53 protein-coding genes and 1 riboswitch (2 of these 54 cut by a window edge) are annotated in these 56,122 nt (G+C 67.3%); of the genes, 38 read left to right on the top strand and 15 right to left on the bottom strand.

Annotation, left to right across the window (positions count from 1 at the left end):
• The 5 genes from tssA to GD429_RS03780 all read left to right on the top strand — a co-directional run.
• On the top strand, positions 1-404 hold the end of the coding sequence (gene tssA, locus GD429_RS03800; protein ID WP_152855732.1) for a type VI secretion system protein TssA. It extends 1,180 nt beyond the left edge of the window; only the last 404 of its 1,584 coding nucleotides appear in the window; its start codon lies beyond the left edge, outside the window; its stop codon occupies positions 402-404.
• Positions 405-413: 9 nt separating this feature from the next.
• Positions 414-2,228 (top strand): type VI secretion system baseplate subunit TssF, encoded by a 1,815-nt coding sequence (tssF, locus tag GD429_RS03795; RefSeq protein WP_152855731.1) that lies wholly within the window; start codon positions 414-416, stop codon positions 2,226-2,228.
• Positions 2,192-3,349 (top strand): type VI secretion system baseplate subunit TssG, encoded by a 1,158-nt coding sequence (gene tssG / locus GD429_RS03790; RefSeq protein WP_415748922.1) that lies wholly within the window; start codon positions 2,192-2,194, stop codon positions 3,347-3,349. Before tssF ends, tssG begins: the two co-directional genes overlap by 37 nt.
• A 13-nt stretch (positions 3,350-3,362) precedes the next feature.
• Entirely contained in the window at positions 3,363-3,896 is a 534-nt protein-coding gene (gene tssJ, locus GD429_RS03785) for a type VI secretion system lipoprotein TssJ (RefSeq protein ID WP_152855729.1), read from the top strand.
• Between the two features lie 246 nt (positions 3,897-4,142).
• Positions 4,143-5,330, top strand: coding sequence for a hypothetical protein (locus tag GD429_RS03780; RefSeq protein ID WP_152855728.1), 1,188 nt, complete (start codon positions 4,143-4,145; stop codon positions 5,328-5,330).
• A 156-nt stretch (positions 5,331-5,486) separates the two neighbouring features.
• On the opposite strand, the gene catC is transcribed toward GD429_RS03780, so the two are convergent.
• From catC to GD429_RS03765, 3 genes are read right to left on the bottom strand one after another with little or no spacing between them, the layout of a single operon-like run.
• Positions 5,487-5,777 carry a muconolactone Delta-isomerase gene (gene catC / locus GD429_RS03775; RefSeq protein ID WP_152855727.1) on the bottom strand — a complete coding sequence of 97 codons (291 nt, stop codon included), beginning with the start codon at positions 5,775-5,777 and terminating at the stop codon, positions 5,487-5,489.
• Between the two features lie 43 nt (positions 5,778-5,820).
• Positions 5,821-6,723 (bottom strand): catechol 1,2-dioxygenase, encoded by a 903-nt coding sequence (gene catA / locus GD429_RS03770; RefSeq protein ID WP_152855726.1) that lies wholly within the window; start codon positions 6,721-6,723, stop codon positions 5,821-5,823.
• A gap of 32 nt (positions 6,724-6,755) precedes the next feature.
• Complete coding sequence (locus GD429_RS03765; protein ID WP_152855725.1) at positions 6,756-7,889, bottom strand: muconate/chloromuconate family cycloisomerase; 1,134 nt, start codon at positions 7,887-7,889, stop codon at positions 6,756-6,758.
• Positions 7,890-7,980: 91 nt separating this feature from the next.
• Here GD429_RS03765 and GD429_RS03760 point away from each other — a divergent pair, with 91 nt between their 5' ends.
• Positions 7,981-8,874 carry a LysR family transcriptional regulator gene (locus GD429_RS03760; RefSeq protein ID WP_152855724.1) on the top strand — a complete coding sequence of 298 codons (894 nt, stop codon included), beginning with the start codon at positions 7,981-7,983 and terminating at the stop codon, positions 8,872-8,874.
• A 144-nt stretch (positions 8,875-9,018) separates the two neighbouring features.
• Here GD429_RS03760 and andR read toward each other — a convergent pair whose 3' ends face one another.
• Positions 9,019-9,978, bottom strand: a complete 960-nt coding sequence (andR, locus tag GD429_RS03755) for an anthranilate 1,2-dioxygenase regulatory protein AndR (RefSeq protein ID WP_152855723.1) — start codon at positions 9,976-9,978, stop codon at positions 9,019-9,021.
• On the opposite strand from andR, the gene GD429_RS40265 reads away from it, so the two are divergent.
• The 6 genes from GD429_RS40265 (at position 9,977) to GD429_RS03730 (ending at position 15,005) form a co-directional block, all read left to right on the top strand.
• On the top strand, positions 9,977-10,120 hold the full coding sequence (locus tag GD429_RS40265) for a hypothetical protein (RefSeq protein WP_193727047.1): 144 nt from the start codon (positions 9,977-9,979) through the stop codon (positions 10,118-10,120). The two genes, andR and GD429_RS40265, sit on opposite strands and share 2 nt — an antisense overlap.
• 69 nt (positions 10,121-10,189) lie before the next feature.
• Positions 10,190-11,461: an anthranilate 1,2-dioxygenase large subunit AndAc gene (gene andAc, locus GD429_RS03750; RefSeq protein WP_152855722.1), complete on the top strand. Its 1,272-nt coding sequence runs from the start codon at positions 10,190-10,192 to the stop codon at positions 11,459-11,461.
• A 14-nt stretch (positions 11,462-11,475) separates the two neighbouring features.
• Positions 11,476-11,952: an anthranilate 1,2-dioxygenase small subunit AndAd gene (andAd, locus tag GD429_RS03745; RefSeq protein WP_131948025.1), complete on the top strand. Its 477-nt coding sequence runs from the start codon at positions 11,476-11,478 to the stop codon at positions 11,950-11,952.
• 17 nt (positions 11,953-11,969) lie between these two features.
• Positions 11,970-12,296 (top strand): anthranilate 1,2-dioxygenase ferredoxin subunit AndAb, encoded by a 327-nt coding sequence (andAb, locus tag GD429_RS03740; protein ID WP_152855721.1) that lies wholly within the window; start codon positions 11,970-11,972, stop codon positions 12,294-12,296.
• On the top strand, positions 12,286-13,506 hold the full coding sequence (gene andAa / locus GD429_RS03735) for an anthranilate 1,2-dioxygenase system ferredoxin--NAD(+) reductase (protein WP_152855720.1): 1,221 nt from the start codon (positions 12,286-12,288) through the stop codon (positions 13,504-13,506). The genes andAb and andAa overlap by 11 nt, the downstream gene beginning before the upstream one ends.
• A 212-nt stretch (positions 13,507-13,718) precedes the next feature.
• Positions 13,719-15,005 carry a DUF445 domain-containing protein gene (locus tag GD429_RS03730; RefSeq protein WP_152855719.1) on the top strand — a complete coding sequence of 429 codons (1,287 nt, stop codon included), beginning with the start codon at positions 13,719-13,721 and terminating at the stop codon, positions 15,003-15,005.
• A 48-nt stretch (positions 15,006-15,053) separates the two neighbouring features.
• Here GD429_RS03730 and GD429_RS03725 read toward each other — a convergent pair whose 3' ends face one another.
• On the bottom strand, positions 15,054-15,353 hold the full coding sequence (locus GD429_RS03725) for an addiction module antidote protein (RefSeq protein ID WP_034185118.1): 300 nt from the start codon (positions 15,351-15,353) through the stop codon (positions 15,054-15,056).
• Positions 15,354-15,356: 3 nt separating this feature from the next.
• Complete coding sequence (locus GD429_RS03720) at positions 15,357-15,674, bottom strand: type II toxin-antitoxin system RelE/ParE family toxin (RefSeq protein WP_152855718.1); 318 nt, start codon at positions 15,672-15,674, stop codon at positions 15,357-15,359.
• 349 nt (positions 15,675-16,023) lie between these two features.
• Here GD429_RS03720 and GD429_RS03710 point away from each other — a divergent pair, with 349 nt between their 5' ends.
• The 11 genes from GD429_RS03710 (at position 16,024) to GD429_RS03655 (ending at position 31,821) form a co-directional block, all read left to right on the top strand.
• On the top strand, positions 16,024-17,664 hold the full coding sequence (locus GD429_RS03710) for an acetolactate synthase large subunit (protein ID WP_152855717.1): 1,641 nt from the start codon (positions 16,024-16,026) through the stop codon (positions 17,662-17,664).
• Positions 17,665-17,693: 29 nt separating this feature from the next.
• Complete coding sequence (locus GD429_RS03705) at positions 17,694-19,127, top strand: aldehyde dehydrogenase family protein (RefSeq protein ID WP_152855716.1); 1,434 nt, start codon at positions 17,694-17,696, stop codon at positions 19,125-19,127.
• A 228-nt stretch (positions 19,128-19,355) separates the two neighbouring features.
• Positions 19,356-20,939 carry a Na+/H+ antiporter gene (locus tag GD429_RS03700; protein WP_152855715.1) on the top strand — a complete coding sequence of 528 codons (1,584 nt, stop codon included), beginning with the start codon at positions 19,356-19,358 and terminating at the stop codon, positions 20,937-20,939.
• Positions 20,940-21,414: 475 nt separating this feature from the next.
• Positions 21,415-22,548, top strand: coding sequence for a response regulator (locus tag GD429_RS03695; protein ID WP_152855714.1), 1,134 nt, complete (start codon positions 21,415-21,417; stop codon positions 22,546-22,548).
• A 126-nt stretch (positions 22,549-22,674) separates the two neighbouring features.
• The gene (locus GD429_RS03685) at positions 22,675-24,351 is read left to right on the top strand and encodes a methyl-accepting chemotaxis protein (RefSeq protein ID WP_152855713.1); all 1,677 of its coding nucleotides are present in this window, start codon (positions 22,675-22,677) and stop codon (positions 24,349-24,351) included.
• A gap of 41 nt (positions 24,352-24,392) precedes the next feature.
• Complete coding sequence (locus GD429_RS03680) at positions 24,393-24,860, top strand: chemotaxis protein CheW (RefSeq protein WP_152855762.1); 468 nt, start codon at positions 24,393-24,395, stop codon at positions 24,858-24,860.
• On the top strand, positions 24,857-26,257 hold the full coding sequence (locus GD429_RS03675; RefSeq protein ID WP_152855712.1) for a CheR family methyltransferase: 1,401 nt from the start codon (positions 24,857-24,859) through the stop codon (positions 26,255-26,257). The genes GD429_RS03680 and GD429_RS03675 overlap by 4 nt, the downstream gene beginning before the upstream one ends.
• A 46-nt stretch (positions 26,258-26,303) precedes the next feature.
• On the top strand, positions 26,304-27,008 hold the full coding sequence (locus tag GD429_RS03670) for a chemotaxis protein CheW (RefSeq protein WP_152855711.1): 705 nt from the start codon (positions 26,304-26,306) through the stop codon (positions 27,006-27,008).
• On the top strand, positions 27,005-29,299 hold the full coding sequence (locus tag GD429_RS03665) for a hybrid sensor histidine kinase/response regulator (protein WP_152855710.1): 2,295 nt from the start codon (positions 27,005-27,007) through the stop codon (positions 29,297-29,299). Before GD429_RS03670 ends, GD429_RS03665 begins: the two co-directional genes overlap by 4 nt.
• Entirely contained in the window at positions 29,296-30,315 is a 1,020-nt protein-coding gene (locus tag GD429_RS03660) for a chemotaxis response regulator protein-glutamate methylesterase (RefSeq protein WP_152855709.1), read from the top strand. The genes GD429_RS03665 and GD429_RS03660 overlap by 4 nt, the downstream gene beginning before the upstream one ends.
• Positions 30,316-30,397: 82 nt before the next feature.
• Positions 30,398-30,500: riboswitch (Fluoride riboswitch) on the top strand.
• A gap of 79 nt (positions 30,501-30,579) precedes the next feature.
• On the top strand, positions 30,580-31,821 hold the full coding sequence (locus GD429_RS03655) for a voltage-gated chloride channel family protein (protein WP_152855708.1): 1,242 nt from the start codon (positions 30,580-30,582) through the stop codon (positions 31,819-31,821).
• A gap of 81 nt (positions 31,822-31,902) precedes the next feature.
• Here the strand turns inward: GD429_RS03655 and GD429_RS03650 are convergent, their stop codons facing one another.
• On the bottom strand, positions 31,903-32,616 hold the full coding sequence (locus GD429_RS03650) for a riboflavin synthase subunit alpha (protein WP_152855707.1): 714 nt from the start codon (positions 32,614-32,616) through the stop codon (positions 31,903-31,905).
• A gap of 209 nt (positions 32,617-32,825) precedes the next feature.
• Positions 32,826-34,688, bottom strand: coding sequence for an ABC transporter ATP-binding protein (locus GD429_RS03645; protein WP_152855706.1), 1,863 nt, complete (start codon positions 34,686-34,688; stop codon positions 32,826-32,828).
• 533 nt (positions 34,689-35,221) lie between these two features.
• Here GD429_RS03645 and GD429_RS03635 point away from each other — a divergent pair.
• Entirely contained in the window at positions 35,222-36,103 is an 882-nt protein-coding gene (locus GD429_RS03635; protein ID WP_152855705.1) for a Dyp-type peroxidase, read from the top strand.
• Positions 36,104-36,221: 118 nt separating this feature from the next.
• On the opposite strand, the gene GD429_RS03630 is transcribed toward GD429_RS03635, so the two are convergent.
• A complete protein-coding gene (locus GD429_RS03630) occupies positions 36,222-36,623 on the bottom strand; it encodes an OsmC family protein (RefSeq protein WP_152855704.1) in 402 nt (133 codons plus the stop codon).
• Between the two features lie 97 nt (positions 36,624-36,720).
• Positions 36,721-37,644, bottom strand: coding sequence for a LysR family transcriptional regulator (locus tag GD429_RS03625; protein WP_321574385.1), 924 nt, complete (start codon positions 37,642-37,644; stop codon positions 36,721-36,723).
• 487 nt (positions 37,645-38,131) lie between these two features.
• Here GD429_RS03625 and GD429_RS03620 point away from each other — a divergent pair, with 487 nt between their 5' ends.
• The 6 genes from GD429_RS03620 (at position 38,132) to GD429_RS03595 (ending at position 44,180) form a co-directional block, all read left to right on the top strand.
• Positions 38,132-39,196 (top strand): helix-turn-helix domain-containing protein, encoded by a 1,065-nt coding sequence (locus tag GD429_RS03620; RefSeq protein WP_152855703.1) that lies wholly within the window; start codon positions 38,132-38,134, stop codon positions 39,194-39,196.
• Positions 39,145-40,461, top strand: a complete 1,317-nt coding sequence (locus GD429_RS03615) for an Nramp family divalent metal transporter (RefSeq protein WP_152855702.1) — start codon at positions 39,145-39,147, stop codon at positions 40,459-40,461. Before GD429_RS03620 ends, GD429_RS03615 begins: the two co-directional genes overlap by 52 nt.
• 81 nt (positions 40,462-40,542) lie before the next feature.
• Positions 40,543-41,133, top strand: a complete 591-nt coding sequence (locus GD429_RS03610) for a phosphatase PAP2 family protein (protein WP_152855701.1) — start codon at positions 40,543-40,545, stop codon at positions 41,131-41,133.
• Between the two features lie 466 nt (positions 41,134-41,599).
• Complete coding sequence (locus tag GD429_RS03605) at positions 41,600-42,388, top strand: SDR family oxidoreductase (RefSeq protein WP_152855700.1); 789 nt, start codon at positions 41,600-41,602, stop codon at positions 42,386-42,388.
• A 44-nt stretch (positions 42,389-42,432) separates the two neighbouring features.
• On the top strand, positions 42,433-43,449 hold the full coding sequence (locus GD429_RS03600; RefSeq protein WP_321574382.1) for an NADP-dependent oxidoreductase: 1,017 nt from the start codon (positions 42,433-42,435) through the stop codon (positions 43,447-43,449).
• Between the two features lie 206 nt (positions 43,450-43,655).
• Positions 43,656-44,180, top strand: coding sequence for a thioesterase (locus GD429_RS03595; RefSeq protein WP_152855699.1), 525 nt, complete (start codon positions 43,656-43,658; stop codon positions 44,178-44,180).
• Between the two features lie 66 nt (positions 44,181-44,246).
• Here the strand turns inward: GD429_RS03595 and GD429_RS03590 are convergent, their stop codons facing one another.
• The 4 genes from GD429_RS03590 to GD429_RS03575 all read right to left on the bottom strand — a co-directional run bounded on the left by GD429_RS03590 (position 44,247) and on the right by GD429_RS03575 (position 48,707).
• Positions 44,247-45,299, bottom strand: a complete 1,053-nt coding sequence (locus tag GD429_RS03590; RefSeq protein ID WP_152855698.1) for an AI-2E family transporter — start codon at positions 45,297-45,299, stop codon at positions 44,247-44,249.
• Positions 45,300-45,535: 236 nt separating this feature from the next.
• Positions 45,536-46,120, bottom strand: coding sequence for a YSC84-related protein (locus GD429_RS03585; RefSeq protein WP_152855697.1), 585 nt, complete (start codon positions 46,118-46,120; stop codon positions 45,536-45,538).
• A 76-nt stretch (positions 46,121-46,196) separates the two neighbouring features.
• Complete coding sequence (locus GD429_RS03580) at positions 46,197-46,583, bottom strand: DUF883 family protein (RefSeq protein WP_152855696.1); 387 nt, start codon at positions 46,581-46,583, stop codon at positions 46,197-46,199.
• A 276-nt stretch (positions 46,584-46,859) separates the two neighbouring features.
• On the bottom strand, positions 46,860-48,707 hold the full coding sequence (locus GD429_RS03575) for an ExeM/NucH family extracellular endonuclease (RefSeq protein ID WP_152855695.1): 1,848 nt from the start codon (positions 48,705-48,707) through the stop codon (positions 46,860-46,862).
• A 197-nt stretch (positions 48,708-48,904) separates the two neighbouring features.
• On the opposite strand from GD429_RS03575, the gene GD429_RS03570 reads away from it, so the two are divergent.
• The 8 genes from GD429_RS03570 (at position 48,905) to GD429_RS03530 (ending at position 55,948) form a co-directional block, all read left to right on the top strand.
• Positions 48,905-49,258: a YciI family protein gene (locus GD429_RS03570; protein ID WP_034185206.1), complete on the top strand. Its 354-nt coding sequence runs from the start codon at positions 48,905-48,907 to the stop codon at positions 49,256-49,258.
• A 125-nt stretch (positions 49,259-49,383) separates the two neighbouring features.
• Positions 49,384-49,806, top strand: coding sequence for a YciI family protein (locus GD429_RS03565; protein ID WP_065502590.1), 423 nt, complete (start codon positions 49,384-49,386; stop codon positions 49,804-49,806).
• 38 nt (positions 49,807-49,844) lie between these two features.
• Positions 49,845-50,261, top strand: coding sequence for a VOC family protein (locus GD429_RS03560; protein ID WP_152855694.1), 417 nt, complete (start codon positions 49,845-49,847; stop codon positions 50,259-50,261).
• Positions 50,258-51,526, top strand: a complete 1,269-nt coding sequence (locus GD429_RS03555; protein WP_321574379.1) for an RNA polymerase sigma factor — start codon at positions 50,258-50,260, stop codon at positions 51,524-51,526. Before GD429_RS03560 ends, GD429_RS03555 begins: the two co-directional genes overlap by 4 nt.
• A 259-nt stretch (positions 51,527-51,785) precedes the next feature.
• Positions 51,786-52,208 (top strand): rubrerythrin family protein, encoded by a 423-nt coding sequence (locus tag GD429_RS03550; protein WP_034185149.1) that lies wholly within the window; start codon positions 51,786-51,788, stop codon positions 52,206-52,208.
• A 123-nt stretch (positions 52,209-52,331) separates the two neighbouring features.
• Complete coding sequence (locus GD429_RS03545) at positions 52,332-53,669, top strand: heterodisulfide reductase-related iron-sulfur binding cluster (RefSeq protein ID WP_152855693.1); 1,338 nt, start codon at positions 52,332-52,334, stop codon at positions 53,667-53,669.
• A gap of 31 nt (positions 53,670-53,700) precedes the next feature.
• Positions 53,701-54,282 carry a DUF3501 family protein gene (locus tag GD429_RS03540; RefSeq protein WP_152855692.1) on the top strand — a complete coding sequence of 194 codons (582 nt, stop codon included), beginning with the start codon at positions 53,701-53,703 and terminating at the stop codon, positions 54,280-54,282.
• 724 nt (positions 54,283-55,006) lie between these two features.
• On the top strand, positions 55,007-55,948 hold the full coding sequence (locus GD429_RS03530) for a transposase (RefSeq protein WP_152855690.1): 942 nt from the start codon (positions 55,007-55,009) through the stop codon (positions 55,946-55,948).
• Positions 55,949-56,071: 123 nt separating this feature from the next.
• On the opposite strand, the gene GD429_RS03525 is transcribed toward GD429_RS03530, so the two are convergent.
• Positions 56,072-56,122, bottom strand: partial view of a mannose-1-phosphate guanylyltransferase/mannose-6-phosphate isomerase gene (locus GD429_RS03525; RefSeq protein ID WP_152855689.1) — the end only. It continues 1,476 nt past the right edge of the window; the window shows 51 of its 1,527 coding nt (coding positions 1,477-1,527); its start codon lies off the right edge, out of view; it ends in the stop codon at positions 56,072-56,074.

Genomic DNA, 56,122 nt, shown 5'->3' with positions numbered 1-56,122 from the left:
GCGACGCCGCCGGTGACTGGCCGGAGATCGAGACCCAGGCCCGCGAACTGGCCGCGCGCGAAGGCATCGAGACGGCCTTCGCATGGCTCGAAGCGCTACCCGGCATGAGAACCGATCGGCATCACTACCTGCAGCGGCTCGTGATGGCCCGCCTGGCCGATCATGCCGGCCGGCCCGATACGTCGCTCGCGCTGCTTGCCGAGCTCGATGCGTCGTCGCGATCGCTGCCGCTGATGCGCTGGGAGCCGGCGCTGACGTTCGAAGTCAAGCAACAACTCGTCAAGGCATTAAAAGCGATGAGCAGCCGAAAGGACGCCGACAAACCGGCGCTCATGCGTCGTGTTGCTGAACTGCAGGCCGAACTGACCGTGCTCGATCCCGCGCGCGCCTTGACCCTTTCGTAACGGATTTCCATGGATAACAACGACTCCATCCTGCGCTACTACGAAGCAGAAATGCGCTATCTGCGCGAATCCGGCAAGGAATTCGCGAAGGCGCATCCCGATCGCGCGCGTTTGCTCAATCTCGATCGCGTAGGTGATCGTGACCCGTACGTCGAGCGACTTTTCGAGGGTTTCGCGTTTCTGACCGGCCGGCTCCGACAAAAGCTCGACGATGAATTGCCCGAACTCACCGAAGGACTCGTCAGCCTGTTGTGGCCGCACTATCTGCGAATGATTCCATCGCTGTCGATCGTGGAGTTGATGCCGTTCGCGGAGAAACTGCAGAAGACCGAAGTGGTGCCGGCCGGCGCACCTGTCAGGTCGGCACCGCTTAATGTCCCGTCGCCCGGCGGTGTCGAAGGTTCGGCGCCGCGAACGATCCAGTGCTTGTACCGGACCACGCAACCCGTCGCGCTTCAGCCGGTTACGATTACCCGTGCCGGGCCGGCCGTGCGCCATGATGGCCGATCGGTGATCAGGATCGGCTTCGCATTGGAGGGATCCGCACTCCGCAACGAAACGAACCTGTCGCGCCTGCGTGTGCATCTGAACGCGGATCTTCCGACCGCATTCGCGATGCATCTCGCGCTCACGAGGCAGGTCGACGCGATCCACTGGCGCATCCCGGAAATTCGCGACGGCGAACCGGTGCCGCTCGCAGGTGTCACGATCGAGCCCGCGGGCTTCTCGACGGAAGAGCGATTGTGGCCCAAGGCCGATGCTGCGTTTTCCGGGTATCAGCTTCTGCTCGAATACTTCACGTTCCGCGAGAAGTTTCTGTTCGTCGACTTGTGCGGACTCGATGTCGCGAAGCTTCCGGAAGGTGCGACCCGCTTCGAACTCGAAATTGTGCTGAAGCACGCGTATCCGTCGGACCAGCGTTTCAGTGCGGAAAACGTGCGGCTATTCTGCACGCCGGTCATCAACCTGTTCGAACTCGACGCCGAGCCGATCGAGATCGATCATCACGAAACCGAATATCGCGTCGTGCCGGCCGGCCATCAGGGCGAGCATGTCGAAACGTATTCGGTCGATGCGATCGCGACATTCGACCACGATACGGCGGAACGATACGAATACGTGCCGTTCGCCACGTTCCGTCATCGCGGCGGCATGCTGCGGCACGAGGCCCCCGAGCGCTATTTCCATACGCGCGTGCGTCCCGGCGTGTCGGGGCTGCACGAAACCTGGGTGATTCTCGGCGGCCATGCGTGGGAAACGATGGATACGCTTCCCGAGGAGAGCCTGTCCCTGCGCGTGACAGGCACGAACGGGATGCTGCCGCGCAAGGGTTTGCGCGAGGCAAGTCTCAACGAGATCGCGGTCAGCACGCAAAGCGTTGCCGGCGTGCGTAATCTCGTGTCGCCGACGTTACCGCTGTATCCGCCGACGGAGGATCGGTTCCAGTGGCGTGTGCTGTCGCATCTGGCGCCGAACTTCCTGTCGATGATGAACGCGGAAGTGTTGCGCGGCGCCCTGGCGCTTTACGACTGGACCAGCGACGAGCTGAACCGACGACGGCTCGCGGGCATCCTGCATGTGTCTCAGGAATTGATCGAAGAGGTGTCCGGCGGTGCAGTCGAGCGGGGCGTGCTGATCGAGATCACGCTCGACTCGCACGCTTTTTCTGGAGAAGGCGACGTGATGCTGTTCGGGGAATTGCTGCATCGGTTCTTCGAGGCATATGCAGAGATCAATCTGTTTACGAAGCTGGCGATCGTCAGCCTGCCGTCCCAGCTTCGGACGGAGTGGCCGCGCGGCAAGGTGCAGAGGGCGGCACTATGAAGCGGTCATTCAATCGGGTTGGCATCGAAGCGACCTATGTACAAGAGCTTCCGGCAATTGTCGGAAGCCTGCTGGTGCGTGCGCCGAAGATGAGTTTCATGCAGTTCTGTCGACTGCTGGAAGCTTGTGATCCCGACACGCCCGGATTCGGCACGCGCGATACGCCGGAACACGAGCCGGTGCGATTTCGGCCGCGCCCGCGACTGGGCTTTCCGGCCGGCGAGGTGGCAGCGGTCGAGATCGACGACGAGGATAGCGATGCGCCGCCGACCATCCGCACGACGTTCATGGGTTTGTACGGGGTCGATGCGGCGATGCCGTCGCATACGATCGACGAGATCGCGCTTCGCGAAGAGGGGCATGAAGCGGTCGAGGCTTTTCTCGACCCGTTCAATCATCGCATCGCGACGCTGCTGTACCGAACATGGAAGAAATATCGCTATCCCGAGCGTTTTCAGGCCGGTGGTGTCGACGATCATTCCCGGAGCCTGTTGTGTCTGGCAGGGTTCGGATGGGGCGACAAGCCCGCGCGCGCCGGTTTGCCGGCATCGCGGATGCTGGCGTTGCTCGGTCTGCTGATTCAGCGCACGCGAACGTCTGAAGGACTGGCCGGCGTCATCGCGCTGGCCGCGCCGCGCGTCGGCGTTCGCGTCGACGAGTTCTGGGCGGTGACGACGAGCGCCGGCCAGCCGATGCCGCTGACGTCGACACGCCCGGCGATTGCAGCTTCACGGGACGGCCGGCGCGTCGGTCTCGGCGGCGGTTACGTGCTCGGCCGGCGCATCGCGTATCGCAGCCGTGCCGTGTGCGTGACGCTGCAACCCGTCGATGCGCAGCAAGCACACGAACTATTGCCGGGCGCTTCGTTGCATCGCGAGTTGATGGCGTTCATTCGCTTGTATGTCGGCGTGAAAGCCGATGTGCATTTGCGAATGAAAGTGTCGTCCCGCTTCGTTCCGAGTCCGGTTGTCGGGGCAGGGCGTGCAGATCCTGCGCCGCGTCTCGGCTGGACCACGGTGTTGCCCTCCGAGGACGTGCGCTTGATCGATATCGCGCTCGGTATCTATGAGGCATTTCCGACACCTCAATCGAACTCGCATCTCGTGCCGCGCACGATCTGATTCCGGAGCCTTCATGTTCAATCGAAAGAGCGCGGCAACCGTTGCCGCAGCATTGCTTCTGTCGGGCTGCGGCGCCTGGCAGTCTGTCTCGGATGCGTCGTCGAACGCCTATCGTGCGGTGTTTTTCAAGCAGGTGAAGGTGCTGAATGTCGATTTGACCTCACGTGCCGCGCTGAACCAGGATGACGCGGGGCGCGCTACATCGGTCGCCGTTCGCGTCTACCAGTTGAAGGACCGCAAGATGTTCGACGGGGCGTCGTACGACGATCTGTTGAAGAACGATCGGACCGTGCTTGCCCAGGATCTGCAGGCAGACATGTCAACGGTCGTGAGTCCCGGGGCATCGGCAAGCCTGTCTCAGCCGATGCGGGGTGATACGCGGTACGTTGCAGTCGTCGCGTTCTATCGCGCTCCGGGAACCGGCGATGGGTGGAAACGCGTCGTCGAGAAGAAGAAGCTCGACGCCGACAAGCCGCTCAAGCTCGAGTTGTCGGCAAATGAATTGGCGGGCGGCCGCGATTCAGGGGAGCGCGGGGCTAGCCGATAGCTGGCGGCAAAACTCTGAAGCGCCTTGAAATGGCCGGCCGGCAGGGCGGACGAGACGGCCGCACGCGCAAAAGCGGGGCACGAACATATCGACACGTTCGGCCAAATCAAGTAGTTTCCGGAGATCGACGCGATTCGTCTGCATAATGGGCTTGAGGGGCTTGAGGGGCTTGAGGGGCTCGTGGGGCTTGTGAGCCTGGGGCTGCGTGCCTGCGCAGCGAATCGGTCTCGACGGAGAACAACAATCATGTCTTTCGAACAAGCGGGCCCCACGGAATCGACCGAACACGACGATCGAGCCAGCGTGCTGATGGCCCTCGAAGCCGGCGGCTATCTCACGGAGGAACAGGCGGCGCGAGTCACGCAGCGCCTGAAGGACGCACCGGCCGTGCTTCCCGATACCGATTCCGCCCGCACGCTGCTCGACTGGCTGATCGCCGAGGGCTACACGACATCGGAGGTCGAGGCGAAGGCGACGCAGGAGCTGCTGGACGGCAACTTCGCGGACGTTCGCGCGAAACTCGTCCTGATGAAAATGCTGGAGGAGATCGATCCGCCTCGCTTCGAACAGCGTCTGAACGAAACGGTCGCATCGATCCAGCGCGAGCAGAAGAAGAAACAGGTGCTGATCGGCGTCGGTGGCCTCGCTGTCGCGCTGGCGGTGGGCGCCTATTTGTTGTGGCCTGCGTCGACGCCCTCGTGCAGCGCATCGAGCACGGTCAAGACGCTGGCCTCGCTGATGTTCGACGCGCGCATGAACATGATGCGCAAGAATCCGATGCAGATGCTTGACCAGAGCAGCACGACCTTTCCGCGCGTCAGCAACCACCGTGAAGTCGGCTACGACGAGGCCAACGGCTCGCGCGGCTGCCTGGCGGACCTGAGTGTTGCCGACGACCATACGACGCTCGGCTATGTGGTCCGGCACGATGACAAAGACAAGAGCTCCTTTGTCGTGCAGGCGTTCCCGTCGGAATACGTGACGGCCCGCTATAACGCCCGAGGTCTCGATCCGAAACTCGGCGCGCCGCTTGGGCGTGAAGCGATCGGCACCGTTTTCATGGCGGGCGTTGCGCAACTCGACAAGAATGTGTCGGACCGCTCACCAAGCTACGGCAAGCCGCTGCCGGGCGACGACGAACCGACGACGCTGACGAGCAGCGTACTGGGCGTCATGCCGGCCGCCGATTGCAAGCAGATCGACGGCGACCATGTGTCATGCCCGCTGCTGATCGATTATCGCGACCGGCTGCTCGGCGCGATCGGCGCGCCGTCGATGCTGCAGTTGAAGGGTGATTTCACGTTCGTCAAGGACGGCAGCGGCTGGAAGACCGCCGACGATTTCGACAAGACGCTGATGCAGGCGATCGTCGCACGACGCATCGCGAAGGTGTACGGCGACGAAGTGGCCGACAAGACGGATGCGCAGAAGTAACCGGCCCGACCTCGGGCAACGGCCGGGCGCAGGCGTGTGCGGCGACGTCATGCACCGCTGCGGGTGACGACGTGAAACGGGCGACCCGCGATGCAATCGCAGGTCGCCCGTGTTGTCGGTGGCCGCCGCCGTGCGGCAGCCTGGCCGACCGCCGGCTTACCGATCGTCTTCCCGCACCGAAGACGGATGCCGGCACAGCGCCCGCACCTCGAGCTCCATATACGGAAACAGCGGCAACTGGCTCAACAGATCATGCAATTGCTGCACGCTCTCGACATCGAAAATGCTGACGTTCGCATAGCGCCCCGCGATCCGCCACAGATGCCGCCAGATCCCTTCGTTCATCAGCCGTTGGCACATCGCCTTTTCTTCCGCCTTCAGCGTCGCCGCTTTGACCGGATCCATGTCCACCGGCAGACGGACCGTCATTTCCACATGAAACAGCATCCTGTACTCCTTGCGTTATCGATTCGCCGAACGGGAAAGCCGCTCAGGCTTGCGCGCGCGCACGCTCGACTTCGCTCGCCGGCACGTCCTGCTTTTCCTTGAGCAGCGAGAAATCGAAGTCGATCAGCGCGAACTGCCCATCGACACCATACGGCTTGCCTTCCGTGCCTTCGGCCTGCTTGATCTTCGGGATCAGCCCTTCGCGGGTCGCAAATGCGAAGTCGTCCCAGATGTGCGGATCGCCTTCGATGTTGATCTGCGTCGTCAGCTTACGATAACCGTCCGCCGAAACGAAGAAGTGAATATGCGCCGGACGATGGCCGTGGCGGCCGAGCTGGTCGAGCAGTTGCTCGGTCTTGCTGCCCGGCGGCACGCTGTAGCCGACCGGCAGCACGCTGCGGAAGCTGTAGCGGCCCTCGGCGTCGGTGCGGATCGAGCGGCGCAGGTTGAACGCGGGCTGCGACTGATCGAAGTACGAGTAGTTGCCCAGATGGTTCGCGTGCCACACCTCGACCAGCGCATTCGCGATCGGCGCGCCATCGTTGCCGAGCACCTGGCCGCGCATGATGAGCGTCTGGCCCGGATCGGTGCCGTCGTCGAGACGCGCATGGCCGACCGATTCCGGCGCACCGGCGACATACAACGGCCCTTCGATCGTGCGCGGCGTGCCGCCCTGGATGCCCGCCTTTTCCTCGGCCTCGTCCATCCGCACGTCGAGGAAGCGCTCGAGGCCGAGGCCCGCGGCGATCAGCCCGAATTCGCGGCCGGCTTCGTTCAGGTAGTTCAGCGCCGTCCAGAACTCGCTCGGCTGCACGTCGAAGTCCTCGATCGTGTAGCAGATGTCCTTCACGATCCGGTTGACGATCGCGCGCACGCGCGGGTTGCCGGGCTTCTCGGCGGCGTCGTCGAAGGTCTTCAGCAGGGCGTCGATGGCTTGCTTGTTCATCTGTGTCTCCGGTTTCGGTTGTCGTGTGGGGATCAGCGGGCGTCGCGTCGCATCCGTTCGATGCGGGCCCAGTCGAAGGTGATGCCGAGGCCGGGCGTCGCCGGCAGGTGCAGCTTGAAATCCTGGTAGCGCAGCGGTTCGACGAGGATTTCCTCGGTGAGCAGCAGCGGGCCGAACAGCTCGGTGCCCCATTTCAGCGAGTCGAACGTGCTGAACAGTTGCGCGGACGCCATCGTGCCGGCCGCGCCCTCGAGCATCGTGCCGCCGTACAGTTCGATGTCGGCCGCCGCCGCGATCGACGCGACGCTCGCCGCGCCCTGCAGGCCGCCCGATTGCGCGATCTTCACCGCGAACACGTCGGCCGCGCGATCCTGCGCGAGCGCGAACGCATCGACGGGGCCGTGCAGCGCCTCGTCGGCCATGATCGGAACCTGCGCGAGCTGCGTGAGGCGTTTCAGCCCCGCGCGGTTGGTCGCGGCGATCGGCTGCTCGACCAGGCTCACGCCGGCTTCCGCGAGCCGCGCGCCGGCCCAGATCGCGTCGGTTTCGCTCCACGCCTGGTTCACGTCGACCCGCACGTCGCCGCGCTCGCCGAGCGCGCGCTTGATCGCGACCACGTGCGCGACGTCGTCGGCGACCGCGTTCGAGCCGATCTTCAGCTTGAACGCGCGGTGGCGGCGGGCTTCGAGCATCGCTTCGGCTTCTGCGATGTCGCGCTGCGTGTCGCCGCTCGCGAGCGTCCAGGCGACGTCCACCGCATCGGTCCTGCGGCCGCCGAACAGCTCGGACAGCGGCACGCCGAGACGGTGCGCCTGCGCGTCGAACAGCGCGGTCTCGATCGCGCACTTCGCGAAGCGGTTGCCCTGGAACAGCTTGCGCGCCCGCGCCATCGCGGCGCCCGGACGCGTCGCGTCCATGCCCTGCAGCAGCGGCGCGAAGTAGGTGTCGATGTTGACCTTGATGCTTTCGGGGCTCTCCTCGCCGTATGCGAGACCGCCGATGGTCGTTGCCTCGCCGACGCCTTCGATACCGTCCGTGCATCGAATACGGACCAGTACGAGGGTCTGGCAATTCATCGTGGCGACCGACAATTTGTGGGGCCTGATCGTTGGCACGTCGACGAGCAGCGTCTCGATGCGTTCGATGGTGGCGGCAGTTGCTATCATGCGATTCCTCCTGTTGGTGCACATGGTAGGAATTCCCGCCCCGCGTCGTCCAACACTCTTTCCGACTACTTCCATACCTTTGAGGCATGAAATGGAATTGCGCCAGCTCCGCTACTTCATCGCCGTCGCCGAGGAAATGAACATCACGCGGGCTGCCGAGCGGCTGCACATGACGCAGCCGCCGCTGAGCCGCCAGCTTCAGGCGATCGAGGACGAGATCGGGTTGCCGCTGTTCGAGCGCGGCGCGCGGCCGCTGAAGCTGACGGACGCCGGGCGCGTGTTCTATACGCAGGCGAAGCGCCTCGTCGACCAGGCCGACGAGCTCGGGCCGCTGACGCGGCGGCTCGCGCAACTGTCGGAGCGGATCGTGATCGGCTTCGTGCCGTCGACGCTGTACGGCGCGCTGCCGGACGTGATCCGCGCGTTTCGCGAGGCGCAGCCGGACGTCGAGCTGTCGCTGATCGAAATGTTCACGCTGGAGCAGCTCGGCGCGCTGAAGGGCGGGCGAATCGACGTCGGGTTCGGCCGCCTGCGTTTCGACGACGACCAGCTCGTGCGCGAGGCGCTGATCGAGGAAAAGCTGATCGCGGCGCTGCCGGTCGGGCATCCGCTTGCCGATCCCGACCGGCCGCTCGCGCTCGCGGATATCGCGAACGAGACGCTGATCGTCTATCCGAGCACGCCGCGGCCGAGCTTCGCCGATCAGCAGCTATCCGCATTGCGCGACGGCGGGCTGGTGCCGGCGGCCGTCCACGAGGTGCGCGAACTGCAGACGGCGCTCGGGCTGGTTGCCGCGGAAGTCGGCGTGTCGCTGGTGCCGGAAAGCGTGGAGGGCGTGCGCGTGAGGGGCGTCGTGTACCGGCGGCTGCCTGAGCCCGTCGCGACGTCGCCGATCATCATGAGCCGCCGGCTGCACGGAGAAAGCGCGGCGACTGCAGCGTTCTGCGCGATCGCGCGGGAGATGATCGTGCCGGGGGCGGCGTAACGATCGTCGTTGCTTTCTGAACCGCAACTAACGGTCTGTTTCAACGTGCGCCGGCGAATGCGGAAAGGGCGGCGCAATGTCATACCGCAGTGTGCGAGGCGGCCACCGGCCGGCAAGCCGCCGGGTGCACCAGCGTACTGGTCGCTAACGCTTCCCGTCGAGCGTCTCCGACGGCGATTCCCCGAATTTCTCCCGGTACGCGATCGCGAACCGTCCAAGGTGGGTAAACCCGCAATCGAGCGCGACATCGGCAATTCGCCGGTCAGACGCCGCGCCGCGCAACAGCTCGCGCGCATGGTCGAGCCGCGTCGCGCGCAGGTATTGCATCGGGCTCATCCCGCGGAACTGCAGGAACGCGTCGCGCAGCGTCCGTTCCGGCACGTTGGCGGCGCGGACGATATCGGCGAGCTGCAGCGGCTGCGCGTAATGCGCGTTCACGAACTCCTGCGCGCGCCGCACGAAGCCCGGCGCCGGGTCGCGGTGCGACGCGTGCAGCACGGACGGCGGATGGCCTTCGATCAGCAGGTCGATCAGCAGGTGCTCGAGCTGCGACGCGACGCGCGGGTTCGCGTTCGCGCGTTCGAGCAGTTCGGGCGAACGCGCGACGAGCATCAGCTGCTGGCGCCATGCGGCGAGCGCGGCGTCGCTGATATGCAGCACGGGGTCGAGCGTCGCGCGCGGATCGCCGGTCAGCGAGCCGACGGTCGCCGCGTCGATGCGCAGCACGAACTGCTCGCAATCGGCGGACAGCACCGCGTCGAAGCGCTCACCGGGCGCGCACAGCACGCCGGTCCGGCCGTCGACGCCGAGCTGCCGCCCCATCGCGCGCACCTCGGCCTGGCCGGACAGGCAGAACATCAGCAGGTAATAACCGTCGACCGCGTCGACCTGCACGCGCATCGCGTCACCGAACGCGATCGTGCCGATCCCGAGCCCGCCGAGCTTGACGAAATCCATGTGCGACGCGCCGTGCACGCGGCCGTTCGGCAGCAGCGCGTGCGGCTGCATCACGCGCGAGATCCGCTCGCGCGTCTCGTCGAGATCACGGGATTCGAACAGCCGGTGCGCGCGCAGCGCGAGCGGCTCGAACGACATTGGGGACATGGGCATCAGCCTGATTGTGGACGGCGCGCTTCGATCCGACGAATGGGGCGCGATCGGACGCGGTGTCGTGTGTGCCGTCATGCTAGCTCAGAAATCCGCCGAAAGTGGATATTGCGCCGCCGCAATCGCACTTTCCGGATAGACGGAGAATATTAGCCTCTCAAAAATGGACTCCATCTTATTAATGAAACGGATCAACAAGGAGTCCGACATGGAGCAGACAGAATCGCCCGTCGTATTCGCCGCGCGCGACGACGCGTCCGACGTGAGGTTTCCGCACGACGACGGCTCGCGCGTGCCGTACAAGGTGTTCAGCTCGCGTGCGGTCTACGACCGCGAGCAGGAACGCATCTTCCGCGGGCCGACGTGGAACTTCGTCGCGCTGGAAGCGGAAATCCCGAACGCCGGCGACTTCAAGAGCACGTTCGTCGGCGACACGCCGGTGGTCGTCACGCGTGCCGAGGACGGCACGCTCGCCGCGTGGGTGAACCGCTGCGCGCACCGCGGCGCGCAGGTATGCCGCAAGTCGCGCGGCAACGCCAGCTCGCACACGTGCGTGTATCACCAGTGGAGCTTCGACAACACGGGCAACCTGCTCGGCGTGCCGTTCCGGCGCGGCCAGAAGGGGATGACCGGGATGCCGGCGGATTTCGATCCGAAGCAGCACGGGCTGCGCAAGCTGCGCGTCGACAGCTATCGCGGGCTGGTGTTCGCGACCTTCAGCGACGACGTGATGCCGCTGCCCGACTACCTCGGCGAGCAGATGCGCCCGTGGATCGACCGGATCTTCCACAAGCCGATCGAGTATCTCGGCTGCACGCGCCAGTATTCGAAGTCGAACTGGAAGCTGTACATGGAGAACGTGAAGGACCCGTATCACGCGAGCATGCTGCACCTGTTCCATACGACCTTCAACATCTTCCGCGTCGGGATGAAGGCGCGTTCGATTCCGGACGCGAACCACGGGCTGCACAGCATCATCACGGTGACGAAGACGAACGACGACACGTCGGCCGCGTACAAGCAGCAGAACATCCGTTCGTTCGACGAGGGCTTCCACCTCGAAGACGAATCGATCCTCGATCTCGTATCGGAATACGACGAGGACTGCACGAACCATATCCAGCCGATCTTTCCGCAGCTCGTGATCCAGCAGATCCACAACACGCTGGTCGCGCGACAGATCCTGCCGAAGGGCCCCGACAACTTCGAGTTGATCTTCCACTTCTTCGGCTATGCGGACGACACGCCCGAGCTGCGCGCGCTGCGCATCAAGCAGGCGAACCTCGTCGGGCCGGCCGGCTATATCTCGATGGAGGACACGGAGGCGACCGAGCTCGTGCAGCGCGGCACGGTGCGCGACGGCGATGCGACGTCGGTGATCGAGATGTCGCGCGGCAATCCGGACCAGCAGGACACGGTGATCACCGAAAGCCTGATCCGCAAGTTCTGGGTCGGCTACCAGAAGCTGATGGGCTATTGAAGCGGGAGCGAGAAATGACGGAAGACATGAAGACGTGGTTCGAGATTTACATGCTCCAGAACCGCTACATCGGGCACCTCGACAACGACCGGCTCGAACGCTGGCCGGAAATGTTCACCGAGGACTGCACATACGAAATCGTGCCGAAGGAGAACGCGGATCTCGGGCTGCCGGTCGGGATCGTCCACTGCACGAACCAGCGGATGCTGCGCGACCGCGTGGTGTCGCTGCGGCACGCGAACATCTTTGAAGAGCACACGTACCGGCACATGACGTCGGGCCTGACGATCGTCGCGGAACGCGACGGCGAGATCGACACCGAGAGCAACTACGTGGTCGTGCAGACGCGCAGCAACGGCGAGTCGAACGTGTACCAGGCCGGCAAGTACTACGACACGGTCGTGCGCACACCCGACGGGCTGCGCTACAAGACCAAGCGCGTGATCTACGACACGTCGCGCGTGCAGACGCTGCTCGCAACCCCGATCTGACGAAGCAAGGAACCGACATGACCGAAGCAACGCTCGCCGAGTGGCATCCGCTCGGCGCTTTCGACGAATTCTCCGAAGACGAACCGGCGGCGCGCGTCGCCGGCCAGAAGCCGGTCGCCGTGTTCCGGATCGGCGACGAACTGTTCGCGATGCACGACCTTTGCACGCACGGCCATGCGCGGCTGTCCGAAGGTTATGTGGAGGACGGTTGCGTCGAATGCCCGCTGCACCAGGGGCTGATCGACATCCGCACCGGCGCGCCGAAATGCGCGCCGATCACGGAGCCGGTGCGGACCTATCCGCTCCGGATCGTCGACGGGCAGGTGGAAGTCAATGTCGGCTGATCCGTTCGTGATCGTCGGCGCGGGCCACGCGGCCCGGCGCACGGCCGAAGCGCTGCGCGAACGCGATGCCGCCGCGCGCATCGTGATGATCGGCGCGGAGCGCGAGCTGCCGTACGACCGGCCCGCGCTGTCGAAGGATGCGCTGCTGAGCGACGGCGGCGAGCAGCGCGCGTTCGTGCGCGATGCGGCGTGGTACGACACGCAGCGCATCGAGCTGCGGCTCGGCACGCGTGTCGAGGCGATCGAGCGCGACGCGCAGCGCGTGCGGCTCGACGACGGCACGACGCTGCCGTACGCGCGGCTCGTGCTCGCGACGGGCTCGCGGGTGCGCACGTTCGGCGGCGCGATCGACGAAGGTGTCGAGCCGCGTTACGTTCGCACCGTTGACGATGCGCGTGCATTGCGCGCGAAGCTTGCGCCGGGCCGTCGCGTCGCGGTGCTCGGCGGCGGGTTCATCGGCCTCGAGGTCGCGGCTGCGGCGCGCCAGCTCGGTTGCGACGTGACGGTGATCGATCCTGCTCCCCGATTGCTGCAGCGTGCGTTGCCGGAAGTCGTCGGCGCGTATGCGCGTCAGTTGCACGACGCGCGCGGCGTGGTGTTTCAGGTGGCGACGCTGCCGCGTGCGATTCGTCGTGCGCCGTCCGGCGGTGCGATCGTCGAGACCGATCGCGGCGACGTGCAGGCCGATATCGTCGTGGTCGGCATCGGCGTGGTGCCCAATGTCGAGCTCGCACAGGCGGCCGGGCTCGACGTCGACAACGGGATACGCGTCGACGCGGGCTGCCGCACCGCCGATCCCGCGATCTTCGCGACGGGCGAGGTGACGATGCACTTCAATCCGCTGCTCGGGCGTCACGTGCGGATCGAATCGTGGCAGGTCGCCGAAAACCAGCCGGCCGTCGCGGCCGCGAACCTGCTCGGCGCGGACGAAGCCTATGCCGAGCTGCCGTGGCTGTGGTCCGATCAGTACGACTGCAACCTGCAGATGCTCGGGCTGTTCGGCAGCGAACGCACGATCGTCGTGCGCGGCGATCCGGCGAGCGGGCCGTTCACGGTGTTCGGGCTGGGCGACGACGGCAGGATTGTCGCGGTGGCCGCGGCGAACCTGGGGCGCGACATCGGCGCATCGCGCCGGCTGATCGCGGCGGGGGCGGTGCCCGATCCGGTGAAACTCGCCGATCCGGCGGTGAACCTGAAGACGTTCCTGTAACGGCGGCAGGCGCGTCGAGCATGGCAAGCGCGGCAGTCGGATTGCATCGGCGATGACGTCGCCGGCCGCGCGTTTGCCGGACGGTTGCGCGACGTGGCGGGTGACGTGATGCGCGGCGGCGGTCGCGCGGGCCCGTCGCGCATCATGCCGCGCGTTTGTCTGCCGGTGCGAAATCGGGGATATTAGCGGCATCGCCGATCCGCTCGTCCTCCATGCCGCCAGACAAAGCCCTCGAACTGAAACGAAGCAAGCGCCGCGCGCTGTGGCTGCTGCTGGCCGCGGTCGCGGTGTTCGTCACGACGATCCTGCTGCCGCGCGGCCAGTGGGTCGACGGTGTCAAGGCCGTGGCCGAGGCCGCGATGGTCGGCGCGCTCGCCGACTGGTTCGCGGTCGTCGCGCTGTTCCGCCGCGTGCCGATCCCGTTCGTATCGCGCCATACCGAGATCATCCCGAAGAACAAGGACAAGATCGCCGACAATCTCGCGGTGTTCGTGCGCGAGAAGTTCCTCGGCCCTGACGCGCTCGCCGCGCAGATCCGCCAGCACGATCCCGCGCAGAAACTCGGCGCTTGGCTCGGCGAGCCGGCGAACACCGACGCGCTCGGCGGTTATGTGACGAAGCTGATGGGCTTCGCGCTCGACATGACCGACGACGCGCGGATCCAGTCGTTCGTCCACGACGCGTTTCGCGCGGTGATCGACCGGGTCGACCTGTCGCAATCGGTTGGCGCGATCCTCGACACGCTGACGAAGGACGGCCGCCACCAGGCGCTGCTCGACGATGCGATCGAACAGGTGGTCGACGTGCTCGACAAGGAGGAGAACCGCGAGGTGATCGCGGGCTTCATCGTCGAATGGCTGAAGACGCAGTACCCGAAGGTCGAGAAGATCATACCGACGCAGTGGTTCGGCGAGAACGGCGCGCGGATGCTCGCCAGCGCGGTGAGCCGTGTGCTGGAGGGTGTGGCGGCCGACCCCGAGCACGAGTTGCGGCAGCGCTTCGACCGGACGGTCGCGCGGCTGACCGAGCGGCTGAAGCACGATCCCGCGTTCATCGCGAAGGGCGACGAGATCAAGCGCTACATTCGCGACGGCGATGCGTTCAACGAATATGCGCGCGACTTGTGGGACCAGTTGCGCGCGTGGCTGAAGGCCGATCTCGCGCGCCCCGATTCGACGCTGCACCGGCAGGCCGCGACGCTCGGCGGCTGGCTCGGCGCGCGGCTCGCCGAAAGCCCGGCGCTGCGCGCGTCGCTGAACGAGCATATCGAGAAGGCCGTGCACGAGATGGCGCCGGATTTCGCCGATTTCCTGATGCGTCACATTCGCGATACGGTGCGCAACTGGGATGCGCGCGAGATGTCGCGGCAGATCGAGCTGAACATCGGCAAGGATCTGCAGTACATCCGCATCAACGGCACGCTGGTCGGCGGGCTGATCGGGCTCGGGTTGTATCTGGTGTCGCTGGTGCCGCGCTGGGCGGCCGGGTGGCTGCATTGATGCGGCCACGGACATCGCGGAAAGGGCGCGATGCCGCGCGCCCGTGCATCACGCGCGCGCTTTCGAGCCGTGCAGTTGCAGGCCGAGCGCCTTGATGACCTTCAGGATCGTGCCGAAGCTCGGGTTGCCGTCGTGCGACAGCGCCTTGTACAGCCCTTCGCGCGACAGGCCCGCATCGCGCGCGACCTGCGACATGCCGCGAGCGCGTGCGATCACGCCGAGCGCGTGCGCGATGAAGGCCGGATCGTCGCCGGCCTCTTGCAGGCAGGCCTCGAAGTAATCGGCCATGTCGTCTTCGGTTTGCAGATGGTCGGCCGAATCCCACGGCCGGGTGCTGATCTTGTCCATCGATCACTCCATGTCGAGATGCGCAAGCATCGCGTGCGCGGCGCGTATGTCGGCCTGTTGCGTCGATTTATCGCCGCCGCAGAGCAGGATGACCCAGATCGTTCCGCGCCGGACGTAGTAGACGCGATAACCGGGGCCATGGTCGATACGCATCTCGACGACCGGCGAGCCGGCGGATTTCCAGTCGCCCGGATTACCCATCGACAGGCGGTCGATGCGCGCCTGGATGCGGCGCTTCGCGACGCGATCCTTCAGGCCGGCAAACCATGCGTCGAAGACGTCGGTGGTCCGGATGCTGTACGTAGGCGCACTGTAGGGCATTGATAGCAGTATGTCAACCATGGTTCACAGGTGTATCGGGCTATTCCGTAGTCGCTACATTAGGGCTGCCTGCTTTGTTTGCGCGTCAAATGGCCGTTTGGCCGAAGTCGAAATCTTTCGAATCCGTCTACAATCAAAAACGTCTTTGCCGCCCGTGCGCGCCCGCCGCGCACGGGCGGGTCCGTTCGTCCTCCGGTATCCGGAGGCGCCGCCGCGCATCGCTCATGGCGCGGCGAGCAGTGCCGTGGTCTGTGTCCGGTAGGTAAAGCGTCCGCGTGCCGTAGGCCGGCGCGCGTCATGTACGCCGCGTGTCCGTATGCCGGGCAGGCGGCATAACCGAGAGTCCCCCATGAAAGCATCGGATCTGTTCGTGAAGGCGCTGGAAGCCGAAGGCGTCGAGTACGTATTCGGCATTCCCGGCGAAGAAAACCTCGATCTGCTCGAGTCGCTGCGGCGATCCAGGATCAAGCTCGTGCTGACCCGGCACGAGCAGGCGGCCGGTTTCATGGCCGCCACCTACGGCCGCCTGACGGGCCGCACCGGCGTGTGTCTCGCGACGCTCGGGCCCGGCGCGACGAACCTCGTGACGGCCGCCGCGTATGCGCAGCTCGGCGGGATGCCGATGCTGATGATCACCGGGCAAAAACCGATCAAGTCCAGCAAGCAGGGCCACTTCCAGATCGTCGACGTGGTCGACATGATGCAGCCGCTCACGAAGTTCACGCGGCAGATCGTGTCGATCGGCAACATCCCGTCGGCCGTGCGCGAAGCGTTCCGCCGCGCCGAGGAAGAGCGCCCGGGCGCCGTGCATCTCGAGCTACCGGAAGACATCGCGCACGAGGAAGGCGACGGCAAGCCGATCCCGCGCAGCTACAGCCGGCGGCCGGTGGCCGAGGAGAAGGCGGTCGCGCATGCGGTCGACGCGATCCAGGCCGCGCGCCATCCACTGCTGATGATCGGCGCGGGCGGCAACCGCAAGACGACCCGCAAGATCCTCGGCGAATTCGTCGACAAGACGGGCATCCCGTTCTTCACGACGCAGATGGGCAAGGGCGTGATCGACGAGACGCACCCGCTGTGGCTCGGCAACGCGACGCTGTCCGACGGCGACTTCGTGCACCGCGCGATCGAGCATGCGGACTGCATCATCAACGTCGGCCACGACGTGATCGAGAAGCCGCCGTTCTTCATGCACGCGGACGACAAGACCGTGATCCACGTGAACTTCCTCGGCGCGCAGGTCGATCCCGTCTATTTTCCGCAGATCGAGGTGGTTGGCGACATCGCGAACGCGGTGTGGCAGATGACGGAAGCGATCGTCCCGCAGCCGCACTGGGATTTCGTGCGCTTCGCGATGATCAAGGAGCATTTCGACGCGCATCTGGAGAAGGGCCAGCACGACCCGCGCTTCCCGATGTACCCGGTGCGCATCGTGGGCGACCTGTACAACGCGCTGCCGACCGACGGGATCGTCTGTCTCGACAACGGGATGTACAAGATCTGGTTCGCGCGCTACTGGCGCGCGCACGAGCCGAACTCGCTGTTGCTCGACAACGCGCTCGCATCGATGGGCGCGGGCCTGCCGTCGGCGATCGCGACGAAGATCGTGCATCCGCAGCGCAAGGTGATCGCCGTGTGCGGCGACGGCGGTTTCATGATGAATTCGCAGGAACTCGAAACGGCCGTGCGGCTGAAGCTCGACATCGTCGTGATGATCCTGCGCGACGATGCCTTCGGGATGATCCGCTGGAAGCAGGAGAACATGAATTTCCCCGATTTCGCGATGACGCTGCAGAACCCCGATTTCGTATCGTATGCGCAAAGCTACGGCGCGCACGGGCATCGCGTCGAATCGGCCGACGATCTCGAGCCACTGCTGCGCGAGTGCTTCTCGGCGCCGGGCGTGCACGTGATCGACGTGCCGATCGACTACTCGGACAACGAGCGCGTGCTGAACCGCGAGATCAAGCGGCTGTCGGCGCAACTCTGAATTCCCCGTTCACAGGAAGGAGTCGTTCCATGTTGAAGGAAACCTATCCGTACTACCTCGCCAACGAGGCGGTCTACGCGAACACCGATCTGGAAGTGACGGACAAGTTCAGCGGCAAGGTCGCGACGCGCGTCGCGCTGGCCGACGCGAAGGCGATCGATGCGGCGATCGGCGCGGCGGTCGATGCCGCGAAACCGATGCGCGAGCTGCCGGCCTTCAAGCGGCAGGCCGTGCTCGACCATTGCGTCGCGCGCTTTCGCGAGCGTTTCGACGAGCTGGCCGAGGCGCTGTGCATCGAGGCCGGCAAGCCGATCAACGATTCGAAGGGTGAAGTGACGCGGCTGATCGATACGTTCCGCGTCGCATCCGAGGAATCGGTGCGCATCGACGGCGAGATCATCAACCTCGAGATCTCCGCGCGTGCGCAGGGCTATACGGGCTACACGAAGCGCGTGCCGGTCGGTCCGTGCTCGTTCATCTCGCCGTTCAACTTTCCGCTGAATCTCGCCGCGCACAAGGTCGCGCCCGCGCTCGCGGCCGGCTGTCCGTTCGTGCTGAAGCCCGCGAGCCGCACGCCGATCGGCGCGCTGATCATCGGCGAGGTGCTCGCGGAAACCGACCTGCCGAAGGGCGCGTTCTCGGTGCTGCCCGCGCATCGCGACGGTGCCGATCTCTTCACGACCGACGAGCGCTTCAAGCTGCTGTCGTTCACGGGCTCGCCGGCCGTCGGCTGGGCGCTGAAGGAGAAGGCCGGCAAGAAGAAAGTCGTGCTGGAACTCGGCGGCAACGCGGCCGCGATCGTCGATGCGGACCAGCGCGACCGGCTCGACTACGTGGTCGAGCGTCTCGCGTTCGGCGCGTACTACCAGTCGGGCCAGAGCTGCATCGGCGTGCAGCGGATCCTCGTGCGTGCCGATCTGTACGATGCGCTGCGCGAGAAGCTGATCGCGAAGACGCGTTCGCTGAAGATGGGCGATCCGAAGGATCCGTCGACGTTCGTCGGCCCGATGATTTCCGAATCCGAATCGCGCCGGCTGTCGGGCTGGATGGATGCGGCCGTCGCGGCGGGCGCGAAGATCGTCGCGGGCGGCAAGGTCGACGGCGCGATGTTCGAGGCGACGCTGCTGGAAAACGTCGGGCGCGAGCAGGACCTGTACCGCAAGGAGGCGTTCGGCCCCGTCGCGATCCTCGAGAAATTCGACCGGTTCGACGACGCGCTCGCGCGCGTGAATGACAGCGATTTCGGGCTGCAGGCCGGCGTGTTCACCGATTCGCTCACGCATGCGCAGCGCGCGTGGGACGAGCTGGAGGTCGGCGGTGTCGTGATCAACGACGTGCCGTCGTTCCGCGTCGACAACATGCCTTACGGCGGCGTGAAGGATTCGGGCCTCGGCCGCGAAGGGGTCCGCTACGCGATCGAGGACATGACCGAGCCGCGGTTGATGGTCGTGCGGCGCCGGTAACGCGGGGCGGGCAGCGCGGTGCCGCGACGGCACGCGGGTGGGCGATCGTGCCGGCCCGCGTGCCGTTTTTCATCGCGGTGCGCGCAGCGGGCCGCCTCGTGCCCGTGCCGCGTGACGGGCTCCCGAACGCACTCGACTGCGGGCATCGCATCGTGATGTAATCGCGCCGAACTGCCGACCGGGGTACGACGCCGGAAAGCGCGAATTCATTCTTCACGAGGTCGATTCATGTCTCCCGTCTCGGCATTCAAGCTGGTTCTGTTGTCATTCCTGGCGATCGTCGCGCTCGAATGCATCGCCAAGCGGTTGCGGCTGCCGCCCGCGGCCGCGCTGCTGATCGGCGGCATCGGCATCGCGTTCATCCCCGGACTGCCGCCGATCAACCTCGATCCCGAACTGGTGCTGCTGGTGTTCCTGCCGCCGCTGCTGATGGACGGTGCTTACTTCTCCGTGTGGGAGGAGTTCAAGCGCAACGTCGGCGGCATCCTGCTGCTCGCGATCGGCGCGGTCGTGTTCACGACGTTCGCGGTCGGTTTCGCCGTGCACTGGGTCGCGCCGGCGCTGCCGTGGGCCGCGTGCTTCGCGCTCGGCGCGATCGTGTCGCCGCCCGACGCGGTCGCTGCGAAGGCCGTGCTCGAACGTGTCGCGCTGCCGCGCCGGCTGATGGTGTTGCTCGAAGGCGAAAGCCTGCTGAACGACGCGGCCGGCCTCGTGCTGTTCCGCTTCGCGGTCGCGGCCGCGCTGACCGGCGCGTTCAGCCTCGAGCACGCGGTCGTGCGCTTCGCGGAGCTCGGGCTCGGCGGCGTGGTGGTCGGCTTCGTGGTCGGCAGGCTCGTCGTATGGTTCCTGAAGCTGCTCGACGACGACTATCTCGTGATCACCGTCGCGGTGATCGCCGGCTGGATCGCGTATATCGCGGGCGAAATGGTCGAGGTGTCGGGCGTGATCGCGACCGTCACGGCCGGCATGATCATCGGCTGGCATCAGCACGAGGTGTTCTCGGCGGCGGTGCGCACGCGCGGCACCGCGTTCTGGCAGGTCATCGTGTTCCTGCTCGAAGCGATGGTGTTCGTGCTGATCGGGCTGTCGCTGCGCGGCGCGATGCATCGGCTCGGCGGCTTCGAGCAGGTGCTCGGCACGATGGTGCCGCCGGTGCTCGCGGTGCTGGCGGCGGTGATCGTGTCGCGCTTCGTGTGGATCTACGCGGTCGAGGCAATGAAGTGGCCGGTGCGCGGGATCGCGCGGCGCGGCGACGCGCCCGACTGGAAGGCCGCGACGATCATGAGCTGGGCCGGGATGCGCGGCGTCGTCACGCTGGCGATCGCGCTGTCGCTGCCGGAGGCGATGCCCGGCCGCGACGTGATCCTGGTCGCGTCGTTCGCGGTGATCCTCGTCACGGTGCTGCTGCAGGGCACGACGATCGGGCCGCTGATCCGGCTGCTGCGCCTGCCGCAACGCGAGGAGCGCGCCGCGCATCATCTGACGGAGCCGCAGACGTGGGCGTACGTCGAGGCCGCGCAGCTCGCGGCGATCCAGTCGCTCGTGCGCGACGAGAACGGCGTGGTGATCCATCCGCGCCTGCTCGAGCAATACACGTATCGCGCGGAAATGACCGAGCGGGCGAAGAACGAACCCGCGTATCCGGCGGAAGTGCGCACCGCGCACTACGACGTGGTGCTGGCCGCGATCAGGGCCGGGCGTGCGGAACTGTTGCGCCTGCACCGTTCGGGCCGCATCCACGACGAGATGCTGCACATGCTCGAACGCGATCTCGACCTGCAGGAAGTGTCCGCGCACCACGCGCGCGGATAGGCGGCCGCGCCGCCATCACGTGGGCCGGCTTCCTGCCGGCTCCATGCGCGTGCGAGGCGGGCCTCGCCCGGCGCGCCGCTTTTTTCTCCCTTCCTCGAGCCGATTCTATGCATTCGCATCAGGCCCCAATACATCTTGCGAGCGGGCCTTGCAGCGCATGCAAACCTCGCCGTGCCGGCCGCGCAAACGTTATCGTCTTTCGAATCCGGAAATGATCTGATTTATCTGATTGCGGCTCTTTCCGCATATTTGGCAAAACTAAACCGGAAGGAGATAGATGCTGTGTTCTAATTTCATTTAGAATCAGCCGGTTATGTTTATTGAGAGAAAGAATGCGGAGGTAATGCGGTCGTCGACGGGGAAAAACCGGCGCCCGGCGCCCCGCAAGGCAGTGCCGACAGGCCAAATCGGCGGAATCAGGCGGGTTTATCAACCCGCAATATAAGATAGCGTCCAAGTCGGATAAACAACTCCCATGAAAGAATCGATTGGAGGTTCGGCGTTTGAAACTGTATTTATGAAAGAATCGAGCGGTGATAATGCTCCGGATTGTCTTGAATCGGGGCTTTCGGTTCTCCTGGTCGACGATCAACCGTTCGTCGGCGAGGTGATCCGACGCGCGCTGCGCAGCGAACACGACATCGATCTGCACGTGTGCACCGACGCGCACCGGGCGATGGCGGTCGCGCGCGACGTGAAGCCGACGGTCATCCTGCAGGATCTCGTGATGCCGGAGTTCGACGGCCTCGATCTCGTCCGCGCATGGCGCGCGAACGCCGGCACCGCACGCGTGCCGATCATCGTGCTGTCCGCGAAGGAGGAGCCGATCGTCAAGCGCGAGGCGTTCATCGCCGGCGCGAACGACTATCTGGTGAAGCTCCCCGACGCGATGGAGCTGACCGCACGCATCCGCTATCACTCGAATTCGTATCTGATGTCGCGGCAGCGCGACGAGGCGCTCGATTTCCTGTCGCACGACATGCGTTCGCCGCAGACCTCGATTCTCGCGCTGCTCGACGTCTACCGGACCGAACACGGCGACATGCCGGCGATCATGGAGCGCATCGCCGGCCATGCGCGGCGCGCGCTCGCGCTCGCCGACGGTTTCATCCACCTGACCCGCGCGCAGTCCGAGCGACGCGCGCACGAGGTCGTGAGTCTCAACGAGATCGTGCTCGATGCCGTCGACCAGCTTTGGGAGAAGGCGGCCGCGTGCGGCAGCCGGGTCGTCGCGCACGTGCCCGATACCGAGTGCGTGACGATGGGCGACCGCATGATGCTCACGCGCGCGGTCGCGAACCTGATCGACAACGGGTTGAAGTACGGCCCGGCCGGCACGGACGTGCATTGCACGCTGAGCGGCGAGGACGGTGCCTGGCTGATCGGCGTCGAGGATACCGGCGCCGGTATCGCACCGGAGCAGCGCACGGCCGCGACCGAGTCGTTCGTGCAGCTCGAATCCGCGCATGGCGCGGCGCGCGGCGGCTTCGGCCTCGGGCTCGCGTTCGTCCGCGCGACGGCGGCGCGGCATCGCGGCCGGATTCTGATGCGCAACACGGTGCGCGGCTTCATGGTCGCGCTTCGACTGCCGGCGCAAGCGGAGCGGTGATTTCGCGGCGCGGCCTGCCGGCGCCGCGTCGTCCGCATTCGACCACGAGGCGCTCGTGGCGCGCCGATCGGCGCGCAGGCGGGCGTGGATTTTTTCAACGCTGATTTTAGAAAGCCCATAACGAACATGGCCACAGTGACGCCCCGTGCGACCAATGAAAGCCTGCATCCGACGATCGGCGCTGCCCGGCTGACGCTCGGCAATCGCATCCTGCTCAGCTTCGGCGTGCTGTTCGTGCTGATGCTGGTGACAGCCGGCGTGTCGTACGAGCGCCTGCGCGCGATCAACAGCGAAGCCGTCAGCATCGAGCGCGACTCGCTGCCCGGCGTCTACCTCGCGGCGTCGCTGCGCGGCTCGGTCAACGAATCGTTCGCGCAGCTGCAGCAGGCCACGTTCGTCGACACCGACCCCGAAGCCGTGCAGCGCGATCTCGCGAAAATCGCCGAAGCGCTGAAGGAAGTCGAGTCGCTGTCGGTCGAATACCAGAACACGACGTTCCGCGACGACGACCGTCAGCGCTTCGCGACGTTTCGCGGCTCCTACGATCGCTACCTGCCGCTGCTGAACGAAGCCGTGCAGAAACACCGCCTGTCGCGCGACGATGCCGTTGCCGCCTACGCGAAGGTGCAGCCCGTGTGGGTCGAGGTCGTGCGCAATGCGAATACGCTGGTACAGGAGAACCGCAAGTTCGCCGACCAGTCCGCGAAGCTGATCCGCGAATCCGTGCAGGACACCGAGGTCGTGCTCGCGACCGCACTGGCGGTCATGCTGCTGTCCGCGATCGCGCTCGGCTATTTGCTGTTCCGTTCGGTTACCGTACCGATGGCGCGGCTCGTCGAAGTGCACGACGTGATGCGCACCGGCAACCTGACGCGCCGCCTCGACCTGCGCCGTGGCGACGAATTCGGCACGCTCGAGACGGGCTTCAACCGGATGGCCGACGAGCTGACCGAGCTGGTCTCGCGCGCGCAGCAATCGTCGCTTCAGGTGACGACTTCGGTCGCCGAGATCGCGGCGACGTCGCGCGAGCAGCAGGCGACCGCGAACGAAACCGCGGCCACGACGACCGAGATCGGCGCGACCTCGCGCGAGATCTTCGCGACGTCGCGCGACCTGCTGCGCACGATGAACGAGGTGGCCGGCGTGGCCGAGCAGTCGGCGACGCTCGCGGGCGTGAGCCAGAGCGGGCTCACGCGGATGGGCGAGACGATGCGCAGCGTGATGGACGCGGCCGGTTCGGTGAACGCGAAGCTCGCGATCCTCAACGAGAAGGCGCTGAACATCAACCAGGTGGTCGCGACGATCACGAAGGTGGCCGACCAGACCAACCTGCTGTCGCTGAACGCGGCGATCGAGGCCGAGAAGGCCGGCGAGTACGGCCGCGGCTTCGCGGTCGTGGCGACCGAGATCCGCCGCCTCGCCGACCAGACGGCCGTTGCGACCTACGACATCGAGCAGACGGTGAAGGAAATCCAGTCGGCCGTGTCGGCGGGCGTGATGGGGATGGACAAGTTCTCGGAGGAAGTGCGCCGCGGGATGCTCGACGTGCAGCAGGTCGGCGGGCAGCTGTCGCAGATCATCGCCGAGGTGCAGACGCTCGCGCCGCGCTTCCAGATGGTCAACGAAGGGATGCAGACGCAGGCGAACGGCGCGGAGCAGATCACGCAGGCGCTGTCGCAGCTGTCCGAAGCCGCGCAGCAGACCGCCGAGTCGCTGCGCCAGTCGTCGCAGGCGATCGACGACCTGACGCTCGTCGCGAACCAGTTGCGCACCAGCGTGTCGCGCTTCAAGGTCGACGCGTGACGCGCGGCGACCCGCAGAACGGCGCACAGGCGCTGTTCCTGATGTTCGAGCTCGACGGCGAGCGTTATGCGCTCGACGCGGCCGGCATCGAGGAGGTGCTGCCGCTCGCGATCACGAAAGCCGTGCCCGGCGCACCCGAATGGATCGCCGGGCTGCTGATGCGCGGCGGCCAGCCGGTGCCGGTGATCGACGTGCCGATGCTTGCGCTCGGGCGCCGCGCGCACGCGCTGCGCTCGACGCGGCTCGTGATGGTGCGCTACCGCGCGGGCCACGCCGACGGCGAGCGCATGATCGGCCTGATCGTCGAGCGTGCGACGCAGACGATGCGGATCGATCGCGCGGCGTTCCGCGCGAGCGGCATCTCGACCGCGCGCACGCGCTGGCTCGGGCTCGTCGCGAACACGCCCGACGGCGTCGTGCAGCAGGTGTCGATATCCGACCTGATCGACGACGTTGCGCGCCTGTATCTGTTCGACGGCCTGCCGGGCCACGGGGAGGAGTCCGCATGAAAGAGTCCGAATCGCGATTTCGCGGCTGGCTGCTGCGCGAGACCGGCATCGACCCCGATTCGCTCGGCAACGATTTTCTGCTCCGTGCGCTGACGGAGCGCGTGCATGCGCTGCAGGCGGACGGCGAGCGCCTGCCGTCGGCCGCGCGGCCGACCGTGACGCAGGACGCGCTCGATGCGTACTGGCAGCAGCTCAACGCGTCGGCCGACGAGCGGCGTGCGCTGGTCGAACTGTTCGTCGTGCCCGAGACGTGGTTCTTCCGCGACCGCGAGGCCTTCGCGACGCTCGCGCGGCTCGCAGCCGAACGGCTCGCCGCGACGCCCGGGCGCGTGATCCGCGTGCTGAGCGCGCCGTGCTCGACGGGCGAGGAGCCATATTCGGCGGCGATGGCGCTGCTCGACGCGGGGCTCGAACCGGCCGGCGTCACCATCGACGCGATCGACCTCAGTGCACGCGCGATCGAACAGGCTCGCCTCGGCAGTTACGGGCGCAACGCGTTTCGCGGCACCGCGATGGAATTTCGCGCGCGCTACTTCACGCCGTCCGCCGACGGCTGGCTGCTCGACGAGCGCGTGCGTGCGCGCGTGCAGTTCCGGCACGCGAACCTCGTCGAACCTCTCGCCGATACGGGCTTTCGCTACGATTTCGTGTTCTGCCGCAACGTGCTGATCTACTTCGACCGCGACGCACAGGATCGCGTGATCCGTTCGCTCGACGCCTGTCTTGCCGACGACGGCGTGCTGTTCGTCGGGCCGGCCGAAACGGGCGTCGCGATGCGGCACGGGATGCGCTCGGCGCGCGTGCCGCTCGCGTTCGCATTTCATCGCGAGCCGGCCGGTACGGCGGCCGATGCAGGTGCAGCCCGGGCTGCGGCGCCGCTGTCCGCGGCGGCGGCGTACCCGCGCGCGGAGCGCTTCAAGGTCGCGCCGCTCGTGGCGACGCGCCCGGTGCTGGCCGTCGCGCCGCCGGCCTGGCTCGGCGACGGGCCGCAGCCGTTCGCGGCGCCACCGCCGGCCGTGCGCGCGGCCGCGTTCGATGCACGGGCCGATCTGTCGGTGGCGACGGCCGAAGCGTCCGCGTCGGTCGCCGAAGGCGTCGCACCGACGCTCGAGGAGGCGCAGGCGCTCGCGAACGCCGGTGCGTTCGACGAGGCCGAGCGCGTGCTCGCGCAATTCTCGGCGCGCGTCGGGCCGCATGCCGACGCGTTCTACCTGAACGGGCTGATCGCGGATGCGCGCGGGCGCGCCGCGGAAGCCGGCGTCTTCTACCGGAAGGCGCTGTATCTGCGGCCCACGCACCACGAGGCGCTGACCCATCTCGCGACGCTGCTCGACGTCGGCGGCGATCGCGCGGGCGCGCAATGGCTGCTCGAGCGGGCACGACGCTCGGCCGGCTGACACGAATACGGGATCGGGATCGACACCGCGATGACCAGAGGAACTCATGAACCGCGCCGCCGCTGCCACTGACGATACGACGATCGACGTCGACGATTGCTGGAACCGGATCGGTACGCGCGGCGACCGCTCGTGCGAGCGACTGGCCGACTGCCAGCGCTGCCTGAACTGCCCGGTCTACGCGTATCACGCGGCGAAGCTGCTCGAGCGACCGCTCGGCGACGTCGAGATGGCCGACGCGACACGCCGGATGAGCGCGTTCGGCACCACGCGCGTGCGCGACGACGGCGATACGCGCCACGCGGCGCTGGCGTTTCGCGTGGCCAACGAATGGCTCGCGTTGCCGATCGGCGTGCTGCGTGAGATCGCCGGCACCCGCCCGATCCATTCGCTGCCGCATCGCCGCAATTCGGCCGTGCGCGGCGTGGTCAACATCCGCGGCACGCTGCGCATCGCGATCTCGATCGGCGCGCTGCTCGGCCTCGATGCCGGCAAGGGCGGCAGCGGCAGTGGCGACGGCCGTTTCACGCGGCTGCTGGTGGCCGCGCACCAGGGCGATCCGGTCGTGTTTCCGGTCGACGAAGTCGAGGGCGTGCTGCGCTTCGGCGCATCCGACTGGGTGCCCGTGCCGGCAACGGTCGGGCGCGCGAGCGCCGGCCTGTCGCGCGGCGTGCTGTCGTGGCGCGGCAAGTCGGTGGGCCTGCTCGACGACGATCGCCTGTTCGACGCCGCGACACGGAGCATGCGATGAGCGGCGACGACGATCTGAGCCACCTGTCGCTGCTCGAGCTGTATCGCGAGGAGACGCGCACGCAGACCCAGGCGCTGTCGGAGCGCTTGCTCGCGCTCGAATCGGGCGAGCCCGATTCCGTCGCGCTCGAGGCGTGCATGCGTGCCGCGCATTCGCTGAAGGGCGCCGCGCGCATCGTCGGCGTGCCGCTCGGCGTCGACATCGCGGGGCGGATGGAAGAATGCTTCGTCGCCGCGCAGGCCGGCACGATCGCGCTGACGGCCACGCACGTCGACGTGCTGCTCGCCGGCGTCGACCTGCTGGTGCGCGTCGGCGATCCGCAGGGGCAGCCCGTGACGTCGACCGAGATCGACGTGTTCGCGGCGGCGCTGACGGGCGCCGATGCCGCGCAGACGATACGGGCGGCCGGCGTGCCGCCGCCGGTCGCGCCGTATCGCGAGCACGACGGCGCCGCGAACGAGCCCGTCGGGGCCGGCGCCACGATGCCGCCGCTCGCGGTGTCGGGCACGGTGCCCGATCCGGTCCAGGCCGGCCGCGTGGCCGGCGCCGGCGCGATGCGCCGCGTGCGTGCCGATACGCTGAACCGGCTGCTGAGCCTGTCGGGCGAATCGCTGGTCGAATCGCGCTGGCTCAAGCCGTTCGCCGAATCGATGCTGCGCGTGAAGCGCGCGCAGCGCGACGCCGCCCGTTCGCTCGATTTGATGTACGAACAGTTCGCCGACGATCTCGACTCGGGCATGCTCGCGTCGATGAACGAAGTGCGGCACATGCTCAACGACCTGCAGCGGTCGCTCGCCGAGCGCATGGACGAATTCGACCGTTTCGAGCGGCGCAGCACGCATATCGCCGAGCAGCTTTACGACGAGGCGCTGCAATGCCGGATGCGGCCGTTCGGCGATGCGACGCGCGCGTATCCGCGCATCGTCCGCGATCTCGCGCGTTCGCTCGGCAAGCAGGTGCGCTTCTCGATCGTCGGCGAGGGCACGCAGGTCGACCGCGACATCCTCGACCTGCTCGACGCGCCGCTCGGCCACCTGCTGCGCAACGCGATCGACCACGGCGTCGAGTCGCCCGATGCGCGGCGCGCGCGCGGCAAGCCGGCCGAGGCGAGCGTGACGCTTGAGGCGCGCCACAGCGCCGGCTCGCTGCTCGTCAGCGTGATCGACGACGGGCCGGGCGTCGACATGGACGCACTGCGCGCGGCCGTCGTGCGCCAGCGCCTGACCGACGACGAGACGGCCGCGCGGCTGTCCGATCCCGAGCTGCTCGAATTCCTGCTGCTGCCGGGCTTCTCGATGCGCGATGCGGTGACCGACGTGTCGGGTCGCGGCGTCGGCCTCGACGCGGTGCAGGAGATGGTGCGCGGCGTGCGCGGCGCGGTGCGGATCTTCAATGAGCCGGGCGCGGGCATGCGCTTCGTGCTGCAGTTGCCGCTCACGCTGTCGGTGATCCGCAGCCTGCTCGTCGAAGTCGGCGGCGAACCGTATGCGTTCCCGCTCGCGCACGTGCGCCGCACGCTCGAGCTCGCGCATGACGACATCGACGTGCTCGAAGGGCAGCCGCATTTTCCGTTCGACGGCCGGCGCGCGGGCCTCGTCGCCGCGCACCAGTTGCTCGACGCGGGCGAACCCAACGGCGCGCGCGGGAGCACGGCGGTGGTGGTCGTCGGCGGCGAGCCCGAGCTGTACGGCGTCGCGGTCGACCGCTTCCTCGGCGAACGGATGCTCGTCGTGCAGCCGCTCGACAGCCGCCTGCACAAGATCCAGGACATCGCGGCCGGCGCGCTGCTCGAGAACGGCGACCCCGTGCTGATCGTCGACGTCGAGGACCTGATCCGCTCGGTCGACAAGCTCGTGCGCGGCGGGCAGCTCGCGCGGCTCACGCGCGACCCGCAACTCGCGCTCGCCGACCGGCGCCGCCGCGTGCTCGTCGTCGACGATTCGCTGACGGTGCGCGAGCTCGAACGCAAGCTGCTGGAAAAGCGCGGCTACGACGTGACGGTCGCGGTCGACGGGATGGAAGGCTGGAACGCGGTGCGCAGCGATGCGTTCGATCTCGTCGTCACGGATGTCGACATGCCGCGCATGGACGGCATCGAACTCGTCACGCTGATCAAGGGTGATCCGATGCTCAAGCGCGTGCCGGTGATGATCGTGTCGTACAAGGATCGCGACGAGGATCGCCGCCGCGGGCTCGATGCCGGCGCCGACTACTACCTCGCGAAGAGCAGCTTCCACGACGAGGCGCTGCTCGATGCCGTGCACGACCTGATCGGGGAAGCGCGCGCATGAACATCGGCATCGTCAACGACCTGCCGCTGGCCGTGGAGGCGCTGCGCCGCGTGCTCGCGCTGCGCACGGACCACCGCGTGCTGTGGGTCGCGACCGACGGCGACGAGGCCGTGGACTTCTGCGTCGCGCATCCGCCCGATCTCGTGCTGATGGATCTCGTGATGCCGAAGGTCGACGGCGTTGCCGCGACGCGCCGGATCATGGCGCGCGCGCCGTGCGCGATCCTGATCGTGACGGCGAGCGTCAGCGCGAACACGTCGTCGGTGTACGAGGCGATGGGCGCCGGCGCGCTCGATGCGGTCGATACGCCGACGCTCGCGCTCGGGTTGTCGACCGACGCGTCGCCGCAGGCGCTGCTCGCGAAGATCGACCAGATCGGCAGACTGCTCGAAAGCCGCGCCGCGGCACTCGCGCCGCCGGGGCCGGCGCCCGCGCGCGGCCTGCCGACGCTCGTCGCGATCGGTGCGTCGGCGGGCGGGCCGACCGCGCTCACCGCGCTGCTGCGCGCGCTGCCGGCGGATTTCCCGGCTGCGATCGTGATCGTCCAGCACGTCGACCAGGCGTTCGCGCTCGGGATGGCCGAATGGCTCGACGGCTATACGCGGCTGCCCGTGCGCGTCGCGCGGCAGGGCAGCGTGCCGCAGGCCGGCGAGGTGCTGCTCGCGGCGACCGACGATCACCTGTACCTGTCGCCGCGCGGCGTGCTCGGCTATACGCGGCATCCGGTGGAGACGCCGTACCGGCCGTCGATCGACGTGTTCTTCAACAGCGTCGCCGACGGCTGGCAGGGAGAGGCGCTCGGCGTGCTGCTGACGGGCATGGGGCGCGATGGCGCGCTCGGCCTGAAGGCGATGCGCGCGAAAGGCTGCTATACGATCGCGCAGGACGAAGCGACCAGCGCCGTCTACGGAATGCCGAAGGCGGCCGCGGCGATCGGCGCGGCATCGGCGATCCTGCCGCTCGAGCGGATCGCGCCGCAACTGATCTCGCGCATCGCGCGCGCGCCGCGCGACTGACGGCACGCCGGGGAGCGCGACGCCGTTCCGGCCCGGTGCGCCGGCGCTGCATTGCGTGCGATGCGCGGCGTCGCGTACAATTGCGGCCTGCGGAGATGGCATGCCTCCCTGCGGTCGTTGCGGCGCGTTGCGCGCGGTGCGGCCCTCAACCGCCGGTTTGCCCGGCTGATGATGCCTGCGTGTTCCTGGGTTGTCAGGAGGTCGCAGGCCGTCCATGCGGTGTTCTGCCGCCCAGGTTTTGATGTTCTGTCGAATCTGGAAATCATGTTTTTCAAGACTTCTGCCGATCTTCTCGCGACCGTGCGCTACGTGTGCCGCTGGCTCGCGCTTTCGGCCCTGCTCGGCGCGCTGGCCGGCACGGCTTCCGCGCTGTTCCTGATCGCGCTCGACTGGGCGACCGGCACGCGCGTCGCGCATCCGTGGCTGTTGTGGGGGCTGCCGGCCGCCGGTTTCGCGACCGGGTGGATCTACCATCGTTTCGGCCAGTCGGTCGCGCGCGGCAACAACCTGCTGATCGACGAGATTCACGACCCGAAGGCGCTCGTGCCCAAGCGGATGGCGCCGCTCGTGCTCGTCGCGACCGTCGTCACGCACCTGTTCGGCGGCTCGGCCGGCCGCGAAGGCACGGCCGTGCAGATGGGCGGCGCGCTCGCCGATCGCGTCACGCACGTGTTCCGCCTCGACCGCGAGCATCGTCGCGTGCTGCTGATGGGCGGCATCGCGGCCGGTTTCGCGTCGGTGTTCGGCACGCCGCTCGCGGGTGCCGTGTTCGGGCTCGAGGTGCTTGCGATCGGTCGCGTGCGGTACGACGCGCTGCTGACCTGCGTCGCGTCGGCGATCGTCGCGGACGTCGTGTGCCGTGCGTGGGGCGTGCATCACACGGCCTATGCGATTCCGTTCGTGCCGGCCGTGTCGGCGACGGGGCTGGCCGTGACGGTCGTCGCGGGAATCGCGTTCGGCGTCGTCGGGCGGCTGTTCGCGTATGCGACGCATGCGCTGACCGCGGGGTTCCGGCGCGTTGTCCGCTATGCCCCGCTGCAGCCGGTGCTAGGCGGCCTGCTGGTCGCGGCGGCGGCTACCGTGCTGAACGTGCCGCAGTACCTCGGTCTCGGCATTCCGACGATCGAGGCCGCGTTTCACGGGCCGCTGCCGCTCTACGATTTCGCGGGCAAGTTCGCGTTCACCGTCGTCACGCTGGCGTCGGGGTTCAAGGGCGGCGAGGTGACGCCGCTGTTCTACATCGGCGCGACGCTCGGCAACGCGCTCGGCCAGGTGCTGGCGCTGCCGGTGCCCGTGCTCGCGGGGCTCGGCTTCGTCGCGGTGTTCGCGGGCGCGGCCAACACGCCGATCGCGTCGACGATCATGGCGATCGAACTGTTCGGCGCGGATATCGGCGTGTATGCGATCGTCGCATGCGTTGTCGCGTATCTGTTTTCGGGGCACGCGGGGATCTATCGCGCGCAGCGCGTGGCGGTGGGGAAGGGGGCGCAGGCTGACGCGGAGTGAGGCGGAACCGTGGGTCGAGGTGTTCGCCGACGAAAGCCGGTGCCCGGTGATTCAGCGGATCACCTGGCACGCCGGCATCCGTTACTTCTTCGGCAGTTGCGCGACATTGCGCGCCAGCAGTTCCTCGATATCGACGCCTTTTTCCGCCAGCAGCGTCGTGACGATGCCGGTCAATTCGCCGAGTGTTTCCTTGACCGATTCCCGGATCGTATCCACGACGACCTGCGTGCTGCGCTCGATCTCGATGTTGACCTTGTCGTTGACGCCCTTCGCATCGAAGGTCGTCGCGCGTCGCGTCTCCGGGATCAGCCAGATTTCAAACCAGCCTTCGTCTCGATTGACGTCCGAAACGGTGAGACTGCAGCCGTTGATCGCGATATAGCCCTTCGCGAACACATAGCGTTTGAATTCGGCGGGCACGCCGATGCGAATCATCCGGTTGTGCTCGGACGACGCGATGTGCAGGATGGTCCCCGGGAAGTCGACATGGCCGGACAGCGGATGCCCGCCGATTTCCGCGCCGTCCTTCGCGGCCCGCTCCACGTTGATCCGCGCGCCTGTCGCCAGGTCGGCCAGCGTGGTGATCTTCAGGCTCGGCAGCATCACGTCGAAGTCGATCAGCTCCGGCGAATGGATGGTCGTCACCGTCAGGCACACGCCGTCGACGGAGACGCTGGCACCGATCTCGATGTCGTCGGTAAACCGCTCGGGGAATTCGATGCTGAAGGTTCTCAGCTCCCCGTGATCCTTGATGGCCTTGATGACGCCAACGCCCTGCACAATGCCTGTAAACATGGTCGAACCCTCGTCGCAAATTTCCTGGTCGACATGATAAGTGATCCCGGAAAAGGTGACGCGACGGCGCGCGGCTCAGTGGCGGCCGGCGATATTCGCGGACGAAAAAAAGCCGTGCACGTGGCACGGCCTCGATCCGATTCCGGTCGGGTCGACACGGCCCGGCGGTGACGCCCCCCACCGCCGGGCCGCATTGCGACACGTTTGCGTCAAACCTCGGCCGGCTCCCCCAGCGGCCCGGCATTATCGTCCGCCATGCGCCGCGGCGAATCGGCGAGCCCCTTCGCGAGCTCCAGCGCCTGCCGCTCGAACAGCCGGCGGTAGATACCGCCGTCGATGCGGATCAGCGCGTCGTGGCTGCCTTCCTCGATCACCTTGCCGCGATCGAGCACGATCAGCCGGTCGAGCGCGCGCACGGTCGACAGCCGGTGCGCGACGACGAGCGTCGTGCGGCCGACCATCAGCCGCTCCATCGCCTGCTGGATCAGCAGCTCGCTTTCGCTGTCGAGGCTCGACGTCGCTTCGTCGAGGATCAGGATCGGCACATCGGCGAGGAACGCGCGCGCGATCGCGACGCGCTGGCGTTCGCCGCCCGACAGCTTGATCCCGCGTTCGCCGACGAGCGTGTCATAGCCGTCCGGCAGCGCGACGATGAAGTCGTGCGCGCTGGCGAGACGCGCGGCGCGTTCGATGTCCGCGCGGCTCGCGTCGGGGCGTGCATACGCGATGTTCTCCGCGAGCGTGCGGTGGAACAGCACGGGCTCCTGCTGGACGATCGCGATCTGGCCGCGCAGCGAATCCTGCCGCACGCGCGCGATGTCCTGGCCGTCGATCGTGATGCGGCCGCCCGACACGTCGTACAGGCGCTGGATCAGCTTGATGAACGTCGTCTTGCCCGACCCCGAGTGGCCGACGAGGCCCACGCGCTCGCCGGGCGCGATCCGCATCGAGAAATCGTCGTACAGCGGCACCGGATGGTTGCCGTAGCGGAACGTCACGTGCTCGAAGCGGATCTCGCCTTGCCCGATCCGGATGGCCGGCGCGCCGGGGCGATCGTCGATGCCGAGCGGCTGGCGTTCGAGTGCGACGAGTTCTTCCAGGTCGTTCACCGAACGCTGCAGGTTGCGGATGTGCATGCCGACGTCGCGCAGGTAACCCTGCAGCATGAAGAACATCGTCAGCGCGAACGCGATGTCGCCGACGCTCGCCTCATCGTTAGCCCACAGCCGCAGCGCGACGCCGATCATCGCGGCCTGCATCGCGACGAGCATCGCGCCCTGCAGCCCGCCGTTGAGCGTGCCGCGCACCCAGGTGCGGCGCGTGCGCTGCCGCCACTTGCCGATCACGCGCGCGAGCCGCGCTTCCTCGCGCGTTTCCGCGCCGAACGCCTTGACGACCGCGTTGCAGCTCACCGCGTCGGCGAGCGCGCCGCCCATGCGCGTATCCCACAGGTTGCCGAGCCGCGCGGCCGGCGCGACGATACCGAGCGACACGGCGACCGTCACCGCGATGTACAGCAGCGAGCCCGCGCCGACGACGAGCCCCATCACGGGCCAGTGCGTGCCGAGCAGCACGGTTGCGCCGACCAGCATCGTGACCGACGGCAGCAGCGCGATCAGCACGGTGTCGTTCAACAGGTCGAGCGCCCAGATGCCGCGCGTGATCTTGCGCACGGTCGAACCCGCGAAGCTGTTCGCGTGCCAGTCGGTCGAGAAGCGCTGCACGCGGTGGAACGATGCGGCGGCGATCTCGCTCATCATCTTCAGCGTGAGCGTGATGATGTTCAGGTAGACGCCTTGGCGCAGCACCGTCGCGCCGATGCCGAGCGCGGCGAGCGTGCCGAACGCGACGATGGCCGAATGCCATGCGGCGGCGCGGTCGGTCAGGCCGGTCGACAGCGCGTCGACGAGGCGGCCGGCGAACAGCGGCGTGAGCACGTCGGCGAGCGCGGCGAGCAACGCGAAGGTCGCGACCGTGGCGATGCGCGCCGGCTGCTTGCGCCAGTAGCGGATGGTGAAGCCGAAGACGGCCTTGAATGCGTGGCCGCCCAGATGGGAGGTTTTTCTGGTCATTTATCGTTGCCCGGCGCATCGCGCGACGGGACTTTCCGGTTCGGAGAACGTCGAAAACGCAACAGCCGGAGCCGCGTGGAAAACGCGGGCGGAACGAAACGGGCTGTCGGGAAAAGCGCGGCTGACGGGTTAGCGAAAAACGCGGGAGCCGGCGCGGACGGCGGGCTGGATCAGCTGCGCCGTGGGACCACGTTCGGGAAGGCTGCTGGCATTCGGAACATCTGCACCTCCCCTGAAGTGAACGGTTGAAAGGACGCCGAAAAGACGTGTAAAGATTCTATCAGCAGTGTTCTGCGCGCTGCAACGTCTGACGAATGCGACGTTGCGGCGTCGATACGGTTAGTATTCAGGGTTCCGGCCCTTCTTTTGCGGGGCTTTCCGCGAAGCGGCGGCGCAGGGGCCGGCGGGCGCATCGATTACACTTCGGCGTTCGCGGCACGCGACGGCGCGTGCGTCCCGGCGCGCCCGGCACGACGTGCGGCCGGCCGATGCGGCCCTCCCGGATTCACCCCCGATACACTCTTGAGGAAACGATGAGCGACGTTCAGCAAGGCATCCTGGCTCCGATCGACACGGCGGCCCGATACCTCACTTTCACGATTTCGAATGACGGCAATGTAGCGGCGGCACTGGCCGCGCTGCGCGAGATCGTCGACGGGCGCGATACGGTCGTCGGTTTCGGACAGGCGCTGGCGGCGCACCTAGGGCGCCCGGTTCCGGGCCTGACCGACTACCCGGCGTTCGCGGTGAAGGACCGCACGCTGCCGGCGACGCCGGCCGACGTGTGGGTCTGGCTGCGCGCCGACGATCGCGGCGAGATCGTGCTGCGCGCACGGGCGATCGAACGCGCGCTGGCGCCGGCGTTCGCGCTGCAGGATGCGGTCGACGGCTTTCGCTATTCAAACGATCGCGACCTGTCCGGCTACGAGGACGGCACCGAGAACCCGACCGGCGACGACGCGCTCGCGGCGGCGATCGTGACCGGGCAGGGCGCGGGGCTCGACGGTTCGAGCTTCGTCGCGGTCCAGCAATGGCTGCACGACTTCGACCAGATGGAGCGCATTCCGTCGGGCGACATGGACAACATCATCGGGCGCCGCCGCTCGGACAACGAGGAACTCGACGACGCGCCCGAGTTCGCGCACGTGAAACGCACCGCGCAGGAGAGCTTCGAGCCGGAGGCATTCATGCTGCGCCGTTCGTCGCCGTGGTCGGACGCGCGCCGCGCGGGCCTCTACTTCGTTGCGTTCGGCTGCTCGTTCCGCGCGTTCGACGTGCAGATGCGCCGCATGAGCGGCGCGGACGACGGGATCGTCGATGGCCTGTTCCGCTTCACGCGGCCGCTGACGGGTGCGTATTTCTGGTGCCCGCCGATGAAGGACGGCAAGCTGGACCTGTCCGCGCTCGGACTGTAAGCGCCTGGCTGGTTCGATGGACGGGCGGGCCGCGCATCGTGCGCGGCCCGCCCGTTTTGTTTTTCAGGCGGCGAACGTGTGTTGCGCACCGCTCGCCGCGTGCCACTCGCCGTGCGCGTCAGTTCAACGTCGTCTCGATCCGCGTACCGCGCTTGATGAACTGCGTCACCGGCGTCTTCTCGCAGATTTCCGCGAGGCGCTGGCGTTGCGCGTCGTCGAGCGGGCCATCGAGCGTCACGACGCGGCGCACGTATTGCGCGCCTTCGCGATCGGCATGCAGCTCGGTGCGCACGTCGATGCGCGCGGCCGGCCACGACTTGCGCTGCATATACATGCGCAGCGTCGCGGCCGTGCATTGCGCGAGACCGGCAAGCACGAACTCGTACGGCGCCGGCCCGCGATCCTGGCCGCCTTCGCGCGGCGCTTCGTCACCGGTCAGCGCATGCGTGCCGGCCTGCAGCTGGACGACGTAATCGGGCGCGTCGGCGTCGAGGACGGCGGCGGCATGGATGAGCGACATGGCAAGTCTCCGGTAAGCGGGAAGAAGGAAGCGGGCGCCGCATGGCGGCGCGAATCCGTCAGCATACCGTTTCGATCGGAACGGCGTCCGCAGCGTGTTACGCGTCGGCGACGCCGGCGCTGCTGCGCACGAGCGCGGCGATGCGCTCGCGCACCCACTGGTGCGCGCGATCGGTGTCGCGCGATTCGTGCCAGTACGCGAGCAGCGGGAACGGCTTGAGCCGCAGCGGCAGCGGCCGCACGACGATCGGCAGCAGCGCGGCCATCCGCAGCGCATAGGTGTGCGGCAGCGTGACCAGCAGGTCGCCGGTCGCGGCGATCTGGCACGCGGCGAAATAGTGCTGGCAGGTGAGCCGGATATCGCGGAAGCGCCCGTCGCTGCCGAGCAAGACGTCGAGCGATTGCGGTTCGCCGAACGACGACACCGCGATATGCCGCGCCGCGAAATAGTCGCCGCGCCGCAGCGGGTCGCGCGCGAGCGGATGATCGCGGCGCAGCGCGACGACGAGCGAATCGTCGAGCAGGTGCTCGGTTGCGATGCGCGGGCCCGTCTGCACGCGACGCTCGACAGCGAGATCGAGATTGCCCGATGCGAGTTCGCGCTCGATGTCGGGCACCGCGATGCGGCGGCTCACGAGCCGCAGGCCCGGCGCTTCGTCGGCGAACGCGGCGACGATCCGCGGCAGCGCGATCGATTCGAGCACGTCGCGAATGCCGACCGCGATGCTCAGGTCGAGCGTCGCGGGATCGAATGCCGACGGATCGCGCACGGTGCCTTGCAGGCCCTTCAGGTGCAACTGGACTTCCGCGATGATCGACCGCGTGCGCTCGGTCGGCACGACGCGGTTGCCCTGGCGCACGAACAGCGGATCGTCGAAATGCGCGCGCAACCGGTTGAGCGCGTGCGTGACCGCGGGCTGCGTAAGGTGCAGTGCGCGGGCGGCCGCGCCGATGCCGCCGTGCACGTAGACGGCGTCGAGCACGCGAAACAGGTTCAGGTCGAGACGGTGGTCGGCGGGCACGGGGCGCGGGTGGCGTGATGAACGGTGGATCGATTCTAAAGGATGCGCAGGCAACGGATGCGCGGGTGTTCGTGCGCGGCGATCGCTGACGTTCGATGCATGTCGATGCCGTTCGGACCGATACGCGGCCGCTGCTTCGTCCGACGCGCAATGCAGCGAAACGCGCGCATCGCGACGCATGACGGCCGCAATGATCGGCTGCATCGACAGGTGCGATTCCGTGCCTGCATATCGACGGCCCGCGACAGCCTGTAGTAATCCGCCATCATGCTGTCCACGTCGGCCATTTCGCGCCAAAGGCGCTACCCGTTCGGCTAAGATGCCGTCGCTTCATATTTCGGGATAGCCGTCCTGTCGCACGCATTCAAACCAAATATAAGCCTGACAGTTCGACGGTATTAGAAGAAGTCGAAACAAGTCGGGGGCTTGGCCAGTGAATGCAGCAGATCAGAGGTGGGTCGTTATCTATTTGAGTACGGGTTTTTCGTTGGCCCAGGCCGCGCGTCTCGGCGAAGCCTTCAATCTGGCGAATCGCCTGCATGCGCTCAGTGCGGATTACCAGTTGAAGTACGTATCCGAAAGCGGGGGACTTTTGCAGTCGTCGTCCGGCGTGAGTATCGCGGCCGACCCGCTCGGCGACGAGCACGGCCGTCGCGCGCTCGCGTTCTTTCATCTTCACGGCGATCGCGCGGCCGTCAACTGGGACGACGCATTGCAGCGTCGCCTGACCGACATTCGCCGGCACGCGCGCTGGATCGTCGACGCGATGGACCTGCCGTCGCTCGCGGCCACGCAGCGGCCGTCGGCGGCGATCCACGCGCGGCCCGGCCGGGCCGGGCGCCATGCAACCGCGACGGTCGAACTGCAGGCCGGCGAGACCGACGTGTTCGCCGCCGCGCTCGACATGTTCCGCGCCGATCTCGGCGACAGCGCCGCGCAGGAGATCGCCAGCAATATGCTGCGGCCGGTCGAGCAGCGCTATGCACAGTCGATGTGGGCGTTTCGCGAACTGAGCGCGAGCCCGTCGATCCGGATGTCGGCGCAGCGGCTGCGCGCGCTGAGCGTGAACCGCATCTCGATCGCGAACGCCGCACAGGCCGCCGCGATGAGCGAGCGCAATTTCCTGCGGCGCTTCAAGAAGGAGATCGGCGTGACGCCGACCGCGTTCGTCCAGCAGGTGCGGCTCGAGCGCGCGTGCCACATGCTGATCCATACGACGCTGCCGGCCGACAAGGTCGCGCGCCGCACGGGGTTCGGCAGCGGCGAGCGGCTCGCGAAACTGTTTCGCCAGCGCCTGCTGATGTCGCCGACGGAATTTCGCGTCGCCGAGCGGGAAAGGATCATTGGCAACGATGCCGCGTCGCGCGATGCGGACGACCGACCTGCCGCCGCGTTTTGCGAGGACGGAGGGGCGAGTTGCGGCGCGCGCGTCGACGCGCGGGAAAAAACGGGGCGGATACCCGTAGAATCGTCCTGTCGCGATCTCGATTCCCGGTTTACATGCCCTTCCTCCCCACTACCGCCACCGCCCCTTTCTGCCCGTCGGAAGTAAAGGGCAGCATCACGATCGACGCCGGCGCGCCGCGCTGGCAGAAGCTCAAGCGCTTTTTCGGCCCCGGCCTGCTCGTCGCGATCGGCTACATGGATCCCGGCAACTGGGCGACCGACATCCAGGCCGGTTCGCAGTTCGGTTATTCGCTGCTGTGGGTCGTCGCGTTCTCGAGCCTCGCGGCAATCTTCCTGCAGATGCTCGCGGCGCGGCTCGGCCTCGTCGCGGGCAGGGATCTCGCGCAGGCCAGCTACGACCGCTACGGCCGGCTCGGCCGCATCGTGCAGTGGGTCACCGCCGAAGTGTCGATCATTGCGTGCGACATCGCGGAAGTCCTCGGCTGCGCGCTTGCGTTCAAGCTGCTGCTCGGCGTGCCGCTCGCGTGGGGGATCGTGCTGACCGCACTCGACACGGTGATCGTGCTCGGCCTGCAGGGCAAGGGGTTCCGGCAGATCGAGGCGATCGTGCTCGGGCTGATCGCGACGATGGCGTTCTGCTTCGTCGCGCAGGTCGCGATCACGCCGCCCGACTGGCACGCGGTGGTCGGCGGGCTCGTGCCCGGCGATCCGGGCCACGACCGCAAGGACGCGATCGTGCTCGCGCTCGGCATCGTCGGCGCGACGATCATGCCGCACAACCTGTATCTGCATTCGTCGGTCGTGCAGACGCGGCATGTCGTCGGCGGCGCGCGCGGCGTGGTCCGCGACACGCTCGCGCTGGTGCGCATCGACACCTGCGTGTCGCTGTTCGTCGCGATGCTCGTCAATGCGGCGATCCTGATCGTCGCGGGCGCGGCGTTTCACGCGACGGGCCAGCACAACGTGACCGACATCGAGCAGGCCTACAAGCTGATCACGCCGATCGCGGGCGGCGCGGCCGCGCTGCTGTTCGGCATCGCGCTGCTCGCATCGGGGCAAAGCTCGACGCTGACCGGTACGATCGCCGGCCAGGTGATCATGGACGGCTTCCTGCACACGAAGATCCCGTGCTACCAGCGCCGGCTGATCACGCGCGGGCTCGCGCTCGTGCCGGCGCTGATCGGCGTGCTGTGGCTCGGCGACGGGTCGGTCGGGCGACTGCTCGTCTGGAGCCAGGTGCTGCTGAGCCTGCAACTGCCGTTCGCGATGTGGCCGCTGATCCGCTCGGTCAGCGATCGCAGCGTGATGGGCCAACACGCGATCGGCCGCGGGACGCAGGTCGCCGCGTGGGCGCTGTTCGTCGTCATCACCGGCACGAACCTGCTGCTGATCACCGGTGTCGCGGGCTGATACAGCCTGTCACGGGCCGACACAGACGCGCTGCGCGCATGCGGTAAACTGCTGCCTTTCGATAGCCGTCCGAAGTCCGTTATGTGGAGTGAAATCAGCAACATCGGCGATGCCGCGCTGACCTTGCCGATCGCGCTGACCTGCGCGGCGTGGCTGGCGCTGACCGACTGGCGCGTCGCCGTGCGCTGGGTCGTGCTGCTGGCCGCCGGCATGGGCCTCGTCGGCGCGACCAAGATCCTGTATGCCGGGTGCGGCATCGAGATTCCCCAATTCGATTTCCGCGTGATCAGCGGCCATACGATGCTGTCGACGTCCGTGTGGACGGTCGCGCTGTCGATGCTGTGGCAGGCGTTCCGGCCGGGCAAGGCGCCCGGCATTGCGGCCGGGCTGGCCGTCGGCGCGGTCACGGCCGTCGCGCGCGTGTTCGATCACTCGCACACGGTTCCGGAAGTCGTCGTCGGCTGGATGCTCGGCGCACTGGTCGCGCTGGCGTTCCTGCGCGGCTACGACGGCGCGCGCCAGCGCGCGTTCTCGCCGCGCATCGCGGCCGTCTGCCTGCTGCTCGTGTCGGGCATCGCTTACGGGCATCGCGCGCCGTTCCAGCAGATGATCGATACGCATTCGCCGCAACTTTGCGCGTTCGTGCGCGCGCCGTCGGGCGACGGATTCTGACGGTTGCCGGTTGCGGGTTGCGGCGGTCTGGTGTTCCGGTGTTCCGGTGCCGCCAGGTTGCCGCCGGCGATCGCCCGGTGATTGTGCGATTCCTCTTCCCGATCGTTCGCTGTCTGTCGCGGTACGCATCGTCCGTCATTCCCAGAATCAACGAACCGGCCGGTCCGCGGGGTCGGCCGCGCCGCTTTGCGCATTGGCGTCGGCACGTGAAAGTCATGAGCGGAATCTATGACTGGGCATAACGAATATTCATTTCATCGATTGGCGGCATTCGCGTACGCTGGCTGTCGTTCGACCGCGGCCGGCTGCCCGGCGCGCGTCACGCTCGTCTCGATATACTCGCGGAAACCGTGCGGCACCTCATGACGTCGACGCGCCGTCGACCGGCATGCGGCGGCCGCGACACGCATGGAAAACCCGTCGCGGCAGCATGCCGCGACGACGATTCACGACAGGAGCAGGTCACATGACAGTCGTTTCTTCGCGCCTCGCTGGCAAGTGCGCATACATTACCGGCGCCGCGGGCGGCCTCGGCCGCGCGATCGCGCGCCGGATGGTCGAGCAGGGCGCGCGCGTGTTCGTGACCGACATCGTCGAAGCGGCGGTGCTCGACGCGTTCGCGCAGGAACTCAACGCGGGCCACGCGACGCCGGTCGCGTTCGCCGCGACGCAGGACGTGCGCGACGAAGCGCGCTGGCAGGCGCTGCTCGCGCAGGCGAACGATGCGATGGGCGGGCTGTCGGTGCTCGTCAACAATGCGGGCGTCGGTTCGATCGGCTCGCCCGCGCAAATCGAACTGGACGAATGGCGGCGCGTGATGGCGATCAACGTCGAGAGCATCGTGCTCGGCTGCAAGCATGCGCTGTCGTACCTGGGCGCGAGCCATCCCGCGTCGATCATCAACATCTCGTCGGTCGCCGCGTTCAAGGTAGAGCCGGATTTCACGGCGTACAACGCGTCGAAGGCGGCGGTCGCGTCGCTGACGAAGTCGGTCGCGATCGATTGCGCACGCCGCGAGCTCGACGTGCGCTGCAACTCGATTCACCCGGCGTTCATCCGCACGGGGATCGTCGAGCCGCTGTTCCAGACGCTCGGCGAACGCGACGCGACGCGCAAGCTCGCACGCGGCATTCCGCTGCGCAGGCTCGGCGAGCCGGACGACGTCGCGCATGCGGCCGTGTATCTCGCATCCGACGAAAGTCGCTTCGTGACGGCCGCCGAACTCGTGATCGACGGCGGCATGTGCGCGGTCTGACGCGCATCCCGCATCCCGCACAACAACTACCGGAGGAGAGCATCGTGTCGACACCCGTGAACCGCCAACTGCTGCTGAAGACGCGCCCGGAAGGGCGGGTCGGCCGCGAACACTTCTCGCTCGTCGAGACGCCGGTGCCGGCGCTCGCGGACGGCGAGGTGCTGGTGCGCGTGCTGTACCTGTCGATGGACCCGACCAACCGCGTGTGGATGAGCGATGTGCCGCAGTACCTGCCGCCCGTTGCGATCGGCGAGGTGATGCGCGCGCTCGGCATCGGGCGCGTGGTCGCGTCGCGCCATGCCGGTTTCGCGGAAGGCGATCTCGTGCAGGGGCTCGTCGGCTGGCAGGACTATGCGGTCGTGCCTGCTGACCAGGCCGCGCAGCTCGTGAAGCTGCCCGCGCAGTCGGGCCTGCCGCTGCCGACGCTGCTCGGCGCGTGCGGAATGAGCGGGCTGACCGCGTATTACGGGCTGACCGACATCGCGCCGGTGCAGCCCGGCGAGACGCTCGTCGTGTCGGCGGCGGCCGGGTCGGTCGGCTCGATCGCCGGGCAGATCGGCAAGATCCACGGTGCGCGCGTGGTCGGCATCGCGGGCGGCGCGGACAAGTGCCGCTACCTGACCGAGGCGCTCGGCTTCGACGCGGCCGTCGACTACAAGGCCGACGATTTCCGTCAGCAACTGAAGGCGGCGACGCCGGACGGCGTGCACGTGAACTTCGAGAATGTCGGCGGCGAGGTGATGCGCGCGGTGTTGTCGCGGATGGTGATCGGCGGGCGCGTCGCGCTGTGCGGCGTGATCTCGAACTACAACAGCGGACGCGCGGCCGACGACGTCGGCGTGCTGATCTCGAAGCGGCTGACGATGCGCGGCTTCCTGATCCTCGACTACCGCAAGAGCCGCGAAGCCGTGCAGACGCTCGCGGGCTGGTTGCGCGACGGTCGGCTCAAGGCCGAGGAAACTGTTGCCGACGGTCTCGAAAACGCGCCCGACGTGCTGAATCGCCTGTTCGACGGCGACCATCGCGGCAAGCTCGTGCTGCGTGTCGATCCGGACGCGTGACCGGCTTGCGATGCACGGTGCGATGCCGGTCGCGGGTTGCCGCGATGCGTAGTCGAACGCGGTGAGTTCGATCGACCGGTCCTCAATTTAGGACTTGTCCCATATATTGTCCGGGCGTCTCTCCTTAAAGTGATTGCCAGCAAACAGGCGGCGTGACCGACGCGTCACGTCGCCTTTTTTTGGTCACGCGGCAGAGGAGAGGGAGCATGCGGAACAACGCGAAGCGGGCGGCATCGGCAGCGATGCATAGTCAAGCGCCGCGAACGGTGCGGTGCGCCGGCGCCGTGCGGATGATGGCGATCGGGCTGGGCATCGTGCTGGCGATGTCGAATGCGATGGCGGCCGGGCAGGCCACGTCGGACGGCGTCGTGCGGTTTACCGGCGCGCTCGTCGATCTCTACGACGTGACGTTCGACGCGCCGTCGGGCGCGATTGTCGAGGGACGGGCGGCGGCGGGCAGCGGGGCCGTGGCGACGCTTCGATTCGATGCGCATGGCCGGCGTTTGCCGGGGGCTCATGTGGCGCTGGTCGGGCTCGACGGTGCGCCGTTCGCGCTGGATGCCGATTCGGGTGTGCGCGCAACGTGGCGCGATGCGCACGACGATCGAAGCGTGCCGCTGGTGTCGGGCCGCGTTCAGCGCGTGGGCCCGTATGGCGGCGTGATGACCGTCGCGGCGGATGAAGCGACGGGCGCCGTGGCGCCCGTCGTGATCAGGATTCGCCATCCGTGACGGAGGGCTTGTGCATGCGGATGGAGCGGTGGCGGCCGGGTGCGTGGCACGCGGCAGCGCGCCGTATCATTCGCCCTGTTCGGCGCGCGCGTAGATGTCCCAGCTCGCCATGAACAGCGCGGCGACGAGCGGCCCGATCACGAAGCCGTTGATGCCGAACAGCGCCATCCCGCCGAGCGTCGAGATCAGCACGACCCAGTCGGGCATCTTCGTGTCCTTGCCGACGAGGATCGGGCGCAGCAGGTTGTCGACGAGGCCGATCACGCCGACGCAGAACGCGACGAGGATCACGCATTTCCAGATCTCGCCGATCGCCAGGAAGTAGAGCGCGGCCGGTATCCACACGAGGCTCGCGCCGATCGCGGGCAGCAGCGACAGGAACGCCATCAGCGCGCCCCACAGCACGACGCCCTGGATGTCGAGGATCCAGAAGATCAGCCCGCCGAGCGCACCCTGCACGAGCGCGACCGCGATATTGCCTTTCACGGTCGCGCGCACGACCGTCGTGAACTTCGCGAGCAGCAGATTCTTGTGCTCCTCGTCGAGCGGCAGCGCGCGGCGCACGCGGCGGCCGATCTCGCCGCCGTCGCGCAGCAGGAAGAACACCATGTACAGCATCACGCCGAAGCTGACGATGAACTGGAACGTGTTCTGGCCGATGCTGAACGCCTGGGCCGCGGCGAACTGGCTGATCTGCGCGGCGCCGTCGGTCAGCTTCTTCTGGATGCCGGGGATGTTGGTCAGCCCGTATTTCGCGAGCAGGCGCTGGATCGAGGTCGGCAGCGCGTGGATGATCTCCTGGAAGTACTGCGAATAGTTCGGCTGCGCGGTCTTGATTTCCTGGTACACGTACGCGATTTCCTGCACGAGCGTCGCGGTGACGAACACGAGCGGCAGGATCACGATCAGGACGATCAGCGTCATCGTCACGAGCGCGGCCAGGTTGCGCCGCTTGCCGAAGCGCGCTGCGAGCCAGCGCTGCACGGGCTGGAACAGGATCGCGAGAATGGCGCCCCAGAACACGGCTCCGGAGAACGGCGCGAGAATCCCGCACATGCCGACGGTGACCGCGAACAGCAGGAAATAGAAGAATTTTTGGTGATCGTGTCCGCTATCCATGGGTGGCTTTCGCGCAGATTGATGCTTGGTTTGATTGAATTCCGTTGCCCCGGGCGCGATCGGCTCGCGAACGTCACGGGTTCGCGGCGAAACGCGGTGCGGGACGGCTCGATGGGGAGTATGCCCGCAAAGGTGTCGCCATCATAGCCGCTGCGCGCGGCGCATGCGAAAACGCCGCGGCCGGGGCCGCGGCGCTGCCGGGAAGCGAATGCGGCGCAAGGCCGCGTGCCGTACCGTCAGATATTGAGCTTCGTGACCTTGGTGCCGTTCACCGACAGGTCGCCCATCAGGCCCGCGTTGGTCAGGACCAGCACCTCGACCGGCGCGGTGGCCGTGGTGGTGTCGACCGCGCCGTTCGCGCCGACCTTCACGACCGCGACCGATGCGTCGGCGCCGGCAGCCCAGCCGTCGGACTTGCGGAACGAGTCGAGCGCATCCTGCGTCATGAACAGGAACACGATCGCCTTCGACTGCGCGCCGGCCTGCAGGCCGACCGACAGCGACGACGTGTTGTAGTAGCCGACGGTGCTGCCGCCGACGCGCAGCGCGCCGTTGCCGGACTGGCCGCCGACGATGAAGCCGGCCTGCAGCACGTTCGGGAACACGAGTACGCCGCGCGATTTCGCGACGAGTTCACGCGAACCCGGCACCGTCGAATAGAGGCGCGACAGCGTTGCGTTCACGCTCGCGTCGATCGACTGGCGCTTCGACGCGCTGGCCGACGCGGTTTCGGGTTTGTCGGGCGTGGTCGTGCAGCCAGCGAGCGCGAGGCTGCCGAGCATCACGGCCGCGGCGGCTTTCATGGCGAGGGACTTCTGCATGGCGGTTCTCCTTCGTTGTCTGATTGAGGACGGACGGTGCAGGCAGTGGGGCGGCCGGCGGTGCGGGCAGCCCCGTTCAACGGCGGGCAAGGAGCAGACCCGCGACGAACGCGAGGCCCGCGACGACGCCGGCGGTCTGCCACGGGTTGTCGTGCACGGCCTGCGACACGCGTTCGGCCGAATCGCGCAGCCGGGCGGCCGCACTGCCCGACGCGTGGTCGAGCGCGCTGCGCGCTTCGTCGAGCCGGGATTGCACACGCTTGCGCAGCGCGGCGATATCGCCGTCGCCATCGTTTTTCAGCAGGTCTTCCAGTTCGTCGACCAGCCCGCGCAGGTCGTCGGTCACATCGGCATGCAGATCACGGGCGGCCGAGCGCGTCGTGCGTCCCACGCGGCGGCCGGTGCGACGGATGTCGGCCAGGCCGCGGTCCAGCTTGTGTTCGATCGAGTCGGTGAGCGCCATGGTGGTTATCCTCCTTCGATTCAAGGCTAATTTGAAGATAAGACGAATCCCAGCAACTAATGTGATTCACTTGACCCAATTGAGTTTCGAGACAAATTTTCAATTCGTCGGCAAGATTGCCGCGAAGCCCCGTCGCACGGGGCGGTGCGGCGGTTGAAAAAATTTCGCAATCAGGCGAATCGGACAGCGGTGCGAAGTGAATGTCCGGTAAATATGGCGTCGCCAGGGGCGTCAGGTAAATAGTGCCGTTGCAGGCCTTGTGTTGATGCAAATGCACTAATCGACGCCATATGGCGGAGCACGGTTTGTTCCCGAGCCGCGCGGCAAGCCGCCAGCGTCAAGCGCGACATCGACGACGACGGGGTCGTGGTCCGACGAGCGGTATGCGTCGGGTGCGTAATAAGACGACCGGTGCTCACGCGTTTTGTAATCGGGCACGGCTTGCAGCGCAACCGGTTCGTCGGCGTTGATGTGCCATATGTGCACGGTCTTCACGCGTGCGGCGAGTGCCGACGTGGCCAGCGCGTGGTCGAGGTAACCGGCTTCGCCGCGAAATACGTAGCTGTACGCAGCATCGCCGGCGAAGCGGGCAACCAGGTTCGCATAGCCGCGCGATTCGAGCGCGCGGATCGGATCTTCCTTCGCATAGCTGTTCAGGTCGCCGATCAGCAGCACGCCGTCGGCCTCGGCGCCCGTCGGCGATGTGGCGAGCCAGTCGGCGATGCGTGTGGCCGCCCGCGTGCGTGCCGCATTCCAGCAACCCTGGCCGTCCGCCTGGTCGAGGTCGGCGCCGGTCGCGTTCGGGCAGTTCTTCGACTTCAGGTGATTGACCGCGACCGTGAACGCGCGCGTGCCGCCGATGCGCCGGAATGTCTGCGCAAGCGGCGGGCGGTGCCTGCCGCCGAGCGCGACGGTCGCGGCGCGCCCGACCGGCTCGACCGTGCGACTGTCGTACAGCAGCGCGACCGCGATCGCGTCGCGGCCGAGCCGCGCGGTGCCGGGATCGACCGCGCGCCAGCCGTCGCCAAGTTGCGCAGCGAGCCGCCGCACGGCGCTCGCGTCGCCGTGGCCGTTGTTCTCGATTTCCATCAGCCCGATCACGTCGGCGCGCAGCGCACGCAACGCCGCGACGATCTTCGCTTCCTGCCGCGCGAAGACGGGGTGCGTTCTTGCGCCACGGTTGGTCGGCGCGTCGAATCCGCCGCCATGGCCGTCGCCGTTGAAATAGTTGAAAACGTTGAACGACGCAATACGCACGTCGGCACCGGGATGCCGGTCCGGCGCATCGGTACGCGGATTCGCGGCGGCGTCGAACACCGGCGCGGCGCCGGCTGTCGGTTGCAGCCGCCACGTGCCGTAGCGCAGTTCGAGCACGCCTTCGACGCCGCGCACCGTGTAGCCTGCGCGCAGCGTGTTGGCGGCGCTCAGCGCGGGAGGCGGATAGCGGACGGTCGCGGAATCGCGGCGGCTCGAGCCGTCGTCGAGCACGATGCGGTTGCGCGCGTTGGCCGCCGCGTGCGCGGCGGCTTCGGCCGGCGGCGCGACGTGGGTCGGGATGCGCAGCCGGCCGTTGCTGAGAACGACGCTGCCGTAGCGGGCGAGTTCGTGCGTATCGCTGACCGTCAGCGTTTGCGGCAGGCGCACCCGCATGCCTTCGTGCGCGGCCAGCACGGCCGGCGTGGCGACCGGCAGCGTGAGCGTCGCCGGCGTGACCGTCTGCCCGCGTGCGCAGACGGCGATGCCGCCCGACAGCACGAACTGCGTGCGGCCGTATTTGTCGTCGACCCGGCCCGTGAGATGCACGAGATCGCCGGCGTTCGCCCGCGCGTTCGGCGCGTACACGAACAGGCCTTCCGGAACGCCCGGCCGATGCCGCCGCTGCGCGTCGGCTTGCTGGACGAAGAAGCCGCCGAAGCCGTCGGCGCCGCCGAACGCCGCGGTGACGACCGCTTCGATCGAGGTCGTTTGCCCGGCCAGCGGCGACGGGCCGCCGGCGCTGCGGAGGTCGGCAATTGCCGTGGTCGCGCCGCCGCAGCCGGCGCTGACCGGCAGCGCGGCGGGGGCAGGCCGGACGGAGAGGGCGAGCGATAGCGCTACGGCAAGCGGTGGAAGCAGGCGTGACATGGGACGGTCCACGGGAAGAAAATCCGACAGTTCGGGAGCGCATCTTGACGGCAAAATGTCCGGAAGCGGCCGAATTGGCCGTCCGGCCAGCGCCGGATGGCCAACGATGCAGGCAGGCCCTGCCGCGGCTGTTACGCTTTCGCATCGGGGCGTCGCACGCCGATCGCTGCAGCGCCCCGTCCCTACAGGAGAAGCCCATGTCTTACATGCTGTTGATTGTCGAACCGACCGACCAGCGCGCCGAACGCACGCTCGACGAAGGCCAGGCGCTTTACGCGCGGATGGTCGATTTCGCCGAGACGCTGAAGGCGCGCGGCGTGCTGCGCGGAGTCGAGTCGCTCGAGCGTTCCGAGCGCGGCACGCGCGTGCAGGTGCGCGACGGCGAGACGCGCCTGCTCGACGGCCCGTTCGCGGAGGCGAAGGAGATGGTCGGCGGCTTCTTCCTCGTCGACGTCGACACGCGCGAGGAAGCGATCGAGATCGCGCGCCAGTGCCCGGCCGCGCAATGGTGCACGGTCGAGGTACGCGCGGTCGGCCCGTGCTTCCTGTGAAGGCCGTGACTCGGTATTTACCCTGATTTGTCGCGGCGCGTGTCGATCCGGCCGCGTTCCGCCCGTCGTCCGGATAAGGCGCCGATGAACGGGCGCCTCCTTCCACCGACGACAAGGAGTGAACGATGCGATTCATGATCATGATCCGGGCGAACGCCGTCAGCGAATCCGACGCGTTACCGGACAACCGGCTGGTCGAGGCCATGACCGTGTATCACGAGGAACTGGCCAATGCAGGCGTACTGCTCGATGCGAACGGCCTGCGGCCGAGCGCGCGCGGCTGGCGCGTGCGCTACACGGGCGGCAAGGGCACGGTGGTCGACGGCCCGTTCGCCGAAACGAAGGAATTGATCGCCGGCTATACGCTGATCCAGGTGCGTTCGCGCGACGAGGCGCTCGAATGGACGCGCCGGTTCCCCGCGCCGTTCGGCGCGGAGATGGATTGCGAGATCGAGGTGCGGCCGCTGTTCGAGCTCGACGATCTCACGCCGAGCGACGCGGTCGAGCGGTTCCGCGAACTCCACGTCGGCCGCGGCAACGCCGCCTGAATCCCGGCCTGAATCCAACCTCACCCGGAGCATCCGTCATGCACAAAATGGTTTTCGTCAACCTGCCCGTGGCCGACCTGCCGCGCTCGAAGACGTTCTACCAGGCACTCGGCTTCGAGGTCGTGCCGGCCTATACGAACGATCAGGCCGCCTGCCTCCGCATCAGCGACACGATCTTCGCGATGCTGCTCGTGCGGCCGTTTTTCCAGACCTTTACCGACAAGACGATCGTCGATCCGGCGACGCACGTGCAGGTGCTGTCGTGCCTGTCGTGCGAAAACCGGGCCGAAGTCGACGAGGTCGTCGCGAAGGCGCGTGCGGCCGGCGGCTCCGCGCCGCGTCCGCCGCTGGAGTATCCGGGCATGTACGGCCATGGGTTCACCGATCCGGACGGCCACGCGTGGGAGCTGATGTACGTGGAGCAGGACGCGTCCGCGCAGGGGCCGTCGGCGTGACGCACGAGGCGACCCACCGTGCGATCGAGGCGGTCTGGCGGATCGAGGCGCCGAAGATCATCGCGCGCGCCGCGCGCGTGGTGCGCGACGTCGGCGTGGCCGAGGAGCTGGCGCAGGACACGCTCGTTGCGGCGCTCGAGCACTGGCCCGTCGACGGCGTGCCCGACAACCCGGCCGCCTGGCTGATGACGGCCGTGAAGCGTCGCGCGCTCGACCGCGTCCGGCAGGAGTCGCTCCATGCGGCGAAGCGCGACCAGCTCGGGCACGAGATGGATGCGCTCGAAGCGCATGTCGTCCCCGACATCGCCGATGCGCTCGCCGACGCGAGCGACGACGATATCGGCGACGACCTGCTGCGGCTGATCTTCACGTCGTGCCACCCGGTGCTGTCGACCGACGCACGTGTCGCGCTGACGCTGCGGCTGCTCGGCGGCCTGACGACGGGCGAGATCGCACGCGCGTTCCTGACGCCCGAGCCGACGATCGCGCAGCGGATCGTGCGCGCGAAGCGCACGCTCGCGGCGGCGCACGTGCCGTTCGAGGTGCCGGCCGCCGATGCGCGGCCCGCGCGGCTCGCGTCGGTGCTCGAAGTGATCTACCTGGTGTTCAACGAAGGCCATGCGGCGACCGCGGGCGACGACTGGACGCGCCCGGCGCTGTGCGACGAGGCGCTGCGGCTCGGCCGCGTGCTGGCCGGGCTCGCGCCGGACGAGAGCGAAGTGCTCGGGCTCGTCGCGTTGATGGAGTTGCAGGCGTCGCGCATGCATGCGCGCACCGATGCGCAGGGCCGGCCCGTGCTGCTGCTCGACCAGGATCGCAGCCGCTGGGATCAACTGCTGATCCGGCGCGGCCTCGCGGCGCTCGAACGGGCGACGAAGCTCGGCGGCGTGCGCGGACCGTATGCGCTGCAGGCCGCGCTGGCCGCCTGCCATGCGCGTGCGCGGCACGCGTCGGAAACGGACTGGGCGCAGATCGTCGCGCTGTACGACGCGCTCGTCGAAGTCGCACCGTCGCCCGTCGTCGAACTGAACCGCGCCGTGGCCGTAGGGATGGCGTTCGGGCCGGCCGCGGCGCTCGAGCTCGTCGACGTGCTGCGCGACGATCCCGCGCTCGCGCGCTATCACTGGCTGCCGAGCGTGCGCGGCGACCTGCTGGCGAAGCTCGGCCGGGCCGACGAGGCGAAACTCGAGTTCCGCCGCGCGGCGGAACTGACGCGCAACGAGCGCGAACGCGAATTGCTGCTCAAGCGCGCGATCGACGCGTGACCGATGCGTGACCGATCGGCGCGTGACGCATGAAGCGTGCGTCGTAAGCGCGGCGTACGCCGCACCGATCCCGCCCTCCCGACGATCCCCCGATGCGCGTCCGGCTATCGCCCGGATTGAAAAAGCCTATTGGGGGATGCGAACGCCAGCGCCTAGATTAAAAGGCACGACGCGTGCGCCTCAGGCAAACGCATCGTTCCCCACATATCTGATCGGCCCGGCTTCGCATGCGGCCGCGCCGACTCGAACGGAGGCGCAAATGGCTCATCTCAAGGGCAGCAAAACCGAAGAGAACCTGAAAGCCGCATTCGCGGGCGAATCGCAAGCGAATCGACGCTATCTGTATTTCGCTTCGAAGGCTGACGTCGAAGGCCAGAACGACCTCGCCGCGCTGTTCCGTTCGACCGCCGAAGGCGAAACCGGCCATGCGCACGGCCATCTCGAATACCTGGAAGCCGTCGGCGATCCGGCAACGGGCTTGCCGTTCGGTTCGTCGCGGTTGAATCTCGAATCGGCGATCGCCGGCGAAACGCACGAATACACCGACATGTATCCGGGCATGGCGAAGACGGCGCGCGACGAAGGCTTCGACGAAATCGCGAACTGGTTCGAGACGCTCGCGAAGGCCGAACGCAGCCACGCGAACCGCTATACGAAGGCGCTGGACAGCCTCGTCGACTGAGACGACCGCCGCCGCAGGCCGCACGGTACGACCATGTGACCCGCAAGCGGCCGGCCCGTTCATCGCTGCCCGCAGCGCGCGGGCGGCGCGCTCGCGCGCATGCGCGCCACGCTGGAGCGCCCCATGCCCCACAAGGAAGGCAGTCTCGAAGCCCCGACCCGGCATCCGCTCGACTGGCAGTCCGATGCGTTCTACGACCAGGCCGAGATCGATGCGGAAATGACGCGCGTGTTCGACATCTGCGCCGGGTGCCGGCGCTGCGTGTCGCTGTGCGGCGCGTTTCCCACGCTGTTCGATCTGGTCGACGACACGCCGCTGGGCGGCATCGACGAAGTGCCGAAGGCGGCATTCGGCAAGGTCGTCGACCAGTGTTATCTGTGCGATCTCTGCTACATGACGAAATGCCCGTACGTGCCGCCGCACGCATGGAACGTCGACTTTCCGCACCTGATGCTGCGCGGCAAGGCGGCGCGCTACAAGCGCGGCGAAGCGACGCTGCGCGACAAGATGCTGTCGAACACCGATGCGCTCGGCCATTTCGCGGGCATTCCGATCGTCACGCAGGCGGTGAATGCGGTGAACCGCACGCCGCCCGCACGCCGTGCGCTCGAAGCGACGCTCGGCGTCGATCGCAACGCGTGGCTGCCGGAGTTCGCGCCGCGCAAGTTCAGGCGCGCCGCGAAGCGCTCGGACAACCCGCCCGCGCGCGACGGCGAACGTACGCCCGGCAAGGTCGCGATCTACGCGACGTGCTACGTGAATTTCAACGAGCCCGGCATCGGCCACGACCTGCTCGCGATCCTCGCGCACAACGACATTCCGTACGAGCTCGTCACGCGCGAGGCGTGCTGCGGAATGCCGCTGCTGGAGCAGGGCAACCTCGCGGGTGTCGCCGCGAAGAAGGACGTGAACCTGCCCGTGCTCGAACGCTATGCGCGCGAAGGCTATGCGCTGATCGGCGCGATCCCGAGCTGCGTGCTGATGTACAAGAGCGAGCTGCCGCTGATGTTCCCCGGCGACGAAGCGGTGCGCGCGGTGGCCGACGCGTTCTGGGATCCGTTCGAGTACGTGATCGCGCGGCATCGCGACGGGCTGCTGAAGACCGATTTCAAGACCGGCCTCGGCACCGTGTCGTATCACGTGCCGTGCCATGCGCGCGTGCAGAACATCGGCCGCAAGACGGCCGACACGCTGTCGCTCGTGCCCGATACGCGCGTGAATGTCGTCGAGCGCTGCTCGGGCCATGCGGGCACGTTCGGCGTGAAGAAGGAGTTCCATGCGGACGCGATGCGGATCGGCGCGCCCGTGTTCAAGGCGATGGCCGAGCCGCAGCCGGATTTCGTGTCGTCGGACTGCGCGCTGGCCGGCCATCACATCGTGCAGGGCATCGACGAGAAGGGGCTGCCGTCCGCGCCGCTCGCGCATCCGCTCACGCTGCTGCGCCGCGCATACGGCATCTGAGCCGATGCCGGCCGACCCACGAGGACAATCCATGACGCTGACCCGCGACTCCCTGCTGACGCTCGAAGCGTACGCGAAGATCCGCAGGACCGAACACGCGCGGCTCGTCGCGTACAAGCGCCGCCGCGCGGTCGCGCTCGGCAACCATCTGCGCTTCTTGTTCGAGGACGAGACGACGATCCGCTATCAGATCCAGGAGATGCTGCACATCGAGAAGATCTTCGACGAGGCGGGCATCGAAGGCGAACTCGACGCGTATCTGCCGCTCGTGCCCGACGGCACCAACCTGAAGGCGACGATGCAGATCGAATACGAGCACGAGATCGAGCGGCGCGCGGCGCTCGCGCGGCTGATCGGTATCGAGGATCGCGTGTACCTGCAGGTCGACGGGCAGGCGCGCGTCTACGCGATCGCCGACGAGGATCTCGAGCGCGACAACGACGAGAAGACGTCGGCCGTGCATTTCGTGCGCTTCGAGCTCGAAGCGCCGATGCGCGCGGCGCTCAAGGGCGGGGCGGCGCTGTCGATCGGCTGCGATCACCCGGCCTACACGATGCCGCCGCAGCGCGTGGATCCTGACGTGGCCGCGTCGCTGGCCGGCGACCTGTGTTGAGACGACCGCCGCGCGTCCTGCGCGGCGTATTCCGCTTTTCCGTTCCGACCCGAAACAGGATTTCCGCGTGCGACACGGCGCGGCCGTTCGCTCGTCGCCGCGAAGATGTAACAGGCACCCCGCGCTTGCATGCGGAGAAACAATGTGCATTCCGCGTCACCGTGCTTTCATCACTCGCAGGGAAACAATAAAGAGATTGTGCACGGAGATAATTCAGTTGTACGGAAATTGAATGATTTACCGATTCGTGAATATCTTGTTACTGAATTTTCCCTGATTTACCGATTTTATGAGGCAATTCCGGGGATTGTTGCGGGCAGGGGTCGGAACAGCCCGGAAAGGCCCATTGGCGGTCATTCTTCATACCTTGTAGAGCCCCGCCAGGCGGGCCTTTGCAGCGCCGGGCATAAAGATCTCGCAAAAAAATTCATGCGTAAATGGATTGCGCATCCATGGCAGGTTGTTTCAGTGCGTAACATTAAGTCATTGTCATATTGAGATAAACCCTGAGGATGGTATGCTTCGTGCACAAAAATTCCCACATTGGAGTGAGACCGTGATGTTTGCGCCATTGCCGGGAATCCCGGCACCGTGAAAGTGCGGTGTCGGGCCGGCATGCACAACACCGGATAACCATAATGTGCAACCTGGCCGCCCCGCGACGCGATAAGTCGCGACGGCGCCGCCAATCGCAGCCCGGCCTGGCTGCGTGGAGAGATCTACTATGTTCTTCGATGAGCTTAACGATGAAGAGTGGTGTCGTCTTTCAACGCTGATCGCCGATGAACCCATCCGGCTGAATCGTCGTGGGCGTCCACGAGCCGAACCGCGCGTCGTTGCCAACGCGGTGCTCTGGATCCTGACGACCGGTGAAGCCTGGTCCAAGCTGCCCGGTCGCTATCCGTCCGGGCCGACGTGCCGTCGTCGCTACGAGGAGTGGCTCGCGAGCGGCACGCTGTTGCAGATGATCGACGTGCTGACCCAGTTCAGCGGGCGCACGTTCGCGTATATTCCGCCGCCGCCGGTGCCGGTTATCCCTGCGCGTCGCGCGGAGCCCGTGCCCGACAACGATCGCTTGCGCGGCGTGTTCTGGCAAAACCCCGAGTCGTGGCAATTGCCGGTCGCGCAGGCAAACGTTTGGGAGGGCGAGGGCGCGTCGCTGAGCGCGATGCCGAACGACGCAGTGGCTGATCCGGCCGGCGCGTCGTTCGTGGTGCCCGGTACGCAGGCGGCGGAGCTGCGCCATGCGCGTGCGTCGTCGGCGAGCTTCGCCGCGGCCGAACCGCAAGTCGACGAGTATCGCGGTTATACGATCTGCGGCATTGCGCAGCCCGTGCAGAACCTGATGTATCGCGCGTGGGCCGAGATCTCGCAGGACGACCGGCGCGTCGAGCGCTCGGGCCTCATCGGTCCGCGTTTCACCGATGCCGAGGAAGCCGAGCAGTTCGCGCTCGACTGGGCGCGCCAGTGGATCGATCGCCACGGTGCGAGCGACGAGCCGGCGCGTGCGCCGCAAAGCGAGGTGCTGGCCGGGTTGTCCGCGCTGGCGCGTGCGGAGTCGGACATCAAGCGCTTCATCGCCGAGCGTCACGCGGGTGCGTTGTCGGAAAGCCGCAACGATCCCGTGCAGTCGGAGCGCCGCGAATACGCGTACCGCGTAGGTTGAGCGTCGTTCCAGCGCAACGCGCGGGCCGTCGTGTGCCACGACGCCCGCGCGGAAGCTTCGTCTTTCCATGCTTGCCACACCGGGGGCGCCGCTGTCGCAGCGGCGCCCCCGGCGCTTGACGCGTCACTGCCGGCCGTAGGTATCGTCGAAGCGGACGATGTCGTCCTCGCCGAG

Source organism: Burkholderia sp. BE17, assembly GCF_009362305.1.
In the GTDB taxonomy this organism is placed as follows: Bacteria; Pseudomonadota; Gammaproteobacteria; order Burkholderiales; family Burkholderiaceae; genus Burkholderia; species Burkholderia pyrrocinia_C.
The sequence above is the reverse complement of the archived record's forward strand: the minus strand, read 5'-3'. Positions and strand labels throughout refer to the sequence as shown.

What these genes read in the sequence shown, in the direction of transcription:
- tssF (WP_152855731.1), top strand. Translation starts at nt 414, where the DNA reads ATGGATAACAACGACTCCATCCTGCGCTACTACGAAGCAGAAATGCGC.
- tssJ (WP_152855729.1), top strand. Translation starts at nt 3,363, where the DNA reads ATGTTCAATCGAAAGAGCGCGGCAACCGTTGCCGCAGCATTGCTTCTG.
- GD429_RS03780 (WP_152855728.1), top strand. Translation starts at nt 4,143, where the DNA reads ATGTCTTTCGAACAAGCGGGCCCCACGGAATCGACCGAACACGACGAT.
- catC (WP_152855727.1), bottom strand. Translation starts at nt 5,777, where the DNA reads ATGCTGTTTCATGTGGAAATGACGGTCCGTCTGCCGGTGGACATGGAT.
- catA (WP_152855726.1), bottom strand. Translation starts at nt 6,723, where the DNA reads ATGAACAAGCAAGCCATCGACGCCCTGCTGAAGACCTTCGACGACGCC.
- GD429_RS03765 (WP_152855725.1), bottom strand. Translation starts at nt 7,889, where the DNA reads ATGATAGCAACTGCCGCCACCATCGAACGCATCGAGACGCTGCTCGTC.
- GD429_RS03760 (WP_152855724.1), top strand. Translation starts at nt 7,981, where the DNA reads ATGGAATTGCGCCAGCTCCGCTACTTCATCGCCGTCGCCGAGGAAATG.
- GD429_RS40265 (WP_193727047.1), top strand. Translation starts at nt 9,977, where the DNA reads ATGGGCATCAGCCTGATTGTGGACGGCGCGCTTCGATCCGACGAATGG.
- andR (WP_152855723.1), bottom strand. Translation starts at nt 9,978, where the DNA reads ATGTCCCCAATGTCGTTCGAGCCGCTCGCGCTGCGCGCGCACCGGCTG.
- andAc (WP_152855722.1), top strand. Translation starts at nt 10,190, where the DNA reads ATGGAGCAGACAGAATCGCCCGTCGTATTCGCCGCGCGCGACGACGCG.
- andAd (WP_131948025.1), top strand. Translation starts at nt 11,476, where the DNA reads ATGACGGAAGACATGAAGACGTGGTTCGAGATTTACATGCTCCAGAAC.
- andAb (WP_152855721.1), top strand. Translation starts at nt 11,970, where the DNA reads ATGACCGAAGCAACGCTCGCCGAGTGGCATCCGCTCGGCGCTTTCGAC.
- andAa (WP_152855720.1), top strand. Translation starts at nt 12,286, where the DNA reads ATGTCGGCTGATCCGTTCGTGATCGTCGGCGCGGGCCACGCGGCCCGG.
- GD429_RS03730 (WP_152855719.1), top strand. Translation starts at nt 13,719, where the DNA reads ATGCCGCCAGACAAAGCCCTCGAACTGAAACGAAGCAAGCGCCGCGCG.
- GD429_RS03725 (WP_034185118.1), bottom strand. Translation starts at nt 15,353, where the DNA reads ATGGACAAGATCAGCACCCGGCCGTGGGATTCGGCCGACCATCTGCAA.
- GD429_RS03720 (WP_152855718.1), bottom strand. Translation starts at nt 15,674, where the DNA reads ATGCCCTACAGTGCGCCTACGTACAGCATCCGGACCACCGACGTCTTC.
- GD429_RS03710 (WP_152855717.1), top strand. Translation starts at nt 16,024, where the DNA reads ATGAAAGCATCGGATCTGTTCGTGAAGGCGCTGGAAGCCGAAGGCGTC.
- GD429_RS03705 (WP_152855716.1), top strand. Translation starts at nt 17,694, where the DNA reads ATGTTGAAGGAAACCTATCCGTACTACCTCGCCAACGAGGCGGTCTAC.
- GD429_RS03700 (WP_152855715.1), top strand. Translation starts at nt 19,356, where the DNA reads ATGTCTCCCGTCTCGGCATTCAAGCTGGTTCTGTTGTCATTCCTGGCG.
- GD429_RS03695 (WP_152855714.1), top strand. Translation starts at nt 21,415, where the DNA reads ATGAAAGAATCGATTGGAGGTTCGGCGTTTGAAACTGTATTTATGAAA.
- GD429_RS03685 (WP_152855713.1), top strand. Translation starts at nt 22,675, where the DNA reads ATGGCCACAGTGACGCCCCGTGCGACCAATGAAAGCCTGCATCCGACG.
- GD429_RS03680 (WP_152855762.1), top strand. Translation starts at nt 24,393, where the DNA reads ATGTTCGAGCTCGACGGCGAGCGTTATGCGCTCGACGCGGCCGGCATC.
- GD429_RS03675 (WP_152855712.1), top strand. Translation starts at nt 24,857, where the DNA reads ATGAAAGAGTCCGAATCGCGATTTCGCGGCTGGCTGCTGCGCGAGACC.
- GD429_RS03670 (WP_152855711.1), top strand. Translation starts at nt 26,304, where the DNA reads ATGAACCGCGCCGCCGCTGCCACTGACGATACGACGATCGACGTCGAC.
- GD429_RS03665 (WP_152855710.1), top strand. Translation starts at nt 27,005, where the DNA reads ATGAGCGGCGACGACGATCTGAGCCACCTGTCGCTGCTCGAGCTGTAT.
- GD429_RS03660 (WP_152855709.1), top strand. Translation starts at nt 29,296, where the DNA reads ATGAACATCGGCATCGTCAACGACCTGCCGCTGGCCGTGGAGGCGCTG.
- GD429_RS03655 (WP_152855708.1), top strand. Translation starts at nt 30,580, where the DNA reads ATGTTTTTCAAGACTTCTGCCGATCTTCTCGCGACCGTGCGCTACGTG.
- GD429_RS03650 (WP_152855707.1), bottom strand. Translation starts at nt 32,616, where the DNA reads ATGTTTACAGGCATTGTGCAGGGCGTTGGCGTCATCAAGGCCATCAAG.
- GD429_RS03645 (WP_152855706.1), bottom strand. Translation starts at nt 34,688, where the DNA reads ATGACCAGAAAAACCTCCCATCTGGGCGGCCACGCATTCAAGGCCGTC.
- GD429_RS03635 (WP_152855705.1), top strand. Translation starts at nt 35,222, where the DNA reads ATGAGCGACGTTCAGCAAGGCATCCTGGCTCCGATCGACACGGCGGCC.
- GD429_RS03630 (WP_152855704.1), bottom strand. Translation starts at nt 36,623, where the DNA reads ATGTCGCTCATCCATGCCGCCGCCGTCCTCGACGCCGACGCGCCCGAT.
- GD429_RS03615 (WP_152855702.1), top strand. Translation starts at nt 39,145, where the DNA reads ATGCCCTTCCTCCCCACTACCGCCACCGCCCCTTTCTGCCCGTCGGAA.
- GD429_RS03610 (WP_152855701.1), top strand. Translation starts at nt 40,543, where the DNA reads ATGTGGAGTGAAATCAGCAACATCGGCGATGCCGCGCTGACCTTGCCG.
- GD429_RS03605 (WP_152855700.1), top strand. Translation starts at nt 41,600, where the DNA reads ATGACAGTCGTTTCTTCGCGCCTCGCTGGCAAGTGCGCATACATTACC.
- GD429_RS03595 (WP_152855699.1), top strand. Translation starts at nt 43,656, where the DNA reads ATGCGGAACAACGCGAAGCGGGCGGCATCGGCAGCGATGCATAGTCAA.
- GD429_RS03590 (WP_152855698.1), bottom strand. Translation starts at nt 45,299, where the DNA reads ATGGATAGCGGACACGATCACCAAAAATTCTTCTATTTCCTGCTGTTC.
- GD429_RS03585 (WP_152855697.1), bottom strand. Translation starts at nt 46,120, where the DNA reads ATGCAGAAGTCCCTCGCCATGAAAGCCGCCGCGGCCGTGATGCTCGGC.
- GD429_RS03580 (WP_152855696.1), bottom strand. Translation starts at nt 46,583, where the DNA reads ATGGCGCTCACCGACTCGATCGAACACAAGCTGGACCGCGGCCTGGCC.
- GD429_RS03575 (WP_152855695.1), bottom strand. Translation starts at nt 48,707, where the DNA reads ATGTCACGCCTGCTTCCACCGCTTGCCGTAGCGCTATCGCTCGCCCTC.
- GD429_RS03570 (WP_034185206.1), top strand. Translation starts at nt 48,905, where the DNA reads ATGTCTTACATGCTGTTGATTGTCGAACCGACCGACCAGCGCGCCGAA.
- GD429_RS03565 (WP_065502590.1), top strand. Translation starts at nt 49,384, where the DNA reads ATGCGATTCATGATCATGATCCGGGCGAACGCCGTCAGCGAATCCGAC.
- GD429_RS03560 (WP_152855694.1), top strand. Translation starts at nt 49,845, where the DNA reads ATGCACAAAATGGTTTTCGTCAACCTGCCCGTGGCCGACCTGCCGCGC.
- GD429_RS03550 (WP_034185149.1), top strand. Translation starts at nt 51,786, where the DNA reads ATGGCTCATCTCAAGGGCAGCAAAACCGAAGAGAACCTGAAAGCCGCA.
- GD429_RS03545 (WP_152855693.1), top strand. Translation starts at nt 52,332, where the DNA reads ATGCCCCACAAGGAAGGCAGTCTCGAAGCCCCGACCCGGCATCCGCTC.
- GD429_RS03540 (WP_152855692.1), top strand. Translation starts at nt 53,701, where the DNA reads ATGACGCTGACCCGCGACTCCCTGCTGACGCTCGAAGCGTACGCGAAG.
- GD429_RS03530 (WP_152855690.1), top strand. Translation starts at nt 55,007, where the DNA reads ATGTTCTTCGATGAGCTTAACGATGAAGAGTGGTGTCGTCTTTCAACG.